Here is a 41,150-nt window from a genome sequence, read left to right on the forward strand (position 1 = left end):
TTTGTATAAGAGACATGTCCAGTCCCTCTCACGGAAGGAGAAAATGCGGGCATCGTAGGTAACAAAAACAAAGCCAGACTTGAACGCTTTAACTGGACGATTCTTTTGCTGGGCAACCTTGCGGGCACCGGCCAACCTTCTGCATACCTGTTGGGCTAAGTTGCTGGATAGCCCAAAGCGGGTACGAATTTCGCGGTAGCAAAGAGATTGAAGCTTGACGGCGTTGACTATCTTCTCTGGCGTGTTTTGGTTGACCCAGTAAGGCCTCCGGCCCGCTGGCGCGAGGAGTGCTTGTGCAAAAGCAGACAAAGTTGCCTCTCGCTTCACGGCTTGCAAAGCAGATACCTTGAGCTTGCAGGAGATAGTCAGAACTTGGGCCACCTCACAATTATCCGTCGTCCGCTGCGTCGTCTTCTCCAGATGTTCATGCTGGGATTGGCCTCTCTTTGGGCAGCGAGCTTTCTGGCTTTTCCCGCCGGCCTAGATGGATCCCAGCCATTGTCCCCGCAAGCGGGTGGCGAAACAACCCCTTGGAAAGCACCTCAACAGCCAACAGCTCAGGCGCTCTGAGCCCATGCGCGGCCCAGGCCGAGAGAGCGGTGCCGCCTGTGCCCGTTAAAGTTTTCCGGAAGCCAAAGGGATCCGGGGGCGAAAATCCACTAGTCTATTGGCAATCTGGCTTTGGCCAGAACTGTCTAGCCAATTGCTGAGGTGCAACTGTGGAAACGGCCATCGAGTGGATTACCGCCCATGAGATTCTCGACTCCCGTGGGCAACCGACCCTAGAAGCTTTGGTGGGCCTGGCCAATGGGGCCACCGGCTTGGCCCAGGTGCCCAGTGGTGCTTCAACCGGCACTTTTGAGGCCCATGAGCTGCGGGACGGGGATCCCAAGCGCTACGGCGGCAAGGGCGTGCTGAGGGCGGTGGAAAACATTCTTGGCCCCATCCAGTCGGAGCTGCAGGGAGAAGATGCCCTCAACCAGGCCCGCATCGACCAGTTGATGATCGATCTGGATGGCACCCCCAACAAGTCGCAACTGGGAGCCAACGCCATCTTGGCGGTCTCTTTGGCCACGGCTAAGGCGGCTGCTAGTGCAGTGGGTCTGCCCTTGTACAGGTACCTGGGTGGACCCTTTGCCAACCTGCTGCCGGTACCCCTGATGAATGTACTCAACGGCGGTGCCCACGCCGATAACAACCTCGATATCCAAGAGTTCATGCTGGTGCCTAGCGGGGCACCCAGCTTTCGCGAGGCGCTGCGCTATGGGGCGGAGGTGTTTGCAGCGCTCAAACAACTGCTGCGGCAGAAGGGGCTGTCCACTGGGGTGGGGGACGAAGGCGGGTTTGCCCCCGATCTCCCCTCCAACGCAGCGGCTCTGGATCTGTTGATGACGGCCATTGAACGGGCGGGCTACAAGCCGGGGGAAGACATTGCCTTGGCCTTGGACGTGGCTGCCAACGAGCTGCTGCAGGATGGACAGTACCACTTTGAGGGCAAAGCCCGCAGTGCTGAGCAGATGGTGGACTACTACGAACAACTGCTGGCCAACTACCCCATCGTCTCTCTAGAGGATGGGCTGGCGGAGGAAGATTGGGCCGGCTGGCAGGCCATGACTGCTCGGCTGGGATCGCGGGTGCAACTGGTGGGGGACGACCTGTTTGTGACCAACCCAGCCCGGCTGCAGAAAGGCATCGACAGCGGCGCCGCCAACGCCATTTTGATCAAGCTCAACCAGATTGGCACGCTGACGGAGACCGTCTCAACCGTGCAACTGGCCGTTCAGGCCGGCTTTCGCACCATCATCAGCCACCGCTCCGGCGAAACAGAAGACACCACCATCGCCGACCTGGCGGTGGCCACCCGCGCCGGCCAGATCAAAACCGGATCCCTCTGCCGCAGCGAGCGCATTGCCAAATACAATCAACTGCTGCGCATCGAAGACGAGCTGGGGGAAGCAGCCGTTTATGCCGGTCGGGTGGGCCTGGGGCCTAGGGCTGTGCCGGCGCAGCATCGCTAGTCTGTCTGGATCCCCAGCACCTGCACCAAAAAGGCCCAGCGGTCGGCGGTCTCTTCAATGAGCTTGCTGGTGGGCTTGCCGGCTCCGTGGCCGGCTTTGGTGTCGATGCGAATGAGGATGGGCTGGGATCCCCCCTGTGCCGCCTGCAGGGCAGCAGCAAACTTGAAGCTGTGGGCCGGCACCACCCGGTCGTCGTGATCCGCGGTGGTGATCAGGGTGGCGGGATAGGCGGTGCCGGGTTTGAGGTTGTGCAGGGGGGAATAGGCGTAGAGGGCCTTGAATTCCTCGGGGTTGTCCGGGGATCCGTACTCCGAGACCCAGGCCCAGCCGATGGTGAACTTATGAAAGCGCAGCATGTCGAACACCCCCACAGCGGGCAGGGCTGCGGCAAAGAGATCCGGCCTCTGGGTCAGGCAGGCCCCCACCAAGAGGCCGCCGTTGCTGCCGCCGGCGATGGCCAACTTGGAGGGATTGGTGTAGCCATGGGCGATTAGCCACTCAGCCGCGGCAATGAAGTCGTCAAAGACCTTTTGCTTGTTGAGCTTGGTGCCCGCCTGGTGCCAGGCTTCCCCATATTCGCCGCCGCCGCGCAAATTGGGCTGGGCGTAAACCCCTCCCATCTCCAACCAGGCCACCAGGCCCACCGAGAAGCTGGGGGTTAGAGAGATGCCGAAGCCGCCGTAGCCGTACAGCAGGGTGGGGTGATCCCCTGTCCGCGCTAGGCCGCGGCGGTGGACAAGGAACATGGGAATGCGGGTGCCGTCTTTGCTGGCGTAGAACACCTGCTGCACCTCATAGGCCTGGGGATCGAAATCCACCTGGGGCCGGCGAAAGAGGGTGCTGCTGCCGGTGGTGAAGTCGTAGCGGTAGATGGTGGGCGGGGTGGTGAAGCTGGTGAAGGTGTAGAAGGTTTCGGTGTCGTAGCGCTTGCCAGCAAAGCCGCTGGCGGATCCCAGCCCTGGCAGGGGGATTTCCCCCAGGTAGGTACCGTCTAGGGCAAAGGTCTTGATCTGGGTGTGGGCGTCTTTGAGGTAGAAGGCAACAAATTGATTGTGGATGAGGCTAACCCCTTGCAGGGTCTCCTCAGCCTCAGGGATCACCTCTTGCAGGTGCCCTGGGTTGTCGAGATCAAGGGCCACCAGTCGCCGCCGCGGAGCCTGGAAGTCCGTCAGCAGCCAAAAGCGGGAGCCGTCGTTGCCAACAAAGCTGTACTCGGCCTGGAACTCGCAAATGAGCTCCACCACCGGCGAGTTGGGATCCCGTAGGTCTTTGTAGAAGAGGAGGTTTTTGGGATCCGTGCCCCGCCAGACGGAGATGATGAGGTAGTTGCCATCTTCGGTAACCCCGCCAGCAAAGCCCCACTCTTTTTGGTCGGGGCGGTGATAGATCAAGACATCTTCCGACTGGGGGGTGCCGAGGCGGTGGTAGTAGAGCTTTTGGAAGTAGTTGGTACTTTCGTACTCGCTGCCGGGGGGTGGCTCGTCGTAGCGGCTGTAGAAAAATCCCTGCCCATCCCGTGTCCAGCTGGCCCCAGAGAACTTAATCCAGCGCAGGTGATCCGGCAGGTCTTCTCCAGTTTCGATGTCCCGCACCTTCCACTCCTGCCAGTCGGAGCCGGAGCGGGAGAGGCCATAGGCTAGGTAGCGCCCGTCGCGGCTGATGGCAATGCCTGAGAGGGCTACAGTGCCGTCTTCCGAAAACGTGTTGGGATCCAGCAAAACCCGGGCTTCGCCCTCCAGGCTCTCTTGCGTATAGAGAACGCTCTGGTTTTGCAGGCCGTCGTTTTTGAAGTAGAAGTAGCGGCCGCCCTCTTTGAAGGGCTGGCTGTATTTTTCGTAGTTCCAAAGTTGCCTCAGGCGCTGCAGGAGCCGCTGCCGCGCCGGGATCCGCTGCAGATAGTCAAAAGTTAGCCGGTTTTGCGCCTCGATCCAGGCCCGCGTCTGCTCAGAATCCAGATCCTCCAGCCAGCGATAGGGATCCGGCACCGGCTGCCCATGGTAGACATCGACAACGGTGGGATCCGGATGGCTAGGCGGGTAGTGAAGCATAGGGACGGAGCAACAAAGGGTTAATTCCACTATGGCAGAGGGAAGAGTCGGCAACCCACCCCAAGACCTGAGCCTCAAATGTCTGAGGGAGCAAGCCTCGCTATAGTGGAAGCCGAGTTGTGCAGGTGGGTTTCGTGCTTCAGGGTTCCCCTTCCTCTCAGCGTTCCCAGGTCGAACGGATTGGCGCCTATCCCTGCGGCCAGGGCCACTACCGCTTCTCGGTGTGGGCGCCCTTGGTCGAACACGTGGAGCTCAAAATCATTAGCCCTGTCCAACAGGTCATCCCTCTGACTCAAGATGGGCAAGGCTACTGGCAGGGTGAAGTGGAGGGGATCCCGCCGGGGCCAGTGGACTACCTCTACCGCCTGCACACCTCAGGGGGGGTGGTGGAGCGGCCGGATCCGGCTTCCCGCTGCCAGCCCTACGGGGTCCATGGCCCTTCGCGGGTGGTGGATCCCCACTTCGACTGGCAGGATCAAGCCTGGAAGGGGATCCCGCTCTCCCAGTGGATCCTCTACGAGCTGCATGTAGGCACCTTTACCCCGGAGGGCACCTTTGCCGCCCTGATCCCCCGCCTGCCGCAACTGGTGGAGCTGGGGGTCAACGTGCTGGAGCTCATGCCGGTGGCCCAGTTTCCGGGGGAGCGCAACTGGGGCTATGACGGCGTCTACCCCTATGCCGTGCAGGTTAGCTATGGAGGAGCAGCGGGCCTGAAGGCGCTGGTCAATGCCTGCCACCAGCAGGGCTTGGCTGTCATTTTGGATGTGGTCTACAACCACCTGGGGCCGGAGGGGAACTACCTGCGGGACTTTGGCCCCTACTTTACCGACAAGTACCGCACCCCTTGGGGAGAGGCCCTCAACTTCGACGACCGCTATTCCGACGGCGTGCGGGAGTTTTTCCTGCAAAATGCCGAATACTGGCTAGAGGAGTTTCACCTAGACGGCCTGCGGCTGGACGCCGTGCATGCCATCTACGACTTCAGCGCCCACCCTTTTTTGCAGGAATTGGCAGAGCGGGTGGAGGCCCTGGAGGCGCGCACAGGCTGGCCCAGGGTTCTGGTAGCCGAAAGCGACCTCAACGACGTCCGCCTCATCACCCCCCGCGAGCAAGGGGGCTACGGCCTAGATGCCCAGTGGTGCGACGATTTCCATCACTCAGTTCACACCCTGCTTACTGGAGAAAAGACAGGCTACTACCAAGACTTTGGCCAATTGGAGCACCTGGCCAAGTCCTACCGCGAGAGCTACGTCTATTCCGGCCAGTACTCCCGCTACCGGGCCCGCCGCCACGGCAATTCCGCTCTCGCTAGGTCAGGCTCCCAGTTTGTAATCTGCATCCAAAACCACGACCAGGTGGGCAATCGCCGGCTGGGGGAACGCCTCAGCCAGCTCACCTCCTTCGCTGGCCTGAAGTTGGCCGCCGCTGCTCTGCTGCTGGCTCCCATGCTGCCACTGCTGTTTATGGGGGAAGAGTATGGGGAGGTGGCCCCGTTTCTCTACTTCATTAGCCACGGGGATCCCGACCTGGTGGAAGCGGTGCGCCAGGGACGCCGCCGCGAGTTCAGCGCCTTTGCCTGGCAGGGGGAGGTACCGGACCCGCAAGCGGAAGAGACCTTCCTGCGCTCGAAGCTCAACTGGGAACTGGCCACTGCTGGCCACCACCAGGTCTTGCGGCGGTGGTACCAAACCCTCATTTACCTGCGCAAGACCCTGCCGCCGCTGCAAAACCTAGAGCGGAGTTCGGTGGGGGTGGAGCTGTTTGCTCCAAGCGGCCTGGCCCTGCACCGCCACCAGGGATCCCAAGCCGTTCTGGCCCTGTTTAACTTCAGCTCCGACCAAGCAGCCACCTACGCCCCATGGCCCAACGGCCGGTGGGAGAAGCTTCTAGATAGCGGCGACGCCAACTGGCTGGGCCAGGGATCCTCCCTGCCGGCAAAAAACCAAGGGGATCCCGTTGAGGTGCCGCCCTATGGGGTGGTGGTCTACAGCCAGTGATCCCGACCGCAGCCGTAGCGCCAGGCCTCGCGCCGCCGGTTCCAGAAGTAGTCTTGCGGGACCCCTTCCAGGCGGTCGGCTAGCCTTTGCAGGAGCTCGTAGAGGCCAAGGGCGCCAAAGTGGCCCGCCCAGGCCGCCAGCTCCGGCAGCCCTAGCCGGGGCAAAAGCGCGGCCACCAGGGCTGGATCTTGCCTCATCACCCCCCACAGTGCCTGGGCCAAGCCGCCAAACTGCACCACATCCTGCAAAAAGGGCCGCACCACCTGGGGGCCGGCGGCAACCATGGCTGCAAACACTCTGCTCAACAGGCGGTTAATGCTGCTGGGATCCCAGTTTTTCTCTCCCAAGGGAGGGATCATCGCCTTTTGAAAAAGCCAGGTTACCGCCAAATTGGGCTGGTAGGGCTGCAGCAGGGCCAGGGCCGCCTGCTCCAACTGCCGCTGCACCAGCGCCTCGTGGATCCCCTGCTGCAGGCGATCCAGATGGCGCAACATCGCCCCAAAGCCGCCAAAGCTCAAAGGCGACTGGCTGCCGCTGCTGTCTCCTACCGCCAAAAGGCGATCCCAGGGCAGTTGTAGCGGGCTGCGGCGGTAGGCGGGGAAGACGCCACACAGCTTGCGCACCCAGCGGATCTGGGCCAACTCGGCCCCCTGGTAGGCAGGGAGCAGCCGGCAGTAGTCCTGCCAAAGCCTCTCCAGACTGGGTCGGCGGGGATCCCGGTCGCAGTAGGTAAAGAGATAGGTGGTGCGGCCATCGCGGGCGGGGAAAGCCTCCCAAAAGGGCTGGTAGCCCTCCTGGGCGGGGGTAAAGCTGTAGAACAGATCCCCAGTGGGTTGCTCCGGCAGCCCCTGGGCGCAGGATCCCACCACCAGACAGACACTGTCCGGCGGCTGCCCTTGGCGGGCCTGGGCCGCAATGGGGGAGCGGTGCCCCATGGCATCCAGCAGCAGTTGGGCCCTGAGCTGGCCGGTGGTGGTCTGAATGCAGATCCCATCGGGGTGGACCGTGGCGCCCAGAAACCCGGTTTGCTCCCGCACCTGGCCCCCCCAGGCCAGGAAATGCTGCTTGAGGAACTCCAGCAAGCTGACCGGATCCACGCCCACGTTCAGCACCCCTTCCACCCACCAGGTGGGGCCCTCCCCAAAGCCGATGCGGCCGCGGGGGTAGTGGGTCACCTGCACCGCCTCCCACTCGGCCGGCGTCAGCAGCTCCAGCTCCAGCAGCACCTGCAGCTCCTGCCGGGAGGTGTTCCACTCCTGCTCCCGCCCCCGCAGGCTCCCCCGCTCGATGAGGATCACCCGCCAGCCCCGCTTGGCCAAAGCTGCTCCCAAGAGGATCCCCAGGGTGCCGCCGGCAATCACCACATCGGCATCCCGGCTGCCCAGGCTTTCAGAACAGCGGTGCACCACCGCCGGAGGCAACACCGTTGGCCCCTGCCGCAGGGATCCCCACCAGGCCTCCAAGGCAGGCAGAGCTTCAGGGGGGGAGATGAGTTCAGCCATGGTGATTTCCTCCAGGCTAGACCAGCCCGCGGCTGTGGAGGCGACGGTGGATTAAAACCAACGTATCCGCCTCGCCCACGTTGCCCGGAAACAGCACCACCGGCAGGTTGGGAAAGCGGGGGTGATCCGCCGGCGTGAGCACCATGGAGATCCCTGGGTAGATCTGCCCCAGCAGCCGCACAGCCGGCAGGTTGAGGCCGAGGCTGAGGGTGTCGTTGGAGGTGATGCCGCCCTTGCTGACCAGGTAGCCCATCCCCTCCGGCAGCCCCTGCACAATGGCCATCAACAAACGAGAAACCCTCTGCCCAAAGGCCAGGCGAGCCTCTGGGGTGGCACCGTCGAACCTCACTTCTTCTCGGCTGGTGTAGACCACCGGCGTCAGGCCCTGCTCGTAGGCGCGCTGGACTTGGCTCAAGAGGGCCGGCAGCAGCTCCGCTTCGCGCCCCGGTTCCAACAGGCGCTTTACCTCCACCTCGATGCCCTGGATCCCTGGCTCCTGCAACAGGCGGGCCAACTGCTGGCTGGACTTTTGCACATGGGATCCCACGATCACCACCCCTGGCCGGTCGGAGCGGACAAACTGCCCCATCTGCTCTGGCGGAACCGGCTGCGGCGGCAACTGGGCTAGAGCCGTCAAGAGGCTAGCGGCACTGCGGAACAAAAAGCGCTTCCCCTGCTCCAGAGCCGCCCAAACGTCTTGGGCAAAACGGTCCAGATCCGCTTGGGTTTCTCCATCCACCACACAGCAGACATTCCCCTCTAGACCCAAAAGCTGCTCCAGACAGCCGGCGCGGATCTGCTCCAGCGTCAATCGCACCACCTGCTCAGCCCGAATTCGCCCCTGGGTTTTCTCCTGCACATAGTCGGGCAAATAGCTGTGGTGGTAGCCGAACACCGCATCGCGGGCAAACTCCGTTTCATGCACGGGCACCCAGCGGCCCTCCACCCGCAGGTAGTGGACGCTGTCGCGGGTGATGCGCCCTCCCTCAAAAAAAGCCGGCACCAGAAAATGGGCATCAAAAGGCCCCAGCTCCGCCGCCATGACATCGGTTTCCAAGGGGTAGTGCCCGCGCAGCGTCGAGTCGGAGCGGCTGACAAAGAGGGCCCGCTCCCACCCCAGCTCCCCCATGGCCTGCTTGAGGGCCCGGCAGACCGACTGTGTCACCTCGGCAGCCTTGGCCGGCGGCAGGGATCGCGTGTTGGTGAGAATGAAGCGAATTGGCGAGCCATCCTGCAGGCCCAGCTTGAGTGTTTCCACATCCCAGCGGGTCAGCAGCAGGCAACTGTGCACGGTCTGGGATCCGGTGGGATCATCATCCAGCACGACAATGGGGGGACGAGTCATCGGAGTTTCTCAGTCGAGAACAACAGCACAGCCCTACGCCTCCAGACGGAGACAACCTCACAACATCCCACCTGCCCGCACCCCCTCCTTATCATCCTCTCCCAAATTGGCCGCTCCCTCGATCCCCATCCTGTTTTTTCTCTTGATTCGAGAGAAGTTTGCCATGATTGAGATCTACCGGTGCAATTGACTGTCTTTGCGAGCCGCTAATGGGGGCAGCCACTCCCTCCCACCTACATCCATGGGGAAAAAGCCATGGGGCAAGCTGAGCTGCAACTTCAGATCAAGCGGATTCAGCAGGACGTGCTGCGCATGGGGGCGCTGGCGGAAAAATCGCTGGTCTTGGCTCAGCAGGCTCTGTTTGAGCAGAACTTGGCCGCTGCCGAACAGGCCATCACCCAAGACAAGCAGATCGACCGTTTTTATCGTCAAATCGAGAAAGATTGTATTAGCTTGATCGCCTTGCGCTCGCCGGTGGCACAAGATCTGCGCTGGATCAGCGCCCTGATGCAACTGGTGCGGGATCTGGAGCGGATTGGCGACTACGCCAAAGACTTGGCCGAAGTGGCCTTGCGTTTGGCTTTCTACCCGCCGCCGCCGGAGCTGAGGCACATTCGCGTGATGATGCAGCGCTGCCAGAAAATGCTCAGCCATAGCCTGGCGGCCCTGACGGAATTGGATGCCGAGCTGGGCCGGCAACTGAAGCGGGAAGACGACGCCGTTGATGAAGACTACACCAACCTTTACAATACGTTGGCGCAACAGTCGGACATCAGGGGATCGATCGAGCCTATCCTGTTGATGTTGCTGGCGATCCGCTACCTGGAGCGTTTGGCCGACCACTGCACCAATATCGGTCAGCGGGTAGCCTTTATCGTCACCGGCCACCGCGACTAACCCAAGTGGCTGCGCCTGCCCCTCGATCTCGGCTCCCATTCCCCCTGCTTCTTTCCCTTTTTGCCGATACCCGCAATGGATTTCTCTCGGATTTTTCATTACTTTTTCTCTCAACCTGCCGAGCAATGGATCGATAAAGACGTGCTGCTTGCCCTCCTGCCAGCCTCAGACCCAGAAGCGCAGGAAATGCTTGAGATTGCCCTCGATGGTCTGGTGCGGGCGGGATTTCTCGAATGCACAGGGGATCCGCCTCGCTATCGGCGTAAGCCGGATGAATCCTTGGTGGTGGGGCGTTTGCGCTGTTCCAGCAAGGGTTTTTGCTTTGCCGTTCGGGATGAACCGGGGGCAGAGGATGTGTACATCCACGGCAGCAACCTCAGCGGCGCTTGGAACGGCGACCAAGTGATAGCCCGGATTACCAAAGAAGGCAATCGCCGCCGCAGCCCAGAGGGAGAGGTGGTGGCTGTTGTGGAACGGGCCAATCCCACGCTGGTGGGCCGCCTCAAACAGACGGAAGAAGGTTTCCGGGTGGTGCCTCTGGACGACCGGCTGCTGTTCGAGCTGGCCTTGACGGAGGGCTCCCCTGCCGAGCTGGCGGAAGGTCGGGTGGCCTATGTGGAAGTGGAGCGCTACCCGCTGGGCAACCTGCCCCCCGTGGGCACGATTCGCAAGATCTTGGGCAATGGCCCGGAGGCGTCCATCGATGCAGATCTGGTCTGTTGCAAGTACGACCTGCCCCAGGAGTTTCCCCCGGCGGTGCTAGAAGCTGCAGCCGCCCTGCCCAAAAAGCTGAGCCGCTCCGACCAAAAGGGCCGTCGCGATCTGCGGGATTGGTTTTGCATCACACTGGAGCCGCTGGACTTGCAGCACCCCCACGGCCTCGAGCCCAACGTGGCTGTCTCCCTGCAGCGGCAAGAAGAGGGCCACTGGCTACTGGGGGTGCACATTGCCGACGTAGCCCACTGGCTGGATCCGGATCACCCGCTGGAGCAGGAGGCGCAGCGGCGCACCGCCACGGTTTACCTGGATAGCGTGGTGCTGCCCCTTTTTCCGCCGGAAGTGCACAGCCGCCTGGCTCTGTTGCCGCAGCAGGAGCGCTTGGCCTATTCGTTGCTGTTAACCATCGACTCAGACGGGGTGGTACAAAGCTTTGAGATCCATCCCAGCCTGGTGCAGTCGCGGGCTCACCTCTCCTATGGCCAGGTGCAGGCCCTCTTGGCCACCGCTGCAGATCTGGGCCCTGAGGAGGAGGTGCCAGAATTGATGGCCCTGCTGCAAAACCTGCTCCGCCTCAGCCAAATCCTGCGGGTCAAACGTCACCAAGCGGGCGGCTTTGACCTGCCTCTGTTGGATTTGCTCACCCCCCACTCCGCTGACGAGAGCGGCTACGGCCCCCTTTTGATCAGCGATCGCCTCGGCGCCCACGCCCTCATGACTGAGGTGCTGCTGCTGGCCAACCAAACCCTGGGCCACCACCTGCGCCAATTGGGGATCCCTTCTTTGGCTCGCGTGCAGTCCGCCCCCACTGCCGAGGCCCTGCAGAACTTCCTGCGCCTGGCCAACGCCATGAAGCTGGATCTGAACTTGCAGGAGCCGGAGACCGTAACGCTGGCCGATTGGCAGCGGATCTGTGCCCGCATCACCGCCCCCGATGTGTTGGCCGCAGGGACTAGCCCAGCCTTGGTGGCCCAGTTGTTGGCTACTCTGCCCCCCGTCGAGTATTGCCTGCAGCCTTTACAGGAGCCCCTCGGACATTTTGGCCTTGGCCTCAAAGAGCCCTACGCCTCTTTTACTGCCCCTTTGCGCCGCTATGCCGACTTGCTGAATTTGCGTGCTCTGCACCTGGCCTTGAGCAAAGGACGGGATCGCCGCAGCCCGCGCTCCAAAACCGTGGTGGATCTGCATGGCCCCGGCGGCTACGACCAAATTGATTGGCAGGTGCTGCCGCCAAAAGTGCATGAGGAGTGGCAGGCCTTTCTCCAAGCGCAACTGCCCAAAATCCAGGCGGGATATCAGCTCCATCAACAGGCAGAGCGGGAGCTGATGGGCTTGAAGCGGTGCGAGTTCATGCAGAAACACCTGGGGGAGACCTTCCCCGGCCTGATTGTCAGCGTCCAGAACTACGGCTTTTTTGTGCAGGTGGATCCCATCTTGGCGGAAGGTTTGGTGCGGGTGAGCACCCTGAAAAACGATTGGTACGAGTACCGCAAACAAGCCCTGGTGGGGCGAAAAACCCGGCGCCAGTTCCGCCTGGGGGATCGGGTGGAGGTGCAGATAAAGAACGTGGATTACTACCGTCAGCAAATTGACCTGACAGTGGTAGGCGAAGGGCGGCCCTATGAGGAGGAGGAATAAGGCGGGGATCCCTCCATCGATCGAGGGCAAAGGGGGCGGTTGTTGCGAACTCTGGCGCGGCCAAAATGGGCGATACCTGAATTATCGGGATCCCTTTTCCCAAGCGGGGGCTGAGATGTCCGCTTCCCCTGCTGTCTTCCTATACACTGTAGTAAAAAACCTGCCGAACTTCTATGCAGCCCACCAATCCCAACCAATTTACCGAGAAAGCCTGGAGCGCCATTGTCCAATCCCAAGATGTAGCTCGGCGGCACCAGCAGCAACAGTTGGAAACCGAGCACCTGCTGATCTCCCTTCTGGATCAGGAGGGAGGGCTTACCCAGACCATTTTGCAGCGGGCCGGCATCGATCCAAGGCTGGTGCGGGATAGAGTGGAAAGCTTTATCAACCAGCAGCCCAAGCTGGCGCGGGTGGATCAGCTCTACCTGGGCCGCGGCCTGGAGACCACGCTGGATCGGGCTGAAGCGTTTCGCAAAGAATACGAAGACGACTTCATTTCGGTAGAGCACTTGCTTTTGGGATCCCTGGACGATGAGCGGGTGGGCAAGCGGGTTCTAGCACCCCTAGGTTTGACCGTCGAGCGCCTCAAACCCGTTATCCAACAAGTGCGGGGCAAACAGCGGGTTACCGACAAAAACCCTGAGTCCCGCTACGAGGCCCTGGAGCGCTATGGCCGCGACTTGACCAAGGCCGCCCGCGAAGGGAAGCTGGATCCGGTGATCGGGCGGGACGACGAGATCCGCCGCGTCGTTCAGGTGCTCTCCCGCCGCACCAAAAACAACCCGGTGCTCATCGGCGAACCCGGCGTGGGGAAAACCGCCATTGTCGAAGGTCTCGCTCAACGTATCAACCGGGGAGATGTGCCGGAGTCGTTGAAAAACCGGCGGGTGATCGCCCTGGACATGGGCTCCTTGATTGCTGGCGCCAAGTACCGCGGTGAGTTTGAAGACCGCCTCAAAGCTGTGCTCAAGGAGGTTACCGAATCAGAAGGGCAGATCATCCTCTTCATCGACGAGCTGCACACCGTGGTCGGGGCGGGGGCTGCCGAGGGGGCGATGGATGCCGGCAACCTGCTCAAGCCGATGCTGGCCCGGGGCGAATTGCGCTGCATTGGCGCCACCACCCTGGATGAGTACCGCAAACACATCGAAAAAGACGCCGCCCTGGAGCGCCGCTTCCAGCCGGTGTATGTGGATCAGCCCTCCGTAGAAGACACCATCTCCATCCTGCGCGGCCTCAAAGAGCGCTACGAGCTGCACCACGGGGTCAAGATCAGCGACTCGGCCTTGGTGGCGGCAGCCGTTCTCTCCAACCGCTACATCTCCGAGCGCTTTTTGCCTGACAAGGCCATCGACCTAGTGGATGAAGCGGCGGCCAAGCTCAAGATGGAGATTACCTCCAAGCCCGTTGAGCTGGACGAGATTGACCGGCGCATCATGCAACTGCAGATGGAGGAGCTCTCCCTTAAGAAGGAAGACGACCCCGCCTCCAAGGAGCGCCTGGGCAAAATTGAGCAGGAGCTGGCCAACCTGATGGAGCGGCAGCGGGAGCTGAGTGCCCGTTGGCAGATGGAAAAAGACGCCATCGAGCGGCTGCAAAGCCTCAAAGCTGAGCGGGATGCCGTCAAGCTGCAGATTGAACAGGCAGAACAAAAGTATGATCTCAACCGCGCTGCCGAGCTCAAATACGGCAAGCTGATGGAGCTGGAGCGGCAGATCCAAGAGCAGGAGGCCCACCTGGCCAAGCTGCAGGCCAACGGTGAGCCCTTGCTGCGGGAGCAGGTGACGCCCGAAGACATTGCCGAGATCGTCTCCCGCTGGACCGGGATCCCGGTCACCAGCTTGATGGAGTCGGAAAAGCAAAAGCTGCTGCGCCTGGAAGCCCACTTGCACCAGCGGGTGGTGGGCCAGGACGAAGCGGTAGCCGCCGTAGCCGCTGCCATTCGGCGGGCCCGGGCCGGCCTCAAGGATCCCAACCGACCCATCGGCTCGTTCCTGTTCATGGGGCCCACCGGTGTCGGGAAGACCGAGCTGGCTCGCGCCTTGGCGGAGTTCCTCTTCGATACCTCCGAAGCGATGGTGCGCATCGACATGTCCGAGTACATGGAGAAGCACTCTGTCTCCCGCTTGATTGGGGCTCCGCCGGGCTATGTGGGCTACGAAGAAGGGGGGCAGCTCTCGGAAGCGGTGCGGCGCCGTCCCTACTCGGTGGTGCTCTTTGACGAGGTGGAGAAAGCTCACCCCGATGTCTTCAACATCCTGCTGCAGGTGCTGGACGATGGCCGCATCACCGACTCCCAGGGGCGGACGGTGGACTTCAAGAACACCATCATCATCATGACCAGCAACATCGGCAGCGAGCTGATTCTGGAAATCGGGGGCGATGAGAGCCGCTACGAGGAGATGAAAACTCAGGTGCTGGCCATGCTGCGGCACCACTTCCGGCCGGAGTTCCTCAACCGCGTGGATGAACTCATCATCTTCCACGCCCTCACCAAAGCTCAGATTCGCCAGATCGTCAGCCTGCAGATGCGGCGGGTGGAGCAGTTGCTGGCGGATCAGCAGATTGAGATTGTCCTCACCGAAGAGGCCAAGGACTACCTGGCCGAGCTGGGCTACGATCCCGTGTTTGGGGCCCGACCCCTCAAGCGGGTCATCCAGCGGGAGATCGAAAACCCCCTCGCCACCAAGCTGCTGGAAAACGAGTTCCTGCCTGGCGACCGCATCCTGGTGGATGTGGCCAACGAACGGCTGGTCTTCCGCAAGATTGGCTCTCAGCCCAGCCAAGAGCCGCCTGCTGCCGTAGCCGTCAGCTAAGTTGGTTAGAGGCTAATTACCTGGTCAGGTGGGTTGTCTTTTAAGGCCGCGTAGAGGTCGGGAAAGCAGCCCACCTGCACGCCTTTGACCACATTCTTGGGAACACAATAGCCCGGCTCCTTGCGCCCCTGGCCCTTTGAGTCGCACCACTTGGGTTCCCCTTCCGCCAGGTTGCGCTCCAGGGCGCACAGGTCACACATCATCAGCAAAATCTTTTGCGCTTCGGCAATCTTGGCCAGGCGCTCGCCAATGGGATCCCCCTGCCGCAAGACAAAGCAGTTGTCGTCAAAAAAGAACATGCCCACCACTTCCGCGCCGTGTACCCCCGCTTCTAGCTGCGGTAGGATCATCTGGCCCAGCTTGTAGGTGCCGCCGCGAGGAGTGATGAAGACGTAGGCAACTTTCATGGCCGCTCCTTAGGTGTTTTCCAACTTGATTATCATCGATTATCGCTTTCAAAGTAGCACAGCTTACTGAAAGGGCGTAAGACACTCCCCAAGCATTCCTCGCCACTATCCTCGCCCCCAGCCCCTCTCCCAGCCCTCACCCCCGGCCCCTCTCCCAGAGGGAGAGGGGAGTTAGAGCGGCGCGTTCGCGACAGCGTTGCGTAGCAATAACGACGTAACGAACGGTTTCATTGCTGTTTGAAATGACTATAAGACTATAAACTGAGATGGGATCTGGAGCTCTGCTCCTCTTGCCTAGGCAGGGAGAAGCCGAAGCAGCTCAGTGTTCAACCGCCATCTTGAAAGGTTTGAACAGGTGCAACCTCGAAGGGGATCCCCCTAGCGCCGAAAGGTTAGCGCCTGGCCGCGCACCGAGGGATCCACCTGACCGTTTTGAAAGGCGATCTGCCCGCCCACAATTGTGAGCAGCGGCCAGCCCACCAGTTCCCAGCCCTCAAACGGGCTCCAGCCGCATTTGGTGAGCAGCTCTTCCCGGCGCACCGGCTGAGGCGTGTGGCGATCCACCAATACTAGATCGGCATCGTAGCCCACCTGCAGCCGCCCCTTGTTGGGGATCCCGTAGAGGCGGGCCGGCGCCTCGCACATCCACTGCACCACCTGGCGCAGGGTACAGCGGCCCTGCTGGGCTGCGGTCAGCATCAGGGGCAAGGCCGTCTCCACACCGGGCATGCCAGAGGGGGAGTGGGGGTAGGGCTGGGCCTTTTCGGCCAGGGTGTGGGGGGCATGGTCGGTGGCGATGCAATCAAGGATGCCGTCGTGTAGCCCCTGCCAGAGCTGGTTCAGGTTAGCCGGATCCCGCAGCGGCGGGTTCATCTGGACGAGGGATCCCAGGCGGGCGTAGTCGGCGGTGCTGAGCAGCAGGTGCTGAGGGGTGACCTCGGCGCTAACCCAGGCGGGTTTGTGCTGGCGCAGCAGCTCCACCTCCAGGCCGGTGGAGAGGTGCAAAATGTGCAGGCGGTGGCGGTAGCGGGTGGCCAAGTCCAAAGCCCGTTGCGAGGCAATCAGCGCGGCTTCTTCATCCTGAATCAGGGAGTGAACCGCCACATCTGTACGTTCGGCAAAGAGGGCCCGCCGGGCTTGAATCCGCGAGTGATCTTCAGCGTGGACGGCGATAACAAAATTGGGATCCGTCTCGGCAAAGATCCGCTCTAATGCCGCTTGGTCATCCACCAGCAAGGGGCCATGCATGGATCCCATGAAGATCTTGATGCCGCAAGCCCCTTGCACCGTTTGCAGCTCTTTGAGGTTATCGGCGGTGGCCCCGATGAAAAAGCCGTAGTTGACCACGCACTTGCTGGCGGCCCGGGCCAACTTGTCATCCAGCGTTGCCTGGTCGATCGTCAGCGGATCCGTATTGGGCATCTCCAGAAAGCTGGTTACGCCACCGCGAGCGCAGGCCCAGGATCCCGTCTGTAGGTCTTCTTTGTGCTCCCGGCCCGGCTCGCGAAAGTGAACCTGGGGGTCGATCACCCCCGGCATGAGGGTATGGCCCTCCGCGTCGATAACCCTAGCCACCCCTTCTGCCGAGAGACTCTGGCCGATTTGGGCAATGCGCCCCTCCCGCACCAGCACATCTCCCAGCCAGGGATCCCCTTCCGGCACCAATAGCTCCGCATTGCGGATCAGCAGACTGTCAGACAAAGCGCCCCCGAGACAACGCTAATTTCCCAGCCAGAATGTTCAGAGTACTTTATCAAAATACCTTGGAAGTATCAAAATACCTTGGAAGACTGGCCGCCAATCCGGCACCTCACTTCCGACTCAGCGCTGTCGCGACAGCGCAAAAGGGCTTTGACTTGACATCCCCTCCACGGCTGCGGCTGGCTTCCAGGCAAAGGTCTAGACGGCTCTTTCTGGTAATCTAAGTTGGGGGGTCTAAGATCGGTAGGTGTTGCCCAGTTTCCCTTGCTCCATTCTCTCTTTGTCTGGGGCTGTAGCTCAGATGGATAGAGCAAGCGCCTCCTAAGCGCTAGGTCGGCGGTTCAAATCCGCCCAGTCCCGTCTAAGTGAGTAGCTACTAGCTCCTCCAAGCTGGTGGTAGGATGTAGTCTACTGCCGGTTCTGACGGGGATCAGCCGTCAGAGGCAACGGGGAAAGTGCAGTGAGAATCTGCCGCTGTCCCGCAGCTGTGAGCCGGTTTTGGATCGGGGATCCCTAGTTGTTGTTGCAAAAGCCCTTGACGACGCAAGCCAGCCCCTCCAAAACTGAGCAAGTCAGAATGCCCGCCGGCGGTTTTTCCCCAGTTCACCATATCTGCGAGGTACAGATATGCTTCCCATTTTGACGTTGGCCCGTTCCCGTCCCGAAGTTTTTTCATCGGCCTGCTTACGGATTTTCGACGCTCTTGGAGCGTAGGCACTAAGTCAAAAGCGCGGACAAGAGAGCTAAGCAGTTGGCTCAGGGGCAGCTAACTCTTGGAGGACGTTTTCTTGCTTTGGTTGCGCAAAAGAGTCCTCTAAGCACCCTCCTGTGCCGAGTGGGCCAGCCGATAGGTTGAGGAACGCCTTGACAGCTCCAGCAGGTTTCCTGGCCTAGAGAAAACCTTCTGCCGGGATCCCACCGATAGGCATGTCGGCGGCCATTTCTTGCTGCCTAGGTTGGATGACAACCGGCTGTACAAAGCCAACTGGCGGCAACCTCATTTACCGAATTCAGTTCAGGAGACAGTACCTTATGGCCATCGAAACCCAAACCCTAGGCTATGCCCGCATGGGCAAGCGCCGCGAGCTGAAGAAAGCGCTGGAAGCCTTTTGGAGCGGCACCCTGGAGGCGGAGGCCTTGTCAGCAACGCTCCAGGAGCTGGAGGCACAGGTCTGGCGGGTACAGCTTCAGGCTGGCATCGACCACATTGCAGTAGGAGATCAAACCCTCTACGACCATGTTTTGGACTGGGCCACCTGGCTGGGGCTGATTCCCTCCCGGTTTCAGAGCTTATCAGGCCTGGAGCGCTACTTTGCCATGGCGCGGGGACGGGAGGGCCTGCCCGCCTTGGAAATGACCAAGTGGTTCGACACCAACTACCACTACCTGGTGCCGGAAATTGAGGTCGACGCGATCCCTCAGGCCCATTTCGATGACTTCCTGGCCACAGTGCGGCGGGCGCAAGGGATCCTAGGAAACCGCACCAGCCCTGTCCTCCTCAGTCCGGTTACCCTTCTTGCTCTAAGCCAGCGCTCTGGCGAGTTGCGGGGAGATCTGGAGAAGCTGCTTCCTCTCTACGAGGAGCTGCTGCAGGAGCTGCAGCGACTGGGAATCCGGGAAGTGCAAGTCCATGAGCCCATCTTGGTGACGAGCGAAGGCGACAGTCTCCGGGAAGCGGTGGAGCAGACCTACCGCCGGCTGGCTCGGTTGGGGATCCCTGTCCACTTGGTTACCTACTTTGACGACTTGGGGGAGACTTACCCCTGGGTGGTGGAGCTGCCGCTAGCCGGCCTCAGCCTCGACTTCACCCGCGGCCACAACCTGGAACTGGTCAGAGCCCACGGCTTCCCCGCCGATAAGATCCTAGGGGCGGGGGTAGTGGACGGGCGCAACGTCTGGCAGATCCAGCCCAAGGCCGTTCTGGCCACTCTGCAAGAGCTGCAAGCCCTAGCCCCCAACCTGCGGGTGCAGCCTTCTTGCTCGCTCCAGTTTGTGCCCCACGACGCTGCTCTGGAAACCCACCTGCCAGAGCCTTTGCGCAATGTTCTCAGCTTTGCCGAGCAGAAGCTGGCCGAAGTGGTTCTGCTCGCTCGCACCCTCAACGGCGAAGACACCGCTGCCCAGCAGAACAAGCTGGAACAGCAGTGGCAGGCCTTCCAGGACTTCAATCCCCCCAACCTTGCGGTGCGCCAGGCCTTGGCCAACCTGACGGCGCAGGACTTCCAGCGCTCCCTTCCCTACGAGCAGCGTATAGGCCGGCAGGTCAAGCTGCCACCGCTGCCCACTACCACCATCGGTTCTTTTCCCCAAACCCCCGAAGTCCGGCAGTGGCGGGTCAAGTACAAAAAGGGCGAGATCTCCCAGGCCGAATACGAGGCCGCTATCGACGCCGAAATTGCCAGGTGCATCCGCATTCAAGAAGAAATTGGCCTGGATGTGCTGGTGCATGGCGAGTTCGAGCGCACCGACATGGTGGAATACTTTGCCCAGCAACTGCAGGGCTTTGCCTTTACCGAGCACGGCTGGGTGCAGAGCTATGGCAGCCGCTGCGTGCGTCCCCCCATTCTCTACGGCGATGTGTCTCGCCCTTGCCCCATGACGGTGCGGGAGTTTAAGGTGGCCCAATCTCTAACCCAAAAGCCGGTTAAGGGGATGCTCACCGGGCCGGTAACCATGCTCAACTGGTCCTTCCCCCGCGTTGACCTTTCCCGCCGCGAGCAAGCCTTGCAAATTGCCTTGGCCCTGCGGGCAGAGGTGGCCGACTTAGAAGCTGCCGGAGCCGTAATGGTACAGGTGGACGAGCCAGCGCTGCGGGAGGGTCTACCCTTGAAAAAAGAGCGCTGGCCGGAGTACTTAAGCTGGGCGGTGGAGGCCTTCCGACTGGCTACCGCTGGCGCCAAGCCCGAAACCCAGATCCACACTCACATGTGCTACTCGGAGTTCGGGGACATCATCGAGCACATCGAGCGGCTGGACGCCGACGTTCTCTCGATCGAAAACAGCCGCAGCAGCAACAAAACCTTGCTGCAGATCGCCCAAGCGGGCTATCGCCACCAGGTGGGCAACGGCGTTTACGACGTCCACAGCCCGGCGGTGCCCGACACCGAGCAGATTCTCCAGCAACTGCGCCTGGGAGTGGCCCACTTGCCGCTAGAACAAACCTGGGTCAACCCCGACTGCGGCCTAAAAACCCGCCGCTGGGAGGAGGTGATCCCTGCCCTGAGGAACATGGTGGCAGCCACTCAGCGCCTAAGGGAGGAGCTCCAGGCCACCTAGCCCCCGGCGAGATCCCTCAGGCCAACGCTCCCTCCGCCGGCAACCGACCATTTGGGGCTACGACAGCCCCAGCCCGCCTGGCGGCTGGCCAATAGGGCAAGATGGAATTGTCTCGTCACTCCGCTGGATCGACAGACCCAGGGAGGGATCCCTTGCTTGCCCCCTTGCCACCGAAGGAACGATAATCGTCGTCGTCTCCAGCCATATTGACATCATTCTGATGAATCCGACACTTTGGGTTTTTTGGGGCCTAGTCCTGCTGCTGGCCGTGGGCCTGGCAGCCTACCTGCTAACCGCCCGCAAGTACCGATCTCCTGAATCGGTAGCCCGCGCCTACGACGAGTGGACCCGCGATGGGATCCTGGAGTTCTACTGGGGCGAGCACATTCACCTCGGCCACTACGGATCCCCGCCGCGGCGGAAGAACTTCATCCAAGCCAAGTACGACTTTGTCCACGAGATGGTGCGCTGGGGCGGGCTGGATCGGCTGCCGCCGGGGACGACGGTGCTGGATGTAGGTTGCGGCATCGGCGGTAGTTGTCGCCTCTTGGCCCGCGACTACGGCTTTGTCGTAACCGGCATCACCATCAGCCCGCAGCAGGTGCAGCGGGCCCAAGAGCTCACCCCCCCCGATCTCCCTGTCCGGTTTCAGGTAGCGGATGCCCTCAATCTGCCCTTTCCCGACGCCAGCTTTGATGTGGTCTGGTCCATCGAAGCGGGGCCCCACATGCCGGACAAGGCCCGCTACGCCAGCGAGATGCTGCGGGTGCTCAAGCCGGGAGGCATCTTGGTAGTGGCGGACTGGAACCAGCGGGACGACCGTCAAAAGCCCCTCAACTTCTGGGAGCGGCTGGTGATGCGGCAGTTGTTGGATCAGTGGTCGCACCCCGCTTTTTCCAGCATCGAGGGGTTTGCTGAACAGTTGCAAGCCACCGGGCTGGTGGAAGGGCAGGTGGAAACCGCCGACTGGACGCAAGAGACCCTTCCTTCTTGGCTGGATTCCATCTGGCAGGGCATTGTCCGTCCCGAGGGCTTGCTGAAGTTTGGCTTGGTAGGCTTGATTAAGTCGCTGCGGGAGGTGCCCACCTTCTTGCTCATGCGCCTGGCCTTCGGCACTGGCCTCTGCCGCTTTGGCATGTTCCGGGCGGTGCGGGCCGCCACGCCGGCAAACTCCGCCTCCCCAGAAGTAGTTGGCTACAGCACCCAATAAAAGACAATGACGCTCCTTGCTCCCCCTCCGGAGACTCTGGACGCCCTCTACGACGTGATCATCGTTGGCGGCGGCATTGCGGGCTTAACCCTAGCTTGTGCCCTGCAGGGATCCGGCCTGCGCTTGGCCCTCATTGAGGCCCAGTCGGCTGAGGCAGTCAGGCAGCGCCCCTTGGCCTATGCCCTTTCGCCGCTCTCGATCCGCATCTTTCGGGCCATCGGGGTGTGGGAGGCGCTGGCTCCCCACATCACACCCTTTGCCCAGGTGATTCTGACCGACGCCAACGCTCCCCAGCGGGTGACGTTTAGGCCGGAGGATGTGGGGGAAACGGCAGTTTTCTACTGTGGTGAACATGGCTGGCTGCAGCAGATGCTCCAGGAGCGGGTGGCTGCGGATCCCCAGATCACCTGCTACTACGAAGCCAGGGTGGAGAGGGTCACTTATGGAAAGGCCGCGGCTGAGGTGGAGCTGGAAACGACCCAAGGCCGACGCCGGCTGGCCGCCTCCCTGGTGGTGGCTGCTGACGGCCTGCGCTCCCAGGTGCGCCAGGGGGCAGGGATCCCTAGCGACGGCTGGGACTACTGGCAGTCGTGTATCACCGCCCTGGTGGCCCCTGCCCAAGATCACCAAAACATTGCCTACGAACGCTTCTGGCCTGCTGGCCCCTTCGCCATCCTGCCCCTGCCCGGCAATCGCTGCCAAGTGGTCTGGATCCTGCCCCATGAGCAGGCCAAGGCTACCCTGGCGCTCCCCCAGGCTGACTTCTTGGCCGAGATGCAGCGCTACTACGGCGTCCAGGGCGGCTGCCTTACCTTGCTGAACCCGCCCCAAGTCTTCCCGGCCCGTCTGCGCCAGAGCCGCCGCTACTATCAGCACCGCCTGGCCTTGGTGGGGGATGCAGCTCACCACTGCCATCCAGTGGCGGGCCAAGGGCTAAACCTCGGTATCCGCGATGCCGCTGCCTTGGCCCAGGTGCTGCTGGAGGCCTATAGACGGCACGAGGATTTGGGGGATGTCAAAGTCCTACGGCGCTACGGCCGCCGGCGCCGCTGGGAAAACTGGCTGGTGCTGCTCTTTACGGATCTACTGACCCGCACCTTCTCCAACTCCTACTGGCCCCTAGTGGTCTTGCGGCGCTTGGTCTTGCAAGGAATGATCCTCTTCCCACCGCTGCGGCGCTTTTTGCTGCGCCTGATGACTGGCCTCTGGGGAAGCTCTCCCTACAGCCCCAGTTCCTCCTTGGCCTTTTGAGCTGCCCAAAGCACCTCCGCATCGGCAGCCGCTGACCAGTCGGGATCGGCGATCTGGGCGTAGAACTTTTCGTCATAGGGGCGAGTTTGCACCACCACCGGCATGGGCACGGCGTGGCCGAGGATCAGGGCCTGCTGTTTGGAATCCAACTTGGCCAGCACCGTTTTCAAGTTCTGGCTGCCCGCTATCCCTGTAAAGACAGCGTCGATATCCTGCTCGTCGTTGAGGAGGGCCGTGATGCGGGTGCCCAACTGCGACATCACCTCGCTGTCGATACTGGAAGGGCGCTGATCCACCACCAGCAGTGTCACAAAGTACTTGCGCATCTCGCGGGCAATGGTGCCGAAAATGGTCTGCTTGGCTGCCCGCGGATCCAGAAAGCGGTGCGCTTCCTCGATGGTGATGCACAGTTGCCGGGGCCGGTCAAGGGGATTTTTGGACTGCAGGTACCGCTCCGTCTGCTGCACATAGGCCTGGTGGATGCGGCGGGTGATGACGTTGGCTGCCAACATGTAGGAGAGCAGGTTGGACTGGGATCCGAACTCGATGACCACGTGGATGCCGCGGCTGAGGGCCTCCAAGATCTCGCCGATGTAGTTGTGGGGCAAGCTGTTGCGGATGTACTTGAGGTCGTCGAGGCGGGTCAGCTTGCGCTGCAGGGCCAGGATCGAGGCCTTGTTGCCCATCTTCTGTTCGCAAAACTCTTGAACCTCGGCGTTGGAGAGGCTCAAGAGCCGGCTGATCCAGTCGCGGCCAAACTCGTTGCGCAGGATAATGGCGTTTTCCAGGCTGGCCTCGGAGAGGTTGAGCTCCTCCGCCAACAGGGCCAGATCTTCCACCTCGATCTGGTTGTAGGCAATAAACAGTTCGCGGGCATCCCGCACCCCTCGCCGCCGGGTGGAATCGGGATCCAAGGTATAGATTTGTACCTGGCCGGGGAAGAGCTGCCGCAGCCCCTTGACAGTGGTGGCCTGCCTATCCTCGCTGGCCGCCTCCCAGCCATACTCAGAGTGCATATCAAAAATTAGGTTCACCGCCGCCCGTTTGCGGATGATGCCCGCCAGGAGCAGGCGGGCCAGGAAGGATTTGCCGGTGCCGGACTTGCCGAAAATGCCGTTGCTGCGCTCCACCCAGCGATCCAAATCCAGACAAATGGGCACCGCCATGTCCAGAGGCTGACCGATGGCAAAGTTGCGCCGAGTGGGGTCGTCTTCCCAGCCGAAGACGGTGCGAAAGTCCAGCTCCCGCGCCTCGTACACCTGGGAAAAGTGGGCCGGCACTGTTTTCACCGGCAGCAGCTCCATCGCCTCAGCACCAGGAAGGGCTGGGCCGCCATCTTCTAGCCGGTTGGGATCAATGAGGGGGTACAGCCTTTCCCCTTCCGTCTGCCGCGGCACCAACATCAGCATTGGCGTGAGGGCGATAACCCCGTAGGTGCCGGTACCCGCCAGCACCTCCTGCAGCAGGGTCTCTTCCGGGCGGGGGGGGTTGACCAGGATCTGGGGGTTGCTGGTTGCTAACGTAACGTCGGTGAGCAGGCCAAAGAAGCGGTGGCGCTCCCCTTGAATGACCACAAACTTGCCCACCCGCAGGTCTTCTACCGAAACGCCAGGGTTGAGGCGAGCTTCCAAGCCCCGACTCAGGGATCCCTGAATCACCGTGGCCAAAGGTTGGGAAGCGGTCATGGCGGTGAGACTAGTTCTAGGCACGGGCGCTGGTGCGGGGGGCGCCATCCTGCACAATCCAGGTGCGGACAATCTCCACCTCCTCCGGCGTCCAAAAGCCCAGACGGGAGAGGGGCAGCCCACGGGCTTGGATGTAGGCAATCTCGGGGGATCCGCCGCGGGCTTGAGGGCGGTTGGGGTTGTTGGCGTTGAGAAGGGTGGCGTGGCGGCGGGTCCAGCGGGGAGCGATCAACTCGCTGTTGGGATCCCCTGGCTTGACGTAGGCCAGAACCGCCTCGTAGCTATCCAGCAACTGGGTGCGCTGTCGCCCCGCCGGCTGGTGACAGCCAACACAACTGGCCTCCAGCAGCGGTTTGATGTCCCGCTCGTCAGTAAACTGCAGCTCGGTGCGAAAGCGCAGTTGGATGGCCTGCTCCAGCGGCAGCCCCTCCTGGGGGGCAAGCGTAAGGGTGTAGTCGGTGCTGAAGCGCAAGGGATCTCGAGGCTTAAGCAACAACTCGTCTCCCTGCACGTCGAAAACGACCGCTGCCGGCGGCTCCAACTGAACCACCAGCCGTTGTAGATTGGGATCCAGTGGCCGATTGAATTGCAGCCGTAGGATCCCGTCCCCAAAAACGTCCTGCTGCTCAGGAGCTGGCTGCGAGGAGACCCACTGCAGCGGCGCATTTGACTGCGACTCAACCTGCAGATGAGGCTGGACGGCCCAAAACACCACTGCCAACACCACCAATCCCACCCAAGTTTGCCAGCGGCGAGCCAGGTTCTGTGCAGTTGAAGTGTACATTGCCGCCGCCCTCATGAACTTTAACTTTTGTCAGAATAACGAAGCCCTCTGTGCTTTAGCCATCAATTGATACCTATTGATACAGACAGCTAGGGATCCTCAACGAATACGAGGATCCCTTGTCTGCCTAAAAGCAGTATGACGATGGAGGGAAAGAAGCATCTCGCCCTTCCCTAACCATCGAGGGCTTTACCCAAGCTGAAACGCTGTTATCAGCAGAGAGAACCTCGACAAGGCAGGCGACAGGAAATCAGTCGATGCGCTCTAGCTTGATGTTGTGGTGGCCCAACTTGATCTCGAACTGATCCCCGGGCTTGAGGCCCATCTTCTTGGTGTAGGCAGCTCCGATGAGGAGGTTGCCATTCTTGTGAACCGAAACGCGGTAAGTCGGAGCCCGACCGCGGGAACCGTTCTCATCACTAGCATCGAGATCCACACCGACTGCCTTCAGCAAGGCGTTGTTGAACTGCATCAGATTCACTCGCTCCTGACCATTCTTGGTATAGGTGACGTAGCCACAGGCGCGAGCTTTTTCCTTGCGATCCGCATTTCCCATCGAAGTTACCTTGTCGAGGAGCTCTTGGCCAGTGAGTGGTTTTGGTTTACCGGTCGTAGTCATATCAAGATGGTTCAAGGACAACAGTTAGTGTAGCCAAAAACAAATAGCGATTGCAATAGAGTTGCCTTCAACTCTTTCTTATTAGAGGGGATAAGTTCGGCAACCGGAATGGGATCTGAAGAGGCGAGTGCGCAAAACAGCGGTAGTGAATTCCCTCTGCGGAACAGAACCTGTAGAGTCGAGGTCGGACTTTCGCAAAGAGGGGTTCTCCCCAGGCAAGCCATAGGCTCGTAAGTGCTGTTCTCAGCGGGCTTTGCAGCCCGAGCGCTAGCACCTTTGGGCGAGGGATTCCTGTTGGGTCACTGGTAGGAGGCAAAAGCAGGGAAACTGGAAACAAGGCTGTTTGAGTGTTCTCTGGTATGGATCCCTTTTGGTCGGGGCGGCGTCTGCTGGTTGGGGTGAGTGGGGGAATTGCTGCCTACAAAACGGCGGCTTTGGTATCTGCTCTGGCCCAGCAGGGGGCAGAGGTGAGGGTGGTTTTGACGAAAGCTGCAGAACAGTTTATCTCCCCGCTGACATTTGCCACCGTGTCTCGCCAGCCAGCTTTTACAGATGCCGAGTTTTGGCAAGCCACGCGGGGACGACCGCTGCACATCGAGCTGGGGGAATGGGCCGAAGCTTGTCTCATTGCCCCCTTATCGGCCAACACCTTGGGCAAGGTGGCCCAGGGGCTGGCGGACAATTTGCTCACCAATGTGGTTTTGGCTTGCCACTGTCCGGTGGCCCTGGCACCGGCCATGAATACTCACATGTGGAAGGCTGAAGCAGTGGCCGAGAATTGGCAGCGGCTGCAGCGGGATCCCCGCTTTTGGGCCTTGCCCACTGCCAGTGGCCGCCTGGCCTGTGATGCGGTGGGGGAAGGGCGTATGTTGGAGCCAGAGGCGCTGCAGGAGTATGTGCGGGCTCTGCTCTGGACAGGGGGAAAAAAAGACTGGCAGGGTAAGCGGCTATTGGTGACGGCGGGGGGAACGCGCGAGCCCATTGACGCGGTGCGTTTTATCGGCAACCCGGCCAGTGGGCGGATGGGGGTGGCGCTGGCAGTGGCAGCGGCCTGCCGGGGGGCCAACGTCACGCTGGTGCATGGGCCGCTGGGGATCTCCTTTGATCCAGCACCCTTCGCCATTCGGGCCGTGCCGGTGGAGACGGCAGCCCAACTGGAGAGAGTTTTGCAGGCGGAGTTTCCCCAGGCCGATCTCTTGTGGATGGCTGCCGCTGTGGGGGATGTGCGCCCCGCCCAGGTTTACGCGGGGAAGCTGCCAAAAGGCGAACTGCCCCAGATGCTGCCCTTAGAACCCGTCCCTGACCTGGTGGCAGCTTTGGCCCGCCACAGACGTGCTGGCCAGCGCCTCATCGGCTTTGCCGCCCAAAGTGGGGATCCCCTCCCCCCGGCCAAGGAGAAGCTGCAGCAGAAAGGGCTGGATGCCATTGTGGCTAACCCCATCGACCAACCGGACAGTGGCTTTGGCAGCAGCCACAACCAAGGCTACTGGATCCCGCGGCAGGGCAGCCCGGAACTGCTCCCGTTGACCACCAAACCGGCCCTGGCTCACCGGCTGCTGGATCTGGCCCTGCACCTGGGCTGACTTCCATACCGCGATAACGCTCCCGGCCAAAATCAGGTACCTTTGAGGCTAAGCGCAGAGGGATCCGATGGCGATCATCGTTTTGAAAGCCTGGTATTTGGATTCGGTGTTGTCTGCCTCCCAAGTTCAACAGCGAGCCCCTGACTTGCGCCTAAGCCGTACTGGCCTGCTGAAAACGGCGATGCGAGCCGATTTCCTCGACGATGTGGAGCAGGTGAAGGCCTCTGTCTGGTGGCAACGCTACTTGGAAGGGGAGCTGGTGGAGTTTTACATCGAGGGCAGCGGTGCCTATAGCATCTCCAACCTCGATCTGATCAGCCGCGAGATCTACTTCAACAAGCGGGCCACCCTGAACATGACGGAGCCGGCCATCTACTTCTGCGGCCAAGCGGATTATCCCGACTCCAGCGCCACGCTGCACCAAGCGTTGCAGGCGGTGGTGGAGACCATTAACCGCCATCACCAGCCGGTTCTTCCGCTGCAACTGCAGGGATCCCCGCCCGCTGACAGCGAGACACCTCTAATCGACGCAGCGCTGATTCGCAAGCTCAAGCATGCGCTGCTGGTGGTGGCCGATGTCACCCCGGTGCAGGTGAATGGCCGAGGGCGCCCCTTGCCCAGTCCCCAGGTCTGTCTGGAGTTGGGCTATGCCCTGCAAGCGAAGCGCCCCGAGCAACTGCTGCTGGTGCAACTGCCCCGGGACGGCATCGAGGGATCCTTCCCCTTCGGGGTGGAGGGCAGCAGCTTTTTGAAAATCGGCGATCCGCAGCGCCTGCTGGATCAACTGGAAGCTGAGATCCTCCGCCTGCTGCAGCGCCATCGAGTCATCTCCCTCTAATGGCAGCACCTACCCAAGCCTCCCTGGCAGCAGCTAGACTGCTTTGGAGGGCCGCCTGCTCTGTCCATCGACCTAAAGGCGGCTCTTGTCTTGGGCAGAGCCTTCTTTCCCCACAGTCAGACGGCTGCAGCCGCCGCCACACTTCGGAAACTCTCTATCAGCCTCTACTTCCCTGGAACTATGACCCTGGCCGATGCAAATTCTCTGGGTTCTCCGGATCGCTCTGCAGCAGGTTGGCAGAGAGGTTTGAACGGCCTGATGTTCCTGCTGCTGGCGGGAGTTCCTCTATCTTGGGTGGGGCACTTCCGAGGCTGGGATCCCAATTGGGTCTTCCTCTGTGCCGCTTTGGCAGTGGTGGCCTTGGCCAAGTTTATCGGTCAGGCCACGGAGGAAATCGCTGCCTTGACCGGGCCGACCATCGGGGGGCTGATCAACGCCACCTTTGGCAACGCCACCGAGCTAATCATTGGCCTGGTGGCGCTGCGGGCAGGGCTGGTGGAGGTGGTGAAAGCCTCGATCACCGGCTCGATCATCAGCAACCTGCTGCTGGTGGCCGGGCTGGCCATGTTTTTGGGCGGCATCAAGTTTCGCGAGCAAAGCTTTCGGCCCGAGGTGGCCCGCATGAACGCCTCGGTGATGAACCTGGCGGTGGTGGCCTTGATCTTGCCCAGTGTGGTGACCTATGCCGACGCCAACTTGGGAGCGCTCTCCATCCAAGAGCTCTCCACGGCGGTGGCCTTGGTGCTGATCGGGGTTTATGGCCTCACTTTGCTGTTTTCCCTCAAAACCCACAGCTACCTTTACACCATTCACGAGGCAGAAGCGGCAGAACATGAAGCCGCTGCCCGCCTTGCTCCCAATCCAGTTTTGCAGGCAGAAGGATCCATTCCCCAGGTGTTGACGGCCCCGCCCGAGCAGCCTGGGCTATGGCCTTGGGTGTTGGCCCTTTTGGGGCTGACGGTATTGGTGGCTCTTGAGTCGGAGTTGCTGGTGGACACCTTGGAGGCTGCCCTAGAACGCTTGCACATGACACCGCTGTTTATGGGGGTGATCTTGTTGCCGATCATCGGCAATGCAGCCGAACATGCGACGGCAATCACGGTGGCCATGAAAGACAAGATGGATCTCTCCTTTTCAGTATCTCTGGGCTCGACGATGCAAATTGCCCTGTTCGTGGCGCCCCTGCTGGTGCTGGCCGGCGACCTGCTGGGCCAGCCGATGAACTTTAACTTCGGCACAGTGGAGCTGGTGGCGATCGCCGTCTCGGTGTTGCTGGTCAACTCCGTCAGCAGCGACGGCCGCTCCAACTGGCTGGAGGGGCTGTTGCTCTTGGCCACCTATGCCATTCTCGGCATTGCTTTCTTCTTCTTAGATTGATGGGAAGAACTTCAGCATCGGCTCATGCCGCACAATCTGCAAGCTTCAAGTAGATCGAGGCGGAGAACAGCGGGATCCCTGCTTTGGCCGCTCCTTTTCGGCACGTCCCTCGCCCTATCCCCGGCCATCGAGCCGGCATGGGGTCAGGAAACTTCTCAAAACAACGGCACCGCCTCCAACCGGCCTTTGCTCAACCCCTTACATGCTCTGGAAGAGCTGCGGCAGGCGCTCAGCCTGCCCACCGCCTCCATCCAAACGGAGGCCGTGACGCTGGATGGACGGCGGCTGTTTTTGGTCGCCGCACCGCAGGGGGATCCCGGCAGCGTGCCGCCGGTGTCGCAGCGGGCCCGCTCCATCGAACAAACCCTGCGCCAGTTGGCCCAGTCGGGCTTCGACCCAGAAACGTTGCAGGTGGAGGTCGTCCTCGACAGCCAAACCAACCAGCCGGTGATCCGGGTGAATGGGCGACATTTGATGACCATCACCTCTCTGGACGCTCAGCTTCAGGGCAGCCAGCCGATGGATTGGGCTGAACAGGTGGCGGGCATTGTCGAGGAGGCCCTGCGCACCTGGCAGCGAGAACGGCAGCCTCAATTTTTGCGCCGCCAAGCCCTGATAGCCCTCGCCATTCTGGCAGCAGCGGGGAGCCTGAGCCGGCTTTGTCAGCGAGAACGACGACGGCTGCAGCAAAAACGCGATGCCCTGCAGGCGGAGTACCAGGCCATCCAAGCAGAGGTGCAGGAGCGCCTCCAGGGGGAGCCAGGCGCGGATCCCGTCTTGGTTGAACAACAGGCAGGGCGCAAACGGCAGGCATCCTATTTGGAGCTGCAAATTCGTCTGCTGCGCCTGGTGCAGGTTGGCCTGTGGACGGGCGGCGTTGGGGTGAGTTTGGGCCTTTTCCCCCAAACACGCCCCTTGCAAACGTTTCTCCTGGTCTCGCTGCGCGGCCCTCTGCTGCGCTTGGCAGGGGTGGGCCTGGCGACTTATGGCAGTGTTTGGCTGAGCAGCCTGCTGCTGGACGGCCTCTTCGCCGCCTTGCGCCAAGAGCAGTGGCAAAATGCCCCCACCTATCGCCTCAGCAAACGCCTCAGCACCTTTGCCAGTGTCTCCAAAGGAGTGACAGCCACCGCGCTGGTTTTGCTGGGATCCCTGGTCGGCTTGGCCTCAGTGGGGGTGAATATCGGCCCTTTGGTGGCCAGCCTGGGCTTCATCGGGCTGGGGATTTCCCTGGCTGCCCAGGATTTGATCAAAGACGTGATCAACGGGCTGTTGATTTTGCTGGAAGACCAATTTGCCGAAGGAGATGTGATCGTGGTAGACGGGCGGAGCGGCCTGGTGGAACACATGGATCTGCGGCTAACCCAGTTGCGCAACACCGAAGGCAGCCTGATCTCCATTCCCAACAGCGCCATTCGGGTGGTGGAGAACCTCTCCAACGGCTGGTCGCGGGTGGATTTGGGGATCGTGATCGCCTACGAAAACGACCTGGAACAGGCGATCCGCATCACCGAGCAGGTGGCGCTCCAGATGTACCGGGAGCCGGCTTGGCGGGACAAAATCCTCGAGCCCCCGGAGATGCACGGCGTCGATGACCTGGGGGAGCGGGGGATCACCCTGCGCATCTGGATCAAAGTGCAGCCCCTACAGCAGTGGCGGGTGGCGCGGGAATATCGCCGTCGCCTCAAGCATGCCTTCGACCAAGCCGGGATCCGGATTCCGTTTCCGCAACAAACCCTCTGGTTCCACAGCCCCTTGGAGATGCGCATCCAGGGCCTCAGCCCAGAGGAGACCCACCGCCTGCTGCGCCTGATGGAGTCGCGGCTCGAGGCTCGTCCACGGGAAAGAGATCCTGACCCAGAAGACCTCACAGACCAGGTTCCTGCCGAGGGTCTTCATCGCCCTTAGCCGCCCAGCCGGCCTGCAGTGGCGACAGGGCCAAAGCTACTCGTCGCCGATGATTTCCGGCTCGGTCAGTTCATCCGACATCTCGATGATGGCGCGGCGAATGGGCTTCATCCAGCCCTCTTCCACATCGTTGGGATCATCGTAGCGGCGACGCTTGGCCCGATTGGCCACCTGCACCGTGATGCGATAGCGGTTTTTGGAAGCGTTAATTAACGCCTCTACCCGACGCATCAGCTCGTCGTTGTCGATGCCCAAGTGAGGGTTGCGCAAGGTCATTGTCGGAGTCCTGCCTTGTCGGTTTTGTTACCAAGTAACCTTTTATCCTAGCAAACCTCTCGGCAGCTCATAAGGGCCTCAGCCCGGCCCAGGGTGAGGGATCCCCAATCAAAACCAACGTCCCACCGACTTGCGCACCGCAATCAAGCTGCTGCTGGTGCCCAGAAAAACCCCCATCCCCAGCAACAGCAGCAGCAGAAACCAAAACTCTCCCTGGCCGGGATCGGCCTGCACTACCTTGAGGAAGGGCAGCGCAATCAACCGATCCAGCGCCTCCTGCAGCAACTGTCGGGATCCCAGAACCAAGCCCCAAGCCCCTAGCGCGCTGACTACCCCGAACAGGCAGCCCTGCAAAATAAAGGGCAAGTAAATCCAGGTCGCCGTCGCCCCCACCAGTTGCATCACCTCAATCTCCCGGCGCCGCGCCATGACAACCAGGCGAATGGTGGTGGTGATCACAGCCACTGCTGTCAGGGCCAACACCCCGGTGATGCTCAGGGATCCCAGACGTAGCACCTCCTGGATTTGGGCCAGTTGCTCCACAATGCGGCTGCCGTAGTACACCTCGTCTACCCCTTCCAATTGGCGAATCTGTGCCGCCACCTCCCCCAGGGCTCCGGCAGAATCGGCTTTGACCCGCAGGGCATCCACCAAAGGGTTCTCCCCCAACTGAGTCTCCAGGGCCGCCTCATCCTGGATCCCCATCTCCAGCAAAAGGTCGCGCCAAGCTTGCTCTTTGGTGATGACCCTCACCTCCGCCACATGAGGCAGTTGGGCAACTTGGGGTTGCAAATCCACCCCCCGGCCTTCCGGCTCTAGATAGACGGAGATCTCCAGTTGCCCCCCCAGAGACTGGACTGTTGCATCCACCCCCCAAGACAGCTCAACGCCGATTCCCACCAGAAACAGCAACACCAACAGGGTGCTCACCGCCGCCCAGTTTAGCCAGCCTCCCCGCCGCAACCCCAAAAAAGTTTCCTGCAGGAGGTAGCGGATTTTGTTGAGAAATCGGGAGAGAGATTGCATGCTGTTTACCGCCCAACACTGCCAGTAAACCCAATCTTCAGGATTCCCACCCTATGCAGCGCCTCAGCGCAGATCATACAGGCGTCCTCCTTCCAGGCGCACCACCCGGTGACCCGCCCGCTCCACCAGATAGGGGTCGTGGCTGGTCATGAGGATCGTCACGCCAAAGGAATTGAGCCGCTCCAGGATCTGCAGAACCAAGAGCGAGTTTTCCCGATCCAGATTTCCCGTTGGCTCGTCCGCCAGCAACAAGACGGGCATGTTGACAATGGCGCGGGCCAAGCTGAGGCGCTGTTGCTCCCCTCCCGAAAGCTCGTGGGGGAAGTGATCCCGCTTCTCGGTCAGCCCCACCATCTTCAAAGTTGGCCCCAGGCGGCGGTGGATCTCTGCTGGGGAAAGTCCCTGGGCCCGCAGCACAAAGGCCACATTTTCCGCCAGGGTGCGATTGGCCAAGAGGCGATAGTCTTGAAAAACCACCCCCAAGCGCCGCCGCAACATTGCCAGAGGGCGGGGCGGGATGCAGTAGGGCCGCCGCCGACCTTCCGAAGAAAACAGACACACCTGATCCACTATCACCGTGCCCTCGGTGGCCTGTTCGGCCCCGTAGAGCAGCCGTAGCAGGGTGGACTTGCCTGCCCCCGACACTCCGGTTACGAACACAAACTCGCCGCGGCGCACCTCTAGGTTCACATCTCGGAAAACCCAGTTGCCGTTGGGAAAGACCTTGCTCACCCCCTGCAACGACACCATGCTCTCAGCGCTACCTGGGGCCGGCAGGGATCCGGGCTGGGGCTTGGGGTAGAGGCCCAAGGTGGTTTCTGGGTCGGTTGGGGCGGGGAGGGAGGGGTTGGGGGTTGTACCAGCCCAAGGGTGAAGGCGAGGAGCGTAGCCAGTGTGCTGACCAAGCATCATGGTAAAACGCTTAGACAGAAGAGAACGAGTGGAGCTGCCAGGCTAGGAGCGCGAGGGAGAAGAGGGATCCCACAGCACCCGCCAGGCAAACCTGGGCAAAGCCAACATGCGTCGCCAGCGCCAGGGTTCCTGATAGAGACGATACAACCATTCCAGGTGATGGTCACGCCACCAGCGGGGGGCCCGTCGTTTTTGCCCAGCCCAAATGTCGAAGCTGCCCCCCACCCCCATCCAGATGGCCTGGGGCAGAAGGGCCCGCCGCTGGCGGATCCACAGCTCCTGTCGCGGGGATCCCAGCCCCACCCACACCAGTTGGGGTTGAATTTTTTGGAGAGCTTGCAGCAGTTTTTCCTCTTCGGCGCCAGAGAAGTAGCCGTGATGGCCCCAAATGGACAGAGAGGGAAAGCGAGCTTGCCACTGCTGAACCGCTGCCCGGTTGACTTCCGGCCTTCCTCCCACCAAGGCCAAGCGCCACCTCCGTTCTGCTGCCCGCGAGATCAAAGCTTCAGCCAACTCGATCCCTGGCACCCGCTGGACACGGATCCCCTGCCGCCGCAAGGCCCACACCACCCCAATGCCGTCTGGGATCACCAGCTCAGCCTCCTGCAGCACTTGGGCAAAGGCCGGATCCTGCTGCGCCTGCATGATCATCTCCGGGTTGCAGGTGACCACCTGGGCACCCTGGCCCTGGCTGATGCGGGCTTCAATCCAGGCGGTATAGCTCTGCAGATGGGCTTCCGGCAGGGCTAGGTGCAGGTTGACGCCCAAAAGGGGGTAAGTTACCAATGACATTGCCACAGGCCTAGGGAGAGAACTTGCTTCCCCATCCAAATTGTGCCAACAAAAAAGAGCGCCATCCTTCGGGGTGAGACCAAAAACACCGGCCAGGGATCCCCATGCTCTCCGAACAGCCTTCTCCAAGCGTCTTGGCCCCCCGCGAGGGGCGCTGGCTCTGGCAGGGCCAGTCCATCCGCTACCAACAGGCGGGATCCGCTGGCCCAGCAGTGGTGCTTATCCACGGTTTTGGGGCCAGCAGTGACCACTGGCGGAAAAATTTGCCGGAGCTGGGGCGGCACTGCCGCGTGTACGCCCTGGATCTGCTGGGGTTTGGGGGATCCGCCAAGCCCTTGCCAGGATCCCCTTTCCCCTACACCTTTGAAACCTGGGGCGCCCAGGTGGCCGATTTTGGGCGGGAGGTGGTGGGGGAGCCAGCTTATCTAGTGGGCAACTCCATTGGTTGCATTGTGGCCTTGCAGGCAGCTGTTTTGCAGCCAGGCCAGGTCTTGGGGGTGGCGATGTTGGATCCCTCGCTGCGGCTGTTGCACGAGCGCAAGCGTCGCCAGATCTCTTGGCTGCGCCGCCGAACCACTCCCCTCATCCAGTCCTTGCTAGGGTGGCCCCCTTTTGGGCGGTTTTTCTTTGCCCAAATAGCCCAGCCCCGGGCCATTCGCAACATCCTCCTCCAAGCCTATGGGCGCAAGGAGGCGGTTACGGAAGACCTGGTGCAGCTTTTGCTGCGACCGGCCCTCGATCCGGGGGCGGCAGAGGTTTTCTTGGCCTTTGTGCGCTACTCCCAGGGGCCCTTGGCCGAAGATCTCCTGCCCCAGGTCACCTGCCCCGTCCTCATCCTCTGGGGAGAGGCGGATCCCTGGGAGCCCATTGCTCTAGGGCGGGCCTTGGCCGAGTTCCCCTGCGTGGTGGGGTTCATCCCCCTGCCGGGAGTTGGCCACTGCCCCCAAGACGAGGCCCCGGAGCTGGTCAACCCACTGCTGCTGGCTTGGATCCGGGATCCCACCCGAAAACCTGAGCTCAGGATCCCCTAGCAGCGCCTCTCCCAGAGGAGGGAAGTTGGAATTGGCCTAACTTTTCTCGCAAGGGGGGAGGTCTGGGTTCTCCCGCCTAAGAGCGACCGAGGTGCTCCAGTTGCTCCAGGTTGGGGCCGCTCAGCCGGAAGGCCTGGCCAAACCCCTGAATGAAGCTGCCGCCAGTGGGGGTGATCTGGCAGAAGTGGAAGTCCGCTAGGCCCAGGATCATCTCGGCTATCTCGTACTTGGCACGATAAAGAGCCTCGAACCCCTTGGCTTGAGCTTCCTCGCGGCTGAGGAACTGGGCTTTTCCGCTCACCATCACCCGCGGCAAAGCGTGGTTGCTGCGGGGATCCCCCGGCGTGGGCGGCTCGTGGATGAGCAGGCTGGCTCGCGGATCCGCCCGCAAAGCCTGGGTGTGGGCAGAAAGGTCGCTGATGACAATGGCAAAGCGCAAGGGATCCCACTGCACCACAAAGGGCACCAACGACACTGCTGGGGAGCCCTGATCCAGCACTGCTAAGCTGGCCACCGGCTGGCCCTCCAGCAGCGCCTTCAACTTTTCCTGCACCGACATCGCTTTTTCTCCCATTGCCCCTGCTATTATCCCCAAGCCCCCCTCGCTTGAGAAGGGCTGGATCCCTGGGATAATATCCATTGCCCGTTTGAGCAGCCCGCACCACCGGGAGCAACATTTTTCGACCTTTTTCAACCCTATCGACGTCGATACATCCCAATGTATTGTGACTATCTTGTTCAGATCCTCACGGCTCGCGTTTACGACGTCGCCCAAGAAACCCCCCTGGAGCCGGCTTTTAACCTCTCCCGCCGCCTGAACAACCAGGTCTGGCTCAAGCGGGAAGATCTGCAGCCGGTTTTCTCCTTCAAGCTGCGGGGGGCCTACAACAAGATGGCCCACCTACCCTCGGAGCAACTGGCCCAAGGAGTCATCGCGGCTTCTGCCGGCAACCACGCCCAAGGGGTGGCCCTGGCAGCGCAGCGACTGGGCACCCACGCGGTCATTGTGATGCCCGTCACCACCCCCCAGGTGAAGATAGAGGCGGTGCGGGCGCGGGGGGCCCAGGTGGTCTTGCACGGCGACACCTTCGACGACGCCTACGCCTACGCGCGGCAACTGGAAGCTGAAAAGAGCTTGACCTTCATCCATCCCTTCGACGATCCCTTGGTGATTGCCGGCCAGGGCACCATCGGCATGGAGATCCTGCGCCAGTATCAACAGCCCATCCACGCCATCTTCGTCGCCGTTGGCGGGGGCGGCCTGATCTCGGGCATCGCCGCCTACGTCAAGCGCCTGCGCCCGGAGATCAAAATCATCGGGGTAGAACCACTGGACGCCGACGCCATGTACCGCTCCCTACGAGCTGGCCGAAGGGTGCGCCTCTCCCAGGTAGGCCTGTTTGCTGATGGGGTGGCGGTGCGAGAGGTGGGGGAAGAAACCTTCCGCCTCTGTCAGCAGTACGTGGACGAGATCCTCTTGGTGAGCACCGACGACACCTGTGCCGCCATCAAGGATGTCTTTGAAGATACCCGCTCTATTTTGGAGCCCGCCGGCGCCTTGGCCATTGCCGGCCTCAAAGCCTACGTCAGCCGCACCGGCATCCAGGGACAGACCCTGGTGGCGGTGGCCAGCGGGGCCAATATGAACTTCGACCGCCTGCGCTTTGTGGCCGAGCGAGCCGAGATCGGCGAACAGCGGGAGGCCATTTTCGCCGTCACCATCCCCGAAGAGCGGGGCAGCTTGCGCCGGTTCTGCGCCCACATCGGCCAGCGCAACCTCACCGAGTTCAACTACCGCATCGCCGATACCCAAGAAGCTCACATCTTTGTCGGCCTACAGGTGCGGGATCGGGCCGATGCCCAGGCAGCGGCCCTGGATCTGGAGCGGGCTGGCTTTAAGACCTTGGATCTCACCGACGACGAGCTGGCCAAGCTGCATCTACGCCACATGGTGGGGGGGCGCTCCCCCTTGGCCGAGAACGAGCTGCTCTACCGCTTCGAGTTCCCGGAGCGGCCCGGGGCCCTAATGCAGTTCTTGTCTTGCATGAGCCCCAACTGGAACATCAGCCTCTTTCACTACCGCAACAACGGCGCCGACTACGGTCGCGTCCTCATCGGCATGCAAGTGCCCATCTGGGAAATGCCTGCCTGGCAGCGCTTTCTGGATACCCTGAACTATCGCTACTGGGACGAAAGCCGCAATCCGGCCTACAAGCTCTTCCTGGCCTAGTCAGTGTCGGCTTATTGCGGGGGTGAACAAAGCTGTAAACAAAACTTTACAATCTTATGTGGAGCGCGCTACGCTGGTAGAGAAAGAGCAAGGAGAATCCTATGAGCAAATATCGCTCCGTCGTAGTTGAAGAAGGTGGCCGTCTCAACAACTACGCCATTGAGCCGGAGATGTACGTGGACACTGTTCCGCGGGTGGGCTTCACCGACTATGCAGAGCGCTTGAACGGGCGTTTGGCGATGATCGGCTTTGTTGCCCTAATCCTGTTTGAAGCCTTATCCGGAACTACTCTCATCGGCTGGCTGCAGTCCTTGGGGCAGTAGGAGAGGGGAAGGCAAGCCGTGGCCTGGGGAATCCGGGGTAGCCAACCTGGGAGTACAACCTTTTGCGTGAACAAGCCTTTCCTTGGCTGACTTTGCACACAGAGGGATAGCTTGGTAGCCCTGTACTCAGCGCTCCGCGCCGCTGACGCGGGTAGTGCGGGGCGGAAAAGCCCGCCAGCGACTTTAGTTGCTCATCAATAGTGTAGTTGTCACCGGGGCGTACTGTTCCCAGGCGCGCCCCTAAGACGGTGAAAAACCCGACCAGTGGCAAGCGTCCGGAAGATACTAACGTCTGAGCTAAGCTGCAAGGACTCCGTCGCGCTGACGCGAACAGAAAAGCCAGCAGAACCTTGGGGCTTTGCCTCAAGGAATTCTCTAGAGGCGTCTTGACAGCGCTTTTATGAGTTTGTTTTTGAACGGCGTAAGAATCCCCTGCCTTTAGGTGGTGGGAGTGTCAGCGCGCATTGAAAAGACAAGGGCGGCAAAGCCAAGCAAGTGGTACCGGGCCTGGTTTCTTGGGACGCTGTGAGCGATCCCAAGTCCGGCATTCTGGAGGCGACCCAACGGGAGATTGGCCGCTGTTTGGCCTGGGATCCCGGTGAGGAGCCGCCCACGGATCCCCAGGCCATCAGGGAGTCCACTGCTAAGTACGCGCCGCCAGTTTACGACCCCTTTGCTGGCGGGGGAGCGAGCCCGCTGGAGGTGCAGCGGTTGGGGCTCAAGGCTTATGCCAGTGACTCAAACCCGGTGGTCGTTCTCATCAATAAGGCTCTGATTGAAATTCCACCGCGATTTTCAGGACAGGCTACCGGTTAGCGCCCTCACCCCCAACCTCCTCTTCCACAAGGCGAGGGGGAGTCAGAGAAATGGAAAGTTCCTCCAGCAATTTAGAAGAAGATGCAGGAGGTGGCTCGACAACTGCGGCGGGAATCTACACCTTCTGAGGGGATTTTGTGGGAAGCGCTGTGTAATCGCAAGTTGGAGGGGCGCAAATTTCGGCGGCAGCAACCGATCGGCACATTCGTGGTCAATTTTTCTGCAAGGAAGAGGCTTTGATTGTAGAGGTCGATGGCCAATCCACAGGCACCAAAAAGATTTGGATCGCCAACGAGAGGAACTGCTGGAAAGCCTAGGACTGCGCTTTGTGCGCCTGAGTAGCCACTTGGTAGAAACCAATCTCCCCGTAGCCCTGGATCGAATCCGCACTGCCTTCCTCCCCTCTCCCTCTGGGAGAGGGGTTGGGGGTGAGGGATCCAAAAGACTACAATAGCGCCAGCCCATCCTCAAATCCTCTGAACGGGATCCCTCAAGCCGTGATCTCCCTCAACTTACGGCCCAGCCTGGAGTTGACCGATGAAGTTTTTGAACAGCTTTGCCGGCAGAACCCTGAGCTGCGCTTGGAGCGCACTGCCCGGGGGGAGCTAGTTGCCATGGCCCCTGTTGGCAGCGATAGCAGTCGCCAAAACCTGAGCCTCAGCGCCCAACTCTGGCAATGGAACCGCCAAACCCAGCGTGGCGTGGCCTTCGACGCTTCTGCCGGCTTTGCCCTCCCCAATGGGGCCATTCGCTCTCCCGATGCCGCCTGGATTACCAAGGAGCGCTGGCAGCAGCTTACTCCAGAGCAGCGCCGCCGCTTTGCACCCCTTTGTCCAGATTTTGTCCTGGAATTGCGCTCCCCTTCCGACGACCTGGCCGCTTTGCAGGCCAAGCTGCAGGAGTACCTCGAAAACGGATCCCAACTGGGCTGGCTGATTGACCCGGAAAGCCAGCGAGTTTACGTCTATCGCCCCGCTCAGCCCGTCCAAGTCCTGGAGCGCCCAGCTTACCTCGAAGGGGATCCCGTCCTCCCTGGCTTTGTTGCCGATCTCAGCTTAGTTTGGGAATAGTTCCCAGGGAACTTGCCTATGATTGCTCTTAACCTACGGTCCAGCCTGGAGTTGACCGATGAAGTTTTTGAACAGCTTTGTCGGCAGAACCCTGAGCTGCACTTGGAGCGCACCGCTCAAGGCGAGCTAGTCGCCATGGCCCCTGTCAGCAGTGAGAGCGGACTTCGCAATGCCGACCTGCTGGGCCAGCTCTGGCAGTGGAACCGCCGCACGAGCTTAGGACTTGTCTTCGACTCCTCCACGGGTTTTGCCCTCCCCAACGGGGCCATTCGCTCTCCCGATGCCGCCTGGATTACCAAGGAGCGCTGGCAGCAGCTTACTCCAGAGCAGCGCCGCCGCTTTGCACCCCTTTGTCCAGATTTTGTCCTGGAATTGCGCTCCCCTTCCGACGACCTGGCCGCTTTGCAGGCCAAGCTGCAGGAGTACCTCGAAAACGGATCCCAACTGGGCTGGCTGATTGACCCGGAAAGCCAGCGAGTTTACGTCTATCGCCCCGCTCAGCCCGTCCAAGTCCTGGAGCGCCCAGCTTACCTCGAAGGGGATCCCGTCCTCCCTGGCTTTGTTGCCGATCTCAGCTTAGTTTGGGAATAATCTGCCCCGAGTTGCCCTCTTTTCCCACCTACCCCTTCTTGCAGCCCTTGACCGGTGGCTATCAGCAACCACGAACGTAAACTTCCCCCGACTTCAGCCGGGGGCTTAGGGACTCCGTCTCGCTGACGCGAACAGTAGCCCTGTAGTTGGCCTGCCAACCCCAAACCCCCCTCTGTCCCCCCGTATACGGGGGGATGTAGGGGAGCAGGCCGGTTTACAGCAGCCCCCAAAAGCGCAATTACAAAGGACTCCGTCCCGCTAACGCGAGTGGTAAAATCTGCATCCCCTTCCCAACCACAGGCCGGGTTCACACAACGAAAACGCTTCCCTTCCCACTGGCCAAGCCACAAGCACCGGTGGCAGGTCTGCGAAGTGTAGGCAGGCAGAACCACCACAACCTTGACTCCTGCTCTTACTGCCTTGTAGTGCAAAAATTGCCTCAACGGGTAGAACGCCCAACCGTTCAACC

32 protein-coding genes, 1 tRNA gene, 2 pseudogenes and 1 riboswitch are annotated in these 41,150 nt (G+C 61.2%); of the genes and pseudogenes, 20 read left to right on the forward strand and 15 right to left on the reverse strand.

The annotated features are described in order from the left end of the window. A pseudogene (locus NW841_RS01695) lies at positions 1 to 381 on the reverse strand (RNA-guided endonuclease TnpB family protein); the annotation flags it as partial. Positions 382 to 719: 338 nt separating this feature from the next. Here NW841_RS01695 and eno point away from each other — a divergent pair. Further along, the gene (eno, locus tag NW841_RS01700; RefSeq protein ID WP_414385081.1) at positions 720 to 2,018 is read left to right on the forward strand and encodes a phosphopyruvate hydratase; all 1,299 of its coding nucleotides are present in this window, start codon (positions 720 to 722) and stop codon (positions 2,016 to 2,018) included. On the opposite strand, the gene NW841_RS01705 is transcribed toward eno, so the two are convergent. After that, a complete protein-coding gene (locus NW841_RS01705; RefSeq protein ID WP_414385082.1) occupies positions 2,015 to 4,066 on the reverse strand; it encodes a prolyl oligopeptidase family serine peptidase in 2,052 nt (683 codons plus the stop codon). The genes eno and NW841_RS01705 overlap by 4 nt on opposite strands. A gap of 134 nt (positions 4,067 to 4,200) precedes the next feature. On the opposite strand from NW841_RS01705, the gene treZ reads away from it, so the two are divergent. Beyond that, positions 4,201 to 6,063: a malto-oligosyltrehalose trehalohydrolase gene (gene treZ, locus NW841_RS01710; protein ID WP_414385084.1), complete on the forward strand. Its 1,863-nt coding sequence runs from the start codon at positions 4,201 to 4,203 to the stop codon at positions 6,061 to 6,063. Here treZ and NW841_RS01715 read toward each other — a convergent pair. Together NW841_RS01715 and NW841_RS01720 are read right to left on the reverse strand one after the other, a co-directional pair. Continuing rightward, the gene (locus NW841_RS01715; RefSeq protein ID WP_414385086.1) at positions 6,051 to 7,565 is read right to left on the reverse strand and encodes an FAD-binding oxidoreductase; all 1,515 of its coding nucleotides are present in this window, start codon (positions 7,563 to 7,565) and stop codon (positions 6,051 to 6,053) included. The two genes, treZ and NW841_RS01715, sit on opposite strands and share 13 nt — an antisense overlap. 16 nt (positions 7,566 to 7,581) lie before the next feature. Continuing rightward, positions 7,582 to 8,910, reverse strand: a complete 1,329-nt coding sequence (locus tag NW841_RS01720; protein WP_414385088.1) for a four-carbon acid sugar kinase family protein — start codon at positions 8,908 to 8,910, stop codon at positions 7,582 to 7,584. Between the two features lie 255 nt (positions 8,911 to 9,165). Between NW841_RS01720 and phoU the strand changes: the two genes are divergently transcribed. The 3 genes from phoU (at position 9,166) to clpB (ending at position 14,978) form a co-directional block, all read left to right on the forward strand. Further along, positions 9,166 to 9,807: a phosphate signaling complex protein PhoU gene (gene phoU / locus NW841_RS01725; RefSeq protein WP_414377497.1), complete on the forward strand. Its 642-nt coding sequence runs from the start codon at positions 9,166 to 9,168 to the stop codon at positions 9,805 to 9,807. A gap of 141 nt (positions 9,808 to 9,948) precedes the next feature. Next, on the forward strand, positions 9,949 to 12,162 hold the full coding sequence (locus NW841_RS01730) for a ribonuclease R family protein (RefSeq protein ID WP_414377496.1): 2,214 nt from the start codon (positions 9,949 to 9,951) through the stop codon (positions 12,160 to 12,162). A 173-nt stretch (positions 12,163 to 12,335) separates the two neighbouring features. Continuing rightward, positions 12,336 to 14,978, forward strand: coding sequence for an ATP-dependent chaperone ClpB (gene clpB, locus NW841_RS01735; protein WP_414385090.1), 2,643 nt, complete (start codon positions 12,336 to 12,338; stop codon positions 14,976 to 14,978). A gap of 5 nt (positions 14,979 to 14,983) precedes the next feature. Here the strand turns inward: clpB and NW841_RS01740 are convergent, their stop codons facing one another. Both NW841_RS01740 and NW841_RS01745 read right to left on the reverse strand, forming a co-directional pair. Beyond that, the gene (locus NW841_RS01740) at positions 14,984 to 15,385 is read right to left on the reverse strand and encodes a SaoD/DsrE family protein (RefSeq protein ID WP_414364069.1); all 402 of its coding nucleotides are present in this window, start codon (positions 15,383 to 15,385) and stop codon (positions 14,984 to 14,986) included. 378 nt (positions 15,386 to 15,763) lie between these two features. Further along, positions 15,764 to 17,086 (reverse strand): dihydroorotase, encoded by a 1,323-nt coding sequence (locus tag NW841_RS01745; protein WP_414385092.1) that lies wholly within the window; start codon positions 17,084 to 17,086, stop codon positions 15,764 to 15,766. 286 nt (positions 17,087 to 17,372) lie between these two features. Here NW841_RS01745 and NW841_RS01750 point away from each other — a divergent pair. The 4 genes from NW841_RS01750 (at position 17,373) to NW841_RS01765 (ending at position 22,823) form a co-directional block, all read left to right on the forward strand. Next, positions 17,373 to 17,446: transfer RNA gene (locus NW841_RS01750), tRNA-Arg, on the forward strand. A 38-nt stretch (positions 17,447 to 17,484) separates the two neighbouring features. Next, positions 17,485 to 17,690, forward strand: a riboswitch (cobalamin riboswitch). Between the two features lie 428 nt (positions 17,691 to 18,118). After that, the gene (gene metE / locus NW841_RS01755; RefSeq protein WP_414385094.1) at positions 18,119 to 20,362 is read left to right on the forward strand and encodes a 5-methyltetrahydropteroyltriglutamate--homocysteine S-methyltransferase; all 2,244 of its coding nucleotides are present in this window, start codon (positions 18,119 to 18,121) and stop codon (positions 20,360 to 20,362) included. Between the two features lie 220 nt (positions 20,363 to 20,582). After that, positions 20,583 to 21,572 (forward strand): methyltransferase domain-containing protein, encoded by a 990-nt coding sequence (locus NW841_RS01760; RefSeq protein WP_414371916.1) that lies wholly within the window; start codon positions 20,583 to 20,585, stop codon positions 21,570 to 21,572. Positions 21,573 to 21,578: 6 nt separating this feature from the next. Further along, a complete protein-coding gene (locus tag NW841_RS01765) occupies positions 21,579 to 22,823 on the forward strand; it encodes an FAD-dependent hydroxylase (protein ID WP_414385096.1) in 1,245 nt (414 codons plus the stop codon). On the opposite strand, the gene NW841_RS01770 is transcribed toward NW841_RS01765, so the two are convergent. The 3 genes from NW841_RS01770 to NW841_RS01780 all read right to left on the reverse strand — a co-directional run bounded on the left by NW841_RS01770 (position 22,793) and on the right by NW841_RS01780 (position 25,911). Further along, positions 22,793 to 24,508, reverse strand: a complete 1,716-nt coding sequence (locus tag NW841_RS01770) for a helicase HerA domain-containing protein (RefSeq protein WP_414385108.1) — start codon at positions 24,506 to 24,508, stop codon at positions 22,793 to 22,795. The genes NW841_RS01765 and NW841_RS01770 overlap by 31 nt on opposite strands. 16 nt (positions 24,509 to 24,524) lie before the next feature. Continuing rightward, positions 24,525 to 25,292, reverse strand: a complete 768-nt coding sequence (locus NW841_RS01775) for an Ig-like domain-containing protein (protein WP_414385098.1) — start codon at positions 25,290 to 25,292, stop codon at positions 24,525 to 24,527. Positions 25,293 to 25,542: 250 nt separating this feature from the next. Continuing rightward, positions 25,543 to 25,911 (reverse strand): AbrB family transcriptional regulator, encoded by a 369-nt coding sequence (locus tag NW841_RS01780; protein ID WP_011429082.1) that lies wholly within the window; start codon positions 25,909 to 25,911, stop codon positions 25,543 to 25,545. A 359-nt stretch (positions 25,912 to 26,270) separates the two neighbouring features. Here NW841_RS01780 and coaBC point away from each other — a divergent pair, with 359 nt between their 5' ends. From coaBC to NW841_RS01800, 4 genes are all read left to right on the forward strand, one after another. After that, positions 26,271 to 27,494 carry a bifunctional phosphopantothenoylcysteine decarboxylase/phosphopantothenate--cysteine ligase CoaBC gene (coaBC, locus tag NW841_RS01785; protein WP_414372000.1) on the forward strand — a complete coding sequence of 408 codons (1,224 nt, stop codon included), beginning with the start codon at positions 26,271 to 26,273 and terminating at the stop codon, positions 27,492 to 27,494. A 67-nt stretch (positions 27,495 to 27,561) separates the two neighbouring features. Continuing rightward, entirely contained in the window at positions 27,562 to 28,332 is a 771-nt protein-coding gene (locus tag NW841_RS01790; protein WP_414364075.1) for a hypothetical protein, read from the forward strand. Between the two features lie 258 nt (positions 28,333 to 28,590). After that, positions 28,591 to 29,709 (forward strand): calcium/proton exchanger, encoded by a 1,119-nt coding sequence (cax, locus tag NW841_RS01795; RefSeq protein ID WP_414371998.1) that lies wholly within the window; start codon positions 28,591 to 28,593, stop codon positions 29,707 to 29,709. A 186-nt stretch (positions 29,710 to 29,895) separates the two neighbouring features. Continuing rightward, complete coding sequence (locus NW841_RS01800; RefSeq protein ID WP_414371912.1) at positions 29,896 to 31,614, forward strand: mechanosensitive ion channel family protein; 1,719 nt, start codon at positions 29,896 to 29,898, stop codon at positions 31,612 to 31,614. A gap of 36 nt (positions 31,615 to 31,650) precedes the next feature. On the opposite strand, the gene NW841_RS01805 is transcribed toward NW841_RS01800, so the two are convergent. The 4 genes from NW841_RS01805 to NW841_RS01820 all read right to left on the reverse strand — a co-directional run bounded on the left by NW841_RS01805 (position 31,651) and on the right by NW841_RS01820 (position 34,620). Then, positions 31,651 to 31,890 carry a DNA-directed RNA polymerase subunit omega gene (locus NW841_RS01805; RefSeq protein WP_011429075.1) on the reverse strand — a complete coding sequence of 80 codons (240 nt, stop codon included), beginning with the start codon at positions 31,888 to 31,890 and terminating at the stop codon, positions 31,651 to 31,653. A 108-nt stretch (positions 31,891 to 31,998) separates the two neighbouring features. Then, complete coding sequence (locus NW841_RS01810) at positions 31,999 to 32,916, reverse strand: cell division protein FtsX (protein ID WP_414385099.1); 918 nt, start codon at positions 32,914 to 32,916, stop codon at positions 31,999 to 32,001. Positions 32,917 to 32,979: 63 nt separating this feature from the next. Beyond that, positions 32,980 to 33,828, reverse strand: a complete 849-nt coding sequence (locus tag NW841_RS01815; RefSeq protein ID WP_414364078.1) for a cell division ATP-binding protein FtsE — start codon at positions 33,826 to 33,828, stop codon at positions 32,980 to 32,982. Positions 33,829 to 33,870: 42 nt separating this feature from the next. Then, positions 33,871 to 34,620, reverse strand: a complete 750-nt coding sequence (locus NW841_RS01820) for a WecB/TagA/CpsF family glycosyltransferase (RefSeq protein ID WP_414364079.1) — start codon at positions 34,618 to 34,620, stop codon at positions 33,871 to 33,873. A gap of 104 nt (positions 34,621 to 34,724) precedes the next feature. On the opposite strand from NW841_RS01820, the gene NW841_RS01825 reads away from it, so the two are divergent. Continuing rightward, positions 34,725 to 35,651, forward strand: a complete 927-nt coding sequence (locus tag NW841_RS01825) for an alpha/beta fold hydrolase (protein ID WP_414364080.1) — start codon at positions 34,725 to 34,727, stop codon at positions 35,649 to 35,651. A gap of 76 nt (positions 35,652 to 35,727) precedes the next feature. On the opposite strand, the gene NW841_RS01830 is transcribed toward NW841_RS01825, so the two are convergent. After that, complete coding sequence (locus NW841_RS01830; RefSeq protein ID WP_414385100.1) at positions 35,728 to 36,225, reverse strand: pyridoxamine 5'-phosphate oxidase family protein; 498 nt, start codon at positions 36,223 to 36,225, stop codon at positions 35,728 to 35,730. 144 nt (positions 36,226 to 36,369) lie between these two features. Between NW841_RS01830 and ilvA the strand changes: the two genes are divergently transcribed. The 6 genes from ilvA (at position 36,370) to NW841_RS01860 (ending at position 40,681) form a co-directional block, all read left to right on the forward strand. Further along, complete coding sequence (gene ilvA / locus NW841_RS01835) at positions 36,370 to 37,881, forward strand: threonine ammonia-lyase, biosynthetic (RefSeq protein WP_414385102.1); 1,512 nt, start codon at positions 36,370 to 36,372, stop codon at positions 37,879 to 37,881. A 101-nt stretch (positions 37,882 to 37,982) separates the two neighbouring features. Then, positions 37,983 to 38,204: a high light inducible protein gene (locus NW841_RS01840; RefSeq protein ID WP_414364083.1), complete on the forward strand. Its 222-nt coding sequence runs from the start codon at positions 37,983 to 37,985 to the stop codon at positions 38,202 to 38,204. A 525-nt stretch (positions 38,205 to 38,729) separates the two neighbouring features. Continuing rightward, positions 38,730 to 39,020: a DNA adenine methylase gene (locus tag NW841_RS01845; protein WP_414385104.1), complete on the forward strand. Its 291-nt coding sequence runs from the start codon at positions 38,730 to 38,732 to the stop codon at positions 39,018 to 39,020. 81 nt (positions 39,021 to 39,101) lie between these two features. Then, entirely contained in the window at positions 39,102 to 39,260 is a 159-nt protein-coding gene (locus NW841_RS01850; RefSeq protein ID WP_414364085.1) for a DUF559 domain-containing protein, read from the forward strand. Between the two features lie 257 nt (positions 39,261 to 39,517). Further along, the gene (locus NW841_RS01855; protein ID WP_414385111.1) at positions 39,518 to 40,090 is read left to right on the forward strand and encodes a Uma2 family endonuclease; all 573 of its coding nucleotides are present in this window, start codon (positions 39,518 to 39,520) and stop codon (positions 40,088 to 40,090) included. Positions 40,091 to 40,108: 18 nt separating this feature from the next. Continuing rightward, entirely contained in the window at positions 40,109 to 40,681 is a 573-nt protein-coding gene (locus NW841_RS01860) for a Uma2 family endonuclease (RefSeq protein WP_414385106.1), read from the forward strand. Between the two features lie 134 nt (positions 40,682 to 40,815). On the opposite strand, the pseudogene NW841_RS01865 reads toward NW841_RS01860, so the two are convergent. After that, positions 40,816 to 41,150 (reverse strand): annotated as a pseudogene (locus tag NW841_RS01865) (zinc ribbon domain-containing protein); the annotation flags it as partial.

The sequence above is a fragment of the Synechococcus sp. H60.3 genome (genome assembly GCF_047462295.1).
Classification (GTDB): domain Bacteria; phylum Cyanobacteriota; class Cyanobacteriia; order Thermostichales; family Thermostichaceae; genus Thermostichus.

Bases quoted from the DNA above. Each gene is read 5' to 3' on its own strand.
- NW841_RS01705 (WP_414385082.1), bottom strand. From the start codon at position 4,066: ATGCTTCACTACCCGCCTAGCCATCCGGATCCCACCGTTGTCGATGTC.
- NW841_RS01715 (WP_414385086.1), bottom strand. From the start codon at position 7,565: ATGGCTGAACTCATCTCCCCCCCTGAAGCTCTGCCTGCCTTGGAGGCC.
- NW841_RS01720 (WP_414385088.1), bottom strand. From the start codon at position 8,910: ATGACTCGTCCCCCCATTGTCGTGCTGGATGATGATCCCACCGGATCC.
- phoU (WP_414377497.1), top strand. From the start codon at position 9,166: ATGGGGCAAGCTGAGCTGCAACTTCAGATCAAGCGGATTCAGCAGGAC.
- clpB (WP_414385090.1), top strand. From the start codon at position 12,336: ATGCAGCCCACCAATCCCAACCAATTTACCGAGAAAGCCTGGAGCGCC.
- NW841_RS01740 (WP_414364069.1), bottom strand. From the start codon at position 15,385: ATGAAAGTTGCCTACGTCTTCATCACTCCTCGCGGCGGCACCTACAAG.
- metE (WP_414385094.1), top strand. From the start codon at position 18,119: ATGGCCATCGAAACCCAAACCCTAGGCTATGCCCGCATGGGCAAGCGC.
- NW841_RS01760 (WP_414371916.1), top strand. From the start codon at position 20,583: ATGAATCCGACACTTTGGGTTTTTTGGGGCCTAGTCCTGCTGCTGGCC.
- NW841_RS01765 (WP_414385096.1), top strand. From the start codon at position 21,579: ATGACGCTCCTTGCTCCCCCTCCGGAGACTCTGGACGCCCTCTACGAC.
- NW841_RS01770 (WP_414385108.1), bottom strand. From the start codon at position 24,508: ATGACCGCTTCCCAACCTTTGGCCACGGTGATTCAGGGATCCCTGAGT.
- NW841_RS01775 (WP_414385098.1), bottom strand. From the start codon at position 25,292: ATGTACACTTCAACTGCACAGAACCTGGCTCGCCGCTGGCAAACTTGG.
- NW841_RS01780 (WP_011429082.1), bottom strand. From the start codon at position 25,911: ATGACTACGACCGGTAAACCAAAACCACTCACTGGCCAAGAGCTCCTC.
- coaBC (WP_414372000.1), top strand. From the start codon at position 26,271: ATGGATCCCTTTTGGTCGGGGCGGCGTCTGCTGGTTGGGGTGAGTGGG.
- NW841_RS01790 (WP_414364075.1), top strand. From the start codon at position 27,562: ATGGCGATCATCGTTTTGAAAGCCTGGTATTTGGATTCGGTGTTGTCT.
- cax (WP_414371998.1), top strand. From the start codon at position 28,591: ATGTTCCTGCTGCTGGCGGGAGTTCCTCTATCTTGGGTGGGGCACTTC.
- NW841_RS01805 (WP_011429075.1), bottom strand. From the start codon at position 31,890: ATGACCTTGCGCAACCCTCACTTGGGCATCGACAACGACGAGCTGATG.
- NW841_RS01810 (WP_414385099.1), bottom strand. From the start codon at position 32,916: ATGCAATCTCTCTCCCGATTTCTCAACAAAATCCGCTACCTCCTGCAG.
- NW841_RS01815 (WP_414364078.1), bottom strand. From the start codon at position 33,828: ATGATGCTTGGTCAGCACACTGGCTACGCTCCTCGCCTTCACCCTTGG.
- NW841_RS01820 (WP_414364079.1), bottom strand. From the start codon at position 34,620: ATGTCATTGGTAACTTACCCCCTTTTGGGCGTCAACCTGCACCTAGCC.
- NW841_RS01825 (WP_414364080.1), top strand. From the start codon at position 34,725: ATGCTCTCCGAACAGCCTTCTCCAAGCGTCTTGGCCCCCCGCGAGGGG.
- NW841_RS01830 (WP_414385100.1), bottom strand. From the start codon at position 36,225: ATGGGAGAAAAAGCGATGTCGGTGCAGGAAAAGTTGAAGGCGCTGCTG.
- ilvA (WP_414385102.1), top strand. From the start codon at position 36,370: ATGTATTGTGACTATCTTGTTCAGATCCTCACGGCTCGCGTTTACGAC.
- NW841_RS01840 (WP_414364083.1), top strand. From the start codon at position 37,983: ATGAGCAAATATCGCTCCGTCGTAGTTGAAGAAGGTGGCCGTCTCAAC.
- NW841_RS01850 (WP_414364085.1), top strand. From the start codon at position 39,102: ATGCAGGAGGTGGCTCGACAACTGCGGCGGGAATCTACACCTTCTGAG.
- NW841_RS01860 (WP_414385106.1), top strand. From the start codon at position 40,109: ATGATTGCTCTTAACCTACGGTCCAGCCTGGAGTTGACCGATGAAGTT.